Here is a 57671-nt window from a genome sequence, read left to right as displayed (position 1 = left end):
CATCTTTGGCTGCGGTAAAATTATCTTCTGTAGGTGTTTCTGTAAATGTGGTAATAGCGGTCTGCATTAATACAGCAGAATCATAGCTGTCTGAATATGATTCGTACACTAAGTTCGCGTAATTTTCAACGACAGAAGCAGCCGTAATAGCATCGTTGCTAGATGCATTGTTGTCATCGTCATTTGAGCATGCAAATACGAAGAAAGAGATGGGAAGTAATACTAAAAATTTTTTCATGGAATCTTTTCGTTAATTAAATCCCAAAAATATTACAAGGAATAATTATATCCTAAGTTTATTTAGATTAAATTTAAATAACATTGTTAAATTATTTAAACTACTTGTTATAATGGGGTGAGGTTAGTCTTTTATAAATTTATTTAAGGCATATGATGTATTGTTGTTTACATGTCGATCTGATTCGTGAATTTGTTTGCTAGGTGGTTTGTTAATTTTCTTATAAAAACAATGCCTATTGTAAAGATTATAATCCGTTTGCGCCTTTAATTAATATTAATCGTATATTTGCACGCAATTAATCTTTAATTGCCATGCAAGCACATCTTGATAAAATAGTTGGAGAAGGTCTTACTTACGATGACGTACTCTTAGTCCCAGCTTATTCTGAAGTACTTCCAAGAGAAGTAAATATTCAAACAAAATTTACCCGAAACATTACCATCAATGTTCCTATCGTTTCAGCGGCTATGGACACGGTTACGGAGTCTAAAATGGCAATTGCTATGGCTCAAGAAGGTGGTATTGGTGTTTTGCACAAGAACATGACTATCGAACAGCAAGCCATGAAGGTTCGTAAAGTGAAAAGAGCAGAAAGCGGTATGATTATCGATCCTGTTACTTTGCCTTTAAATTCTTTTGTACGTGATGCGAAAGCAAACATGAAAGAATACGGTATTGGCGGTATCCCGATTGTAGATGGGGAAGGTAAATTAATTGGTATAGTTACCAACCGTGATTTGCGTTTTGAAAAAAATAATGATCGTCCTATTTCTGAAGTTATGACAACTAAAAATTTGGTTACCGTAGCAGAAGGTACTTCATTAGAGCAGGCGGAGGATATCTTACAGGAAAACAAAATTGAAAAACTTCCAGTTGTAGATAAAGACTATAAATTAGTGGGTCTAATAACTTTTAGAGATATTACCAAGCTTACGCAGAAGCCTATTGCGAATAAAGATCAGTATGGTCGTTTACGAGTAGCTGCTGCTTTAGGAGTTACTGCAGATGCTGTAGATAGGGCAGAAGCATTGGTAAACGCAGGTGTAGATGCTGTAGTAATTGATACTGCTCATGGTCATACCAAAGGAGTAGTTGAAGTATTAAAGCAGGTAAAAGCAAGATTCCCAGATTTAGAGGTTATCGTTGGTAATATAGCTACGGGAGCTGCTGCTAAATATTTAGTAGATGCTGGTGCAGATGCTGTTAAAGTAGGTATTGGTCCAGGATCTATCTGTACAACACGTGTTGTTGCGGGGGTTGGTTTTCCTCAATTTTCTGCAGTATTAGAAGTGGCTGCGGCTATTAAAGGTAGTGGTGTTCCAGTAATTGCCGATGGTGGTATTCGGTATACAGGTGATATTCCAAAAGCAATTGCAGCAGGGGCAGATACGGTAATGTTAGGATCGCTATTGGCGGGAACTAAAGAGTCTCCTGGAGAAACTATTATTTACGAAGGAAGAAAATTCAAATCATACCGAGGAATGGGATCTGTTGAAGCAATGAAACAAGGCTCAAAGGACCGTTATTTCCAAGATGTAGAAGATGATATTAAAAAATTAGTGCCAGAAGGTATTGTAGGGCGCGTGCCTTATAAAGGTGATTTATTTGAAAGTATTCACCAATTTATCGGAGGTTTAAAAGCAGGAATGGGCTATTGTGGCGCAAAAGATATTGCGGCACTTCAAGATAACGGTCGTTTTGTAAAAATTACCGCTAGTGGTATCAATGAAAGTCACCCACATGATGTAACCATTACCAAAGAATCACCAAATTACAGTAGGTAATTTATAACCTACAGCTTATATATAAAAAGAGGTAACTTAGTTACCTCTTTTTTTTGTTCTTAATTGTAAGTATTTGATATGGATTCATTAGTAACAGTAGCTTGGTTGAAAGATCATTTAGATGATTCTAATTTGATAATTTTAGACGCGAGGGCTTCAGATCTAATATCAGGAGCAGTTTCAGAAAATAGTAGTAATAGCATTAAAGGTGCGCGAATTTTTAATTTAAAAACTAATTTTTCGGAAAAGGAAAGTCTTTATCCTAATATGGTGCCAAGTCCAGAGCAATTTCAGGAAGAGTGTCAAAAACTAGGAATTAATCAGAATAGTGTATTGGTAGTATACGATGCTTTAGGGATTTATTGGAGCCCTAGAGTTTGGTGGCTATTTAAGGCAATGGGACATCCTAATATTGCCGTTTTAGACGGAGGTTTACCAGAATGGATTCTTCATAATTTACCTTTAGAAGAAAATAGGAAAGAAACGTATGTTATAGGAAACTTTACAGCGTCTTTTAATAGTGAAGCGGTTGTTAGTTTTAGTGCTGTTTTTGAAAATACGACGTCAGAAATGGCCATACTTATTGATGCGCGATCGCAAGGTAGGTTTAACGGAACAGCAGCGGAACCTAGAAAAGGTTTAAGGAGTGGGAGCATACCTAAATCCATAAATATCCCCTACACTGAAGTGTTGCGAGGTAGTAAATTCAAATCTAAGGGAGCATTAGCTGTAGTTTTTAATAGGCTAAACAATGAAAGCAAACCGGTAATATTTAGTTGTGGTTCGGGAGTGACCGCATGCATATTATTGTTTGCGAGTGAACTAGTGGGAATTCAAAATAAAAAATCTGTCTATGATGGCTCATGGACAGAGTGGGCGCAAAAAGTATTGTAAATTTTATTTTCCTTCGGTATACGTTTTCCAGTCTTTTTCCTTGTGAATATTGTCTCCAAAATACTTCGCTATTTGTAAAAAAGCATCAGGCTTTTGATATCCAGGAACAGGAGAGAGCATATTCATCTTTTCATCTAAAAATATTGTGGTAGGATAGCTTAGTTTTCCTTGCATTAATGCAGCCGCAAATTCGTGGTATCCATTTCTTCCAGAGGGAACAAATTTAAAAGTTTTTCCTTTAAATTCAATAGGTTCTTTGCCTTCACCATCTAGTTTTACCATATAGAAATTCTTTTCCATATAGGCTGCTACGGTAGCATCCTGAAAAGTGTCCTTATCCATTTTTTTGCACCAGCCACACCAATCCGTATATACATCGATAAATATTTTCTTCGGATTTTTATCTGTTTCGGCTAGTTTGGCAGCTTCTTCCCAAGTTAGCCAGGTAACCTCTTGAGCATTTGTGGTAAACACATTAAGCATACTAATTATAAAAACGGAGTAAAAGAATGATTTCATTTTGTACTATTTTGATTGTTTAGTCTCTAAACCTATTCAAAAATAACGTTTTAATTACTATTTTATTTTCAGGATCTATAAAACATAAAAAAATCCTGCAGGGCAGGATTTTTTATAGTGTCTAGTACTGTAAGGTTTTATTTAACGGTAGCCTTTTCTTTTTTTGAAAAAAGGTTTTTTACATCTACTTGATTTTTTATAATGTCATCTAATGTTTCGCGCTCTCTAATTAATACAGCTTCTCCTTTGTGCCATAACACTTCGGCAGGTCTAAATCTGCTATTATAATTACTCGCCATGGTAAAGCAATAAGCACCGGCATTTTTGAAAGTAAGGATATCACCTTCAGATATTTCAGTAATTCTTCGGTTGCTAGCAAACGTATCTGTTTCGCAAATGTAGCCTACAACAGAATAGTAACGTTCTCTACCTTCTGGGTTTGAGATATTTTCTATTTGATGGTAGGATCCATAAAGCATTGGACGTATTAGGTGATTGAAACCCGAATCAATACTAGCAAAAACCGTAGATGTTGTTTGTTTAACAACATTTACTTTTGCAAGAAATTGGCCCGCTTCGCTTACTAGAAATTTACCTGGTTCAAAAGCTAAGGTTAATTCTTTTCCGTATTCTTTACAGAAAGCATTGAACTTTTCAGTTAATTTACTTCCTAATTCTTCTATGTTTGTTTCAATATCTCCTTCTTTATAAGGTACTTTAAAACCACTTCCGAAATCAATAAAGTCTAATTCCTTGAAGTTTTTAGCAGTTTCAAACAATATTTCAGAAGCATAAAGAAATACATCAATATCTAAAATGTCACTTCCTGTATGCATATGAATACCATTGATATGCATTTGAGTAAGTTCTACGATACGTAATAAATGAGGTATTTGATGAATGCTAATTCCAAATTTAGAATCAATATGACCTACAGAAATGTTAGAGTTTCCTCCAGCCATAACATGAGGATTAATACGGATACAAACTGGAACTTTAGGAAACTTACTTCCAAATTGTTCTAATATAGATAGGTTGTCAATATTAATACGTACACCTAATTTAGCAGCTTCTTCAATTTCTTCTAAAGAAACTCCATTAGGGGTAAATATGATGTTTTCAGGTTTAAAACCAGCAAGAAGACCTAATTGTACTTCTTGAATAGAAACAGTGTCTAAGCCACTGCCAAGACTGTTCATTAGTTTTAATATGGTAATATTGGATAGTGCTTTAGCAGCGTAATTTAATTTTAATTTTTTAACTCCACTAAAGGCGTTAGTAAGCCTGTTGAATTGGGTTATTATTTTTTCAGAATCATACACATAAACCGGATCTCCGTAGGTTTTTGCTATGTTCAATAAATCGTGATTCGTCATTGCAATATAATTTTGAAGCAAATCTATACTTCTTCTTGGTTTTGAACAAAATAAAACATCAAAAAACCAAAATACAACAAATTGTTTCATTTAAAACAAATAAAACCCGTTTGGGGGTCGTGCTGCTAGTATTTCTAGGTTTTAATGAGATTTTGAGCTTGCGAATAACTGTAATGTTAGAATCTTTTTGATGAATAGAACAAGAAATAGGCTATTTTTTGTGCCTATTTTAAAATTTAAGAGATAGCTTTCTAATTTCATTAGGGTAATTAGCAATGGTTTGCTATTTTTGTCATCATTAAATAAAGACACGATTTACTTATGAATCTTCACGAATATCAAGGAAAAGAAATTTTAGCAAGTTTTGGGGTACGTATCCAAAGAGGAATTGTAGCTCACAATGCAAAAGAAGCTGTAGATGCTGCAAAGCAATTAACAGCAGAAACAGGAACTGGATGGCACGTTATAAAAGCACAAGTTCACGCTGGTGGCCGCGGAAAAGGTGGTGGTGTTAAATTGGCTAAAAACTTAAAAGAAGTTGAAGAAATTGCAGGACAAATCATTGGAATGAATTTGATTACGCCTCAGACTTCTGCTGAAGGTAAAAAAGTTCATCAAGTATTGGTTGCTGAAGATGTTTATTACCCAGGAGCTAGTGAAACGAATGAGTTTTACATGTCTGTGTTATTAAACCGTGGTACTGGTAGAAATATGATTATGTATTCTACAGAAGGTGGTATGGATATCGAAGAGGTGGCCGAAAGTACGCCACATTTAATTTTTACAGAAGAAATTGATCCTGCAACAGGTCTATTACCTTTTCAAGCACGTAAGATTGCCTTTAACTTAGGTTTGTCTGGTACTGCTTTTAAAGAAATGACAAAGTTCGTAGCGTCTTTATATAAAGCATATGTTGAGAGTGATTCAAGTATGTTTGAAATCAACCCAGTTTTAAAAACTTCGGATGATAAAATTATGGCTGTAGATGCTAAAGTATCTATAGATGATAACGCATTATACAGAAGAAAGCAATATGCAGAAATGCGTGACCTTCGTGAAGAGAATGCTATTGAAGTTGAAGCGGGTGCTTTAGGTTTAAATTATGTAGATCTTGAAGGGAATGTTGGATGTATGGTTAACGGTGCTGGTTTAGCAATGGCAACTATGGATTTAATTAAGCAAGCAGGTGGTGAGCCAGCTAACTTCTTAGATGTTGGTGGTACTGCTGATGCGGCGCGTGTTGAGGCTGCTTTCAAGATTATCTTAAAAGATCCTGCAGTTAAAGCGATATTGATTAATATTTTTGGTGGTATCGTTCGTTGTGATCGTGTGGCTCAAGGTGTTATTGATGCTTACAAAAACATGGGAACTATAAACGTGCCAATCATTGTTCGTTTACAAGGAACAAATGCTGACTTGGCAAAAGAATTGATCGATAATTCTGGTTTAGATGTACAGTCTGCTGTACAATTCCAAGAAGCTGCAGATAAAGTTAAGGCGGTATTGAGTTAATTTAAAAGTACTCAAAAAATATATTTTCAAAATGGGCAATGTTATCTTAACATTGCCCATTTTTTTGTTTTCAATAAAAGCGGGTAATACTTGAAAATAGTGTAAGGATGTCAAGAGATGTTTTAAGAATACTGTAGGTTAAAATGCGTATTATTAATTTTTCAATAAGTAAGAATAACCTTTCTTTTTTTTCTGCAATTTTAACCTAGTGTTAAATGCTTTAACGATGCGTTAAGTCTGGCTTTAGGCTTATTTTTTGAAGCTTATAAGTTTTAATTTTGACGTGAGATTAGAAAACGCATCATGAAGTTAAGGATGTGTTAAAATGAAATTCGAGTGTAACATAATAGTTTGTGAGGCGTCTTTCTAATATCATCAATTAATCAGTTATCAATCTTAAAACAAATTATCATGAGAAAATTAAGTTTAGTATTCGTAAGTACATTGTTATTATTATCAGGATCAGTTCTAGCAAATGACAAAAAGAAATCTGATGAGCCTACAAAAAAATTATCAACTCAAATTGCTACATTATTAAGCAATAGTTCTTTAATCGTTGAAGACGACTTAACAGCTAATGTTCTTTTTACTTTAAATGAGGACAGAGAAATTGTGGTACTATCTGTAACAACAAATAGTGAAATAGTAGAGCAGTTTGTAAAATCAAAATTGAATTACCAAAAAGTAAGTCTAGAAGATTACCGTGAAGGAAGAACCTATACTGTTCCAGTAAGAATTACGGAGTAAGTATTTTTATTTATGTTGATCACAAAAAAATCCTGAGTTAACTCAGGATTTTTTTTTGTTTTTATAATTTCCGTGGATAACGTTTTTATCTACTTTCTTCTCTTGTTTTGCTTTAAAGTCAGGATCGTATCCTTTTTTTGCCTGTGGGCCTTTTTTAATCGCGGCTAATTCAGCTTTTGGATTTTTAGGATTCTCTTTGGTTCCTCTAAAGTGAATTACTAGGGCGTTTAAAAAGTTACGCAGTATTTGATCACCACATTCCATGTAGTTTGGATGGTCTTCCTTTCTGAAAAATGCACCAAGCTCTGCTTTAGAGATCTTAAAATCTACAAGTTTTAAAATGTCTACAATTTCATCATCCCTCAACATTAGTGCTACTCTTAGCTTCTTAAGAATATCATTATTAGTCATATAATCTAATTTTGCTGCAAGGTACTATTTTATACTAAAGTTCTTGATTTTTTCTATTTGTTTCCTATGATCAGCTCTGTATTAATGAAGCATGCTGCCATGTTTTTAGTCTAACAACCTTAAACAGCGTCATTTTGTCATTGTCAAACAGCTATTTGATGACAAAATGACGCTATTTATGCCTTGGTATGTATTTTGTCTATTGAATACCAAAGAACAAATATTTCTAATTAAAAAAATATAGTTATGAGTACAGTAAATAAAAATGTAGTATCTATTCCGGCATTAATGAATGAATTGTTTAAACCAGATTGGTTTGGTGGCGCCGAAGTATTAAATAGTAAAGTTCCTGCGGTGAATATAAAAGAGGATGATGCTTCTTTTGTATTAGAATTGGTTGCTCCAGGGAGAAAAAAAGAGGACTTCAAAATCGAAATCGATAATGATTTATTAAGTGTTTCATTTGAGTCTAAAAAAGAAGTTGCTGAGGACAAGGAAGTGGAAAAAGTAAAATATACTAGAAAAGAGTATTCTTTTTCATCATTTAAAAGAGCCTTCACCTTACCAGAATCGGTAAATAAGGAAGCTATTAATGCAAGTTATGAAAACGGAATTTTAAGTTTTAATCTTCCTAAAAAGGAAGAAGCATTACCAAAGCCAAAGAGATTAATAGAATTGGCGTAATGTAGTATGAAATTGTGTTAACCGAGAGGTTCTCATGATGGTTGGTTTAAGTTGGTTAGTTAAAAGCGCCTCGGGATACTACCGAGGCGCTTTTTTTATTCTTGCTTTTGAAGCATTTTTATCTCATCACGTAATTTGGCCGCTTGCATAAAGTCCAACTCCTTCGCAGCTTTTTCCATATCTTTTCGTTTTTCACGGATCATTTTTTCAATTTGTTCTTTTGTCAAGTAGTCCATATCCGGTTCTGCCGCTCTAGCTACTTCTTTCTCAAAATGATAGGTAGATACAGAATTCTTAGCTAACACACTATCCAGGCTTTTATTTAGCGCTTTTGGTACCATATTATGCTTGGTATTGTAAGCAATTTGTTTTTCTCTTCGGTAATTGGTGTCATCAATAGTTTGTTTCATGCTAGCCGTAATTTTATCAGCATACATGATAGCTTTTCCATTAAGGTTTCTAGCGGCTCTACCCACGGTTTGTGTTAAGGAGCGATTACTACGTAAGAATCCTTCTTTATCGGCATCTAGGATGGCGACAAGAGACACCTCAGGTAAATCTAGTCCTTCACGTAGTAGGTTTACCCCAATCAAGACATCAAAAATACCTTTTCTTAAATTTTGCATGATTTCTACACGCTCCAAAGTATCCACATCACTATGAATATACCGACAGCGAACATTAATACGATCTAGATATTTCGCTAATTCCTCTGCCATACGTTTGGTAAGGGTAGTTACCAGTGTACGTTCATCTTTTTCATTCCGTTGTTGAATTTCCTCTACCAGATCATCAATTTGATTTAAGCTAGGTCTCACCTCTATAATCGGATCTAAGAGCCCCGTAGGTCTAATGATTTGTTCTACAAAAACACCATCACTTAGTTGTAATTCATAATCAGCAGGAGTAGCACTCACATAAATTACTTGATTTTGCAAGGCTTCAAATTCCTCAAACTTAAGTGGCCTATTATCCATTGCAGCAGGCAGTCTAAATCCATATTCTACAAGATTTTCTTTTCGGGAACGGTCACCGCCATACATGGCATGTACTTGAGAAATGGTAACGTGACTTTCATCGACGACCATCAAATAATCGTCAGGAAAATAATCCAATAGACAGAAGGGCCTAGTTCCGGGTTCTCTACCATCTAAATAACGCGAGTAGTTTTCAATACCAGAACAGTATCCTAATTCTCGAATCATTTCTAAATCAAAATTGGTACGTTCTTCTAGTCTTTTAGCTTCTAAAGGCTTACCAACTTCTTTGAAAAAATCAATCTGTTTTACCAAATCATCCTGAATTTGATGAATTGCATTTTGTAAAATATCGGGAGAGGTTACAAACATGTTTGCAGGGTAGATATTCAGGTTTTCATAATTATCTAGCTTTGTGTTTTTCAAAGGATCAAATGCTTCAATCTCTTCAATTTCATCGCCAAAAAAGTGAATACGAAATGCATGATCTGCATAACTCGGGAAAACATCTACAACATCTCCTTTCACCCTGAAATTTCCATTCCTAAAATCTGCCGTAGTTCTAGAATATAAACTTTGTACTAATTGATGAAGGAATTTTGTTCTCGAAATTACCTGATCTTTATGAACAGAAATAACATTTTTTTGAAATTCTACAGGGTTTCCAATACCATATAAACAAGAAACTGATGCTACAACAATAACATCTCGCCTTCCTGATAATAGGGAAGACGTGGTACTCAATCGAAGTTTCTCTATGTCTTCATTGATAGATAAATCCTTTTCAATATAAAGGCCAGAAGTAGGGATGTAGGCTTCTGGTTGGTAGTAATCATAGTAGGATACAAAATATTCCACCGCATTATCTGGGAAAAACTGCTTAAATTCTGAATACAATTGAGCAGCTAATGTCTTATTGTGTGCTAAAACTAACGTAGGTTTTTGAACCTCTTCAATTACATTAGCTACCGTAAATGTTTTTCCAGAACCTGTTACACCTAGTAGGGTTTGGTATTTTTCTCCAGTATCTAAACCTTCAACCAATTCTTTGATGGCATTGGGTTGATCTCCTGTGGGTTTAAATTCTGATACGACCTTAAATTTCATCCTATAAAATTACGAAAGGAAGGGGTAATAAATAAACGCAGTTGCGCTTATTTTTAACGCTATTTATCTTTTTAGGGCAAAGTGTCCCGTGAAAACTCTACCGTCTTCAAGATTTACTTTAAACCAATAGTCAGACGCGGGAACATTTATACCGTTGGTAGTGCCATTCCAACCTTTGCTTTCTGGCATGATATGGGTTATTAAAGTTCCAAATCGATCAAAAATCGAGATCTCACTATCGGCCTGATAGATTTCATTAACCCCTAACAATTGCCAATAATCATTAGTGCCATCGCCATTAGGAGAGAAAAATTTTGGGTAACCAATAATAGATATTTCATCTTCCGTAATACCGCAACCTTTTTTATCTTGCACGTAAACAGTAGCAAAGCCAGGTTCCAAATTTGAAAAATTTGAACTGGATTGGTAGTCAATTCCGTCTAAAGAATATTCGTAGTCCCCGTCACCGCTAACTAGGATTTCTATAGTATTGTTATCTGAAATATCCTTTATAATAATATTTTCAATTTGTGCTCTGTTAGAGGGGTAGACTGTAAAATCAACACTATTTGTACAAATTAGAGTTTCTCGTAGCGTACTATAGTCATAACCGAGTGTTAACTTATAATTTCCAGGTTCAGAGATGGTTATTGTAGGAGACTCACCAATAACGACTTCAGAATTGTTCGTTGTATTTCTCCATTCGTAGGAATCATAACCGCTTGGAGCCACTAAGTCTAGGTATTCTCCGTCTGTACAGACATAATGTTCTTCGGGAAAGGTAAACGAGGGCGCTGCATTTACAATAAGTGCTATGCTTTCTACACCTTGGCATTCATTGTCTTTTTCAAGACGCACATATAAATTAATGGATGGCGTAGTATAGTCTCCAGAAATTTCATTTTGCTCTAAAGAAGCATCTACTAGGCTTGTGTAGAACGTAGCATTAATAGCGGGGTAACTATTCTGTCTAATTTGTTCCAGATCAAAAACGCCTACTATTTCTGCAGTGTCTAAATTGCTTTGGCATGTGTAAAACGGACTCTCGTTATTCGTGTTTATGGTTGTAGCTTGTACCGTAATCTCAAGGATACCTTCAGAAGAACATCCAAATTCATTGGTAGCCGTATAATATATTATTTGATGAAACGGAGTTGTATTTCGATACCCAATAGGGTTTAATATAACTTGGTTGTTGGTGATTGCGGTAGTACTTTCGAAAAACGAAAATGTGTAATCTTCAGGATAGTTTTTTAAAAGATAGGCTTGTTCTAAATTAAGCGATGTGATACCGTCTGTGGTACTATCTTCATCAATATCACATTGAATAATTTGTAGATTTTCTATTATTGGTACTGGGTTTATAACAATAGTAGATTCTCCGATAATAGGGCATTCTTTAGGGTCTGCTAATGTTATTTTTAATTTGTATTTCCCAGCATCTTCTAATGACGCACTTGATACTTCTAAATAATAGTTGTTTGGGTTTATTAAAGATATACCATCCTTTTCCCATTCATACCTCGCTCCTGAATATTCATCAACTTCAAGAATAAACGATTCTTTTTCGCAAATGGTTAAGGTGGTGCTGGTGCTCCCGTCCGAGTTTTTAATCAAATCAATCTTATTAAAAAAAGATTGAATGAATGGAGGTAGTCCCTGCATTGCTGTTTTTCCATTTAAAGAAACAGCATTGTGTACATAGTTGGCCGCCAATCCTTTAACGCTAGGGTTGTTAATAACACTTAAATAGGGGGTTCCTTCAAAATAATTTTTTGGAATTGTGCGGTATATTTTTCCATTTTCTGCCATTTGTAAGGCACCTCTATATGCCGCTCTTTCATCTATGACTACAGCTGAAGTTGAAATGTTTGAAGCAAAAAGATCGTACTGAATTAATGAAGCATTGCTTATTTCTTCATCATTAAACGTATGTACATACAAATAGTGTCCTTCCGTAGAGAATTCTACACCATAGGGAATGGTATTGGAAGAAGGGATGGTTAATTGTAGTTGATTGCTAAGAATCCCCGTTTTTGGGTCAAAGTCATAAACAAACAATCCGTCATAAGCATTTGCACTTACCATTTTGGTACCATCAGAGGATAGTTTTAAATAGCCTCTTGGGTCACTAATTAGTAGGTCAGGGAAAGTGTTTTTTACCGCATTGGTATTTATTCCTGCAGCACTTACTTCATAACAATGATAGGTGTTAAAAAAGCCAACGGCACCGGCTTCAGAAGCCAAAGTAATTACCCAAATAGATTGTTCAAAGCAGTCTTTAATGACACCTGCAATTTTTTCGGAACTATCATTAAGAAGTTTTTTATTTTTCTCTGTGATGGCCCCATTACCACCATTTTGTGAAATATCTAATACCGAATAATTGAGTCCAAAATCTGGATCACCTTCTACCACAGAAGTATCCACAGTAAAAATATAATAGATGTTTGGGTCTTCTGGTTTGGGTACAATAATGGCCGACTGTGTGCTGGAAGGGTCTCCCCATAAGCCGTTGCCATTTTGAACTATCTGATGATTCTTATTATACACTGTAATGCCATCCGTGTAGGCTAACAAATTTCCGCTAGCATCCGATATAGAAGTACAGCCTTCAAGAGTATTTAATTTACCATCTGTTAATGCTGTTACAGAGCCATTATCATTAAACTGTATACCAGCACCATAACCGAAGTACCAGTTCGAAGTTTCTCTTTGTGCAGCGACTTGCAAAAAGCTAAAGATGGATAAAAAAAGAATAAGGTATTGTTTTTTCATCTGCTATTATTTTTATCATTCAGATGAAATAGATAAAGTAACTAATACTGCCATTGGTAGTGTTAGTTACTTCATAATTCATTTTCAGTGCGTTTCTCAGACGCTACAAGATACTACAAATCTCTTTTCTTTAACAATGCGTAAGATAAATAGATGAAAATTGTGGTCCAGCCTAAGACAATTAAGATATTATACCAATGCACGGCATAATCTATGGATAAATTAGCCCCTAATTGTGTGCTTATTGATTTTACCGCTTTAAATTTTGTAATTGGCTCAACGATTAAGTTTGACATTGCTTCTAAAGGCATAAAATGCATAACTTTTTCTGATCCTTCTTTCCCAAAGATCCCCCATGCAGAAAATCGTATAATAAGGTTTTCAAAAATTCCCCACCATAGAATTAAAAATCCAAGGGCGAATGCTGATCTTTTTACCAATAAACCAAGAAATAAGCACAGACTAAAAAAGCCAACGAGCTTTACAAAGTAGCCTAAAAAATAGCTTAAGTCCGAGAAAATGATGCTAATTTCATTAAAATCAGAATATAGTAACCCTAATATAAGAGAGACAAGAAATACGAAAATTGTAGATAAGATAGAAAAGCTAATTACCATTAAGAATTTGCTCATAAGAAATTCTTTTTTAGACAAGCCATCAATTAAATTTTGCTTAATTGTTTTGTTACTGTATTCATTTGCCGTCATAGAAACAATTACAATAGCAAAAAATAATTTTAACCAAGATGCTATCCACGTATTTAAATGCCAGATGTAGGGGAAATTAAAAATACCTTGATCGGCAATATTAAAAACTATTGGAGGTCTATCTATGCGAATCATAGCAATTAGTGCCATACATAATATTAGCGTGAAATAGGCGAAAATTAAAAATTTACTAGCTCTATTATTCCAAAGTTTTATAAATTCTATTTGTAATAAACGTATCATTTTTTAAAAAGTTTTTGTTGATTTGGAATAATTAGTTTTTCGCATTTTTCGTCAGTGTTAAGAACTGCTCTTCGAGACTTTCTTTACGTTTGGATAAGTGAGAAAGGATAATGCCTTTTTCGTATAGCGTTTTGTTTAACTCTTCAGCAGATAGGTCTTCTTTGGGGTAAGCTGTAATTAAACCATCTTCATTTTTTATACTACTGAATCTTACATCCTTTTCTAAATACGTTATAAGATTTTGTTCTTGCGATGTTCTGAGTTCAAAAAAACCGAAACTAGCTAGCATTTGATCAACACTTCCAGCATATAATTTCACTCCTTTTTGGAGGATGACCACATGACTACACACTTTCTCGACCTCATCAAGAAGGTGCGATGCTAATAAGATAGTAGTTCCTTGTGAGGCTATTTTTTTTATAATTTCTCTAATCTGATGTATTCCTTGCGGATCTAAGCCGTTGGTAGGTTCATCTAAAATTAGTATTTCAGGATCATTAAGTAGGGCAGAAGCTATGGCTAAACGTTGCTTCATTCCTAAAGAATAAGTTTTAAACTTGCTGTCTTTACGGTCTAAGAGTCCGACTAATTCAAGTTTTTCTGCAATTTTAGCAGTCGGGACTTCTTTAATCTTGCAGACCAATTTTAAGTTTTGGAGTGCCGTCATGTACGGGTAAAAATTTGGTCGCTCTATAATTGCACCAACCTTTTTTAAAGCATCATGCGTTGTTGTTGCTCCATTAAACCAGCTAAATTCTCCTGCTGTTCTATTCACCACGTTTAGCACGATTCCTAGTGTGGTAGACTTACCGCTACCATTGGGACCTAAAATGCCATATACGTTTCCTTTTTCTATGGTAAACGATAAATTATTGACGGCGACAAGGGGCCCAAATTTTTTTGTAAGATTGGAGACAGTAAGGATGGTGTTCAAAATTGATTTATTTAAGGTTGTGTATGTTTGACGAATTAGAAGACTAATTGTTACAGCAATTTTTAAATAAACAAATTAAAAAGAGAGATAAGCTAATTTTTATTGACGCGATAGGTGATCCTTCGGTTCGTAATTACAGTTTTAACTTTTACAGACAGTAACGCATTTGTGCTTGTCGTTTCGTCACAAATATAATTGGCGTTCGTTAGTATAACGCGATACAAAAATCCATTCTTAGTGAGGTCTGTATTTAAGACGCTAAGGCTACTTGTTTGTGCACCAAAATAGTCCGTTCCGTTTGATATATTGGAGAATGTACTCCCCGAATCTGTGCTCACTTGCCACTGATAAGTACTGACATTTGTTGCGGTAGTGTTGAAGGTAGCATTAGCGCCAACAAAAACGGTTTGATTAATGGGCTGAGCATTAATATTAGGTGCTGCGCCAGCCTCCTGAAATTCATAGATTCCGTTTGTATTTGTATCGGCAGGAAGGGTGTAAGCCGCAGCAATTACAGTACCATTAGAATTTACAGCGGGAGTTCCAGAACCATATTGCCCCCCATCGCCCCCATCGGCATTTGCATTGTTATAGGCTTCATTGGCATCTGAACATCCATCACCATCACTATCTAAATCTACTCTATCAAAAATGCCGTCACCATCAGAATCGGCACAGGCATTACTAGGAATTAGGCTTATATTGTCTAAAAAGAATTCGTCATGCGGCTGCGCTGTAGAAACCCCTTCGAACCGTAATTGGGCAGAACTAGAAGTGGCTGTAAAGGGAATAGAAAGTATAGCGGTATTTGATAAATTACCTCCGCCAGTATGCGCAGTGTCACCACCATTTTCAATACTCATTTGATCGGATAATTTTGAGTACACTAATACACCTCCTAAATACACCCGTAACGTAGACGAATTTAGATAGGTTGATACCGTACCTACTTCAAAAGAAAGTATATATGCTGTACCCGATACTACGGTTAAATTTTGATATAGCGGTTTTGTTCCGGTGTTGTATTCTTCATAAAATGCAAATAGGCCAGGATTCGGTTCTTGCCAATTACTTCCGTCAGGAGTCCACCCGTTATAATACCAAGAAGAAAAATCTCCGTTAAAAACAACATTAGTTCCTCCTGCCGAAGCACATTCTACAGTATCTAAAATTCCATCATTATCATCATCAAGATCATCACTATCAATAATGCCATCCAAATCAGTGTCATTATGCACGGTAACTGTAGCTGTGGGGCTATCAGCGGTATAATTTCTGTCGGTTTGATTTTGGGTATGGGTTGCCGTATTGGTGATCGTTTCTGATTCTACGTTGCTTGGTAATTCGTTGGCCGTAGCAACAATAGTAATAGACTCTAGACTTCCAGCATTTAAGGTGCCTAAATTCCAATTAGGATTTGCCCAACTGCCCACTGTGGGGTTTGCAGAAACTAAGGTAAATCCAGAAGGCATAACATCGGTAACTACAATATTTGTTACAGGGTCTTTACCAAAGCTTTCTATAGTTATTTTAAAGGTGACAGATTCTCCTTCAAGTACTTCAGACTTGTCTGTAGTTTTTTTAATTACGATATCTGGATCGCAGTAATAGGCAGATAAAGGTTGTGAATCATAGGTACATGTTCCTTTTCTAACTTTTACATAATAGTCACCAGCTGTCGTAGGAGTATAGGAAGAAAATATGGCTCCAGGAATAAGCGTACCATCTCCATACCATTGGTATGAATCATAAGTTCCGGAGGTTATTTGAATGTCAGAACCGGGTAAACATCCTCCACCCGTAACGACTAACCCTACCTCTGGGACCGTATCAAAACCAGAGAAATATCCTGCAATTCCTCGATTGGCATTTACACCAAAAAAACCAACGGCTATGGGTCCAGAAGATTGCACTTTTACATTTCCTGTTAAATTGGCCAAGTAAAAGGTTTTCCAATCACTAGATCCTGCAACGGCTAGTGGAGTAGGCAGTGTTACTGTACCTGATCCGTCTGTTACGGTGATATTATTATTTGGGGTAGTGGTTGAAGCAATTATCGTAATCCCTCCTGTCAAGGTAGTTCCTGCCGCATTGGTAATGTCCGGAATGTTATCCATATTATCTGGCAACAAACAGTTTACGGGAGCAACAAAGTTTAATCCTATTGTTTGTACGCCAGAACTACCTGCTAAGTTTTGATACGCATAGGCATCTTTTGAAGTAGTTACCAACATATTGGCGCCAGGAGTACTGCTCGAATAATTAGTGCCGGGGACGATAAAATAATCCCCATTGTTGATAGTTGCTATGGGAGTAGTGGCTCCATTTACGAAGATTTCCGTATTATTTTGTGTTCCAATTAGTATAGGAAACTCGGTATCATCACGGCCATTTCCGCGAATAAAAACATATTCCTTACCTAATTTATTTTCAGGAACTGGCTGATCTATACCTGCGTCACGGCTACCGCTAGAAGATGCTACTACACCATAGTTTAGGCCTCCGTTACTAATGGCAATATTTTTAGTGGAGGCTATAGAGGCGCCCAACCAGCCATCAATATTTGCTGAGGTTTGATTGGTATAGGCTTCTAGGACAAAGGATTGATTTTTATTTAGTGTTATTTGTAGGGTATTGCTGGTAATACCACCACGATTATTTTGTAATCTAAATTCGCAATTAGGATCATATCCTGTAATATCTACGACCGTATTATCTTCTGTGGCCATAATCCCTAAAGACGTAGTTATTTCACTTGTAGTAGCGTAATTAGGAGCACCACCCCATTTAAATTTTGTGCCTAATGCCTGCCTACCTTTTGAAGTAAGGGATGTGGCTTGTGCTGATGAGGTACCTCTATAGTTTACATAGAATTTTTGACCTCCAAGCGATTCAAACCGGAGTCCGCTATTGCTAATTACAACTCCAGTATTGTCATTTTTCACCATGGTAATATCATTATCACCATCAGGTAAAGTGTACACACCAGGGTTAATATTTGAAATAGAAAAGCTTGCAGCGGGAGTAGTAGCAGTACCTATGTAAGCATTTATGGTAAAGGCAGTTGTTTCAGGGGTCGATAAATAAATGACTTGATCTTTGACAGCAGAATTGTTACTTCCTTGTTTCAAAGGAGGTAAGTAGTGCAAGTCACTTAATTGTGCATATCCAAATTTGGAGCACCCTATGCAGATAAAAATTAGTATGCAAAGATGTTTCATCAGTGTGTTAATTACTGCCGTAGGTATACCCTGCTATTATCTGCACAAATTAAAGGTAATTGATCAACCTATTTAATTCTTTGTTGTGAAAGAATCAATTCCTGTTGCATAGCCTCAAATATGAAACATTTTTTTTGAGCTAAATAAATTGAACCTTCAAAATGGTTGTGTGAGGACGGGCTTCATTAAAAATGAAGTATGCTCTTTTAAACTTAATTTCTATTGACTCGATAGGTGATTTTTCTATTGGTAATAACGGTTGTAGGGACAGTTTTGTTAACAGTTACTGTCGCAGAAGGATCATCTGTGGTTGTGTTCGAATCGGTTTGATCTTGACTATTGGAAACAGTATTCGTATAGTCTACTGTTGATACGTAAACATTCTCTAGTCCAGCTTTGGTTACAAGGGTTAAGGTTTCTAAATCTCCAGAATCCATACTGCCTACATTCCAATTAGGGTAGGTGAATGATCCTTTTGATACGGAGGAAGAAATTAATTCTAGGCCCGAAGGTAATACATCGGTCAACACTAAATTGGTAACAGAATCTATTCCTAAGGTTTCAACAGTAATGGTAAAAGTTACGGTATCACCGTCATACACTACATTTTGATCGGCATCTTTATTAAGAACGATATCAGGGTCACAGTAATAAGCGGTTAAAGGTTGAGAATCATAAGTACAACCACCTTTTGTTACACGTACATAATAATCTCCGGCACTGCTTGGAGTGTATGTTGCACTATTGGCTCCAGCAATTAAAGAGCCATTTTCATACCATTGATAATCATCAAAATTAGGATCTACAACTTCTACTTCAGCAGTAGGTAAACAGCCGCCGCCGGTTACTTGTAAATCTACTTCAGGAACCGTATCAAACCCAGAAAAATATCCAGCAATCCCTCTAGCACCATTAAATCCTATAAAACCAACCGCAATTGGACCGGTAGATTCTACACTTACATCCCCTGTTAATCCGGGTACATAATATGTTTTCCATAAGGTAGTTCCTGCCACACTCGAAGGAGCGGGAAGCGCTACGGTACCAGAACCGTCTGTTACTATAATATTGGCATCAGGAGTAGAGGTAGAGGCAATGATAGTTACCCCTCCAGAAAGCGTGGTGCCTGCCACATTGGTAATGTCAGGAATATTATCCATAACATCTGGCAAAAGGCAATTAACGGGGGCAACAAAATTTAATCCTTGCGTATATACAGCACTAGAACCTGCTAAACATTGATATGCATAAGCATCTTTGGAAGTAGAGACAAACATATTGGCTCCGATACTGTTAGATGAATAGTAAGTACTAGGTATTTCAAAATAGTCACCATTATTCAGTGTCGCAAGTGCCGTGGTACTTCCATTTACATAAATTTCTGTATTATTTTGGGTAGCAATTATAATAGGGAATTCTGTGGCACCATTGGTTCCACCATTACCTCTTACAAAAACATACTCTTTTCCTAATTTATTTTCAGGAACGGGTTGGTCTATTCCTGCATCCCGATTGCTAGAATTTTCTTGTCTTCCATAATTTAAGGATCCGTTGCTTATAACAATATTTTTATCGGCTACGATAGAAGCACCAATCCAGCCTTGGCTTTGTGCTATAGAAAACGTATTGCCCATATATGCCTCGAAAACAAATGATTGATTAGCATTCAATGTAATTTGATAAGAATCTGCGATTATCCCCGAAGCGTTATTTCCTAACCTAAAAACACAATCAGGATCATATCCTGACAAGGTAATTACGGTATTATTTTCGGTAGCCATGATACCCACGGTGTTCGATTTAGAAACGTGAGTACCTAGATTAGGAACTCCACCCCATTTAAAACGGGTTCCCATAGCAGCTCTACCCTTAGAGGTTAAGGAAGCAGCTTGTGAACCAGAGATTCCTCTGTAATTCACATAAAACTCTTCACCATTTGGAGCTTCAAACCTTAACCCACTGTTACTTAAAACAATTCCTGTATTGGCATTACTGACTAGAGAAATATTGTTATCGCTATTTCCAGGATTGTACACTGCCGGACTAGCCTTTGATAAAGAAAATGTAGTAATAGGAGTAGCACTAGTGCCTAAATATGCATTTACAGTGAAGGCCGTTGTTTCTGGCGTTGATAGATAAAATGCCTGTTGTTGTATTGCTTGATTGTTACTTCCTTGTTTTAGAGGTGGTAAATAATGTAAATCACTTAACTGTGCTTGTACAATAGAAGTACTAAGAACAAAAAAAGAAAAAATTAGATATAAATACTTCATCGTTTTATTATGTGTTTTTTAGTAAAAACCTAAAAATCCATTCGAATAACTGCAAATTAATAAATCTTAGTGCCTAAGTACAAGTCTTTGTTGTCAAAGGCAGTAGAGTTGTGGTACGATTTAAGGTGCTTTGTCTTTGGGGTGTCACTTTAAAAAAAGAAAATCCGATTAAATAGCTTTTGGCTACCTATTCGGATTTTTGATTTAATTATTTGGGTTATTATCGGTATAAGGTGAAGTGACCTACAAACTCTCTGTCATCATCAGCTCCGTTTAATTTAATGATATACCAGTAATCACCTGTAGGTAAATCAGTGTTTTTATATAAACCATCCCAACCAGTAGGGTTGTCAATTAATCTATACACTTCTCTACCATAACGGTCATATATAGTAATATAGATATCTGGGAATTGGGTTATATTATCTGGGATCCATAAATCATTAGTACCATCACCATCTGGTGTAAAGAAATTAGGTATTTCTATATCAATAAATTCAATATATATACTTGTTACAGACTCACATCCATTTTCATCGACCACACGAACTTCATAAGTATCTGTACGTCTAATATAGAAAGTGTTGTCATTACCATTATCAATACCATCAAAGTAGAATGTATATCCTTCTTTTCCTCCTGTGGCGGTTGCTGTAATTTCATTAATACCTCTTTGTTCCGCTACCAAAACTAGTGGCTCATAACCTTCAACTTCAAAATTGAAAGTTCTAATACATCCATTCGCATGCGCAATAGTGATATAATGAGCACCAGGCGTCATATTTGTAAAGTTAGAATCCATTACAAAATCATTAGGGTCTACTGAATCCAAGCCATATAAAACGTCGCCACTTACACTAGGATCTTCAAACACTATATCTAGGTTATTTTCAGGAACATCACCTGTACATACATAATTTACCGTTGCTGTAGCATTTAAATTTTCTCCAGCATCAACAATTACCGTCTGACTTGTAATACATCCATTAGCGTCTTTTACGTATACGGTATACGTATCTGCCGCCAAGTTTTGGTAAGCTACCAGTCCATCTACGAAATCAGCATCAGCATCAGAATTTATACTGCTGCTATAAGGCGCTGTTCCGCCATTGATAGTTAAATTAATAGTACCATCTTCATCTCCAAAACAAATCTCTGGGGTAGTGGTGGTTACAAATTCTAATAGCGTAGGCTCTGTGATGGTAACTTCTAGTTGTTCAAAACAACCATTTCTGTCTTGAGCAATTATAGTGTACATTCCAGGCGCTAAATCATTAAATTCATTTGTCTCATCAAACTTATTAAGGTTTGGTGAAATTGCATATTGGTAGGTACCTGAACCACCTGTCATATTCACAACAATGCTTCCATCATTTTCTCCAAAACAACTTATATTCGTTATTTCTGGAGTCACCACTAGCGGTGTTGGCTCCGTAATTTGGATTACGGTAGATATTGTTTCACAATCACCACTCTGAACATTCACATAATACGTACCCATTGGTAAATCTGCAAAAACTTCTGTTGTTTGGTAAGGTCTTATTTCAGTAACTAAACCTGCATCAGCAAATAGGCCATATTGATAGTTTCCTAATCCGCCATCTGCTCTAGCACTTATAACAGCAGTGCTTTCTCCATTACAATTGATTACTGCTGCTGAAGTATCTACTGCCACAGTTAGCGTTTCAATAGGGTCAATCACTACCGTATTTGATACTGTTGAAATACAATTAAAATTATCTCTAATATAGTACTTATACGTTCCTGCCGTACTATTTTGGAAGAGATGCGTATCACTACCATTAGTTTCGTTCATGGCATTAAATGTAGTACCATCAACACTCCAAGTGTATGGTGCTGTTCCGCCTGTTCCTGTTAATTGTAATTGTGCATCTACGGTACAACCTAATGGAGATACGGTTACTAAAGATCCGGCAGGTTCAAGTGGGTCTACAATTTCTACAATTGATGATTCAAAAGTACAATTCATGTCATCTAAAACACTAACGGTATAAAAACCAGCAGCAAGATTATTAAAAGTTGCAGCTACCTGACTAACAGAAGTACGTAATAAGGTAGTACCTGTTGCGTCATTATATGTATTCAATCTATATCTGTAGTTAGCGCTTACATTTCTTGGTGTTAAACTAAACGTAACAGAAGCATCTGTATCTCCTTGACACACTAAATTGGAATTACTAATAGTTCCAGTAATAGGATCTGGCACAACCAGTTCAAATGCATTTGCAAAAGGAATAGAACAACCAAGAGCATCTTCAACATTCACAGCATAATTACCGGCAGGTAAGTTCTGGAATAGATAAGCATTTACATTCGTTGCAATTTCAACCGTAGTACTTGTATCTTCATTGATTAAGGTAATAGTATATGGAGCTAATCCTCCTGTCGGATCTACATTAGCAGTTCCTAGATCATTTGTACATCCTACATCTTCCGTAACAATAGGAGCCAGGCTTATTGGAGCGCTTGGCGTAGCAATGCTAAATATTCTATTCTGCGGGCAATTTGGTAAACCGTCTTGTATAACTTCTACTCTGTAATTTCCTGCGGCAACAAAAATAGCTGCTGTTGGTCCCGCATTTGGTGAATTATCGGTAAAGATAGATGCACCGTCATCACTAGGGTCGTTGGGCGTACCATTCGTATTGTAAATAGAATAGGTATAACTTCCAGTATAAGTAGCATCACTCATGGTCAGACGGATACTACCGTCATCACCAAAGCAAATCACATCCGATAATTTTTCTACGGCAACACTAAAGGTGTTGGGTTCCGCTACCACATGTTGTGTCGTAATCACACATCCTGTAACGGTATTGGTAATTTGAATGGTGTGCGTTCCTGGTTGTAAATCTGAAAAAAGATTTGATCCTTGTGCGGTTCCAGAAGGTAACAACCTAAAGCTATAGTCACCAGGGTTTGTTGCGTAGGTAGAAAGACTACCCGTTACATTAACGCTGATATCTTCACCTAGATTAGCACAGCTAATAGCTTCTGTAACGGTCGTAGATGCTGAAATCAATTGGTCATAAGGAAGAACCGTCACAGTCATCTCTGCATTACAACCTTTAGTATCAAACACGCGAACAATAACATCGCCACCAGCAAAATCGGTATAGGTATACGTGGTTGCCGTACCATTTTGTAATATAGTACCTGTTGCAGCATTTTCAAACTCAAAACGAGCATAGGTATTGCTACCTCCTAAGATACTAGCAGCATCTAATACAATCGTAGCATTAGTAGTTGTATTGTCTGTTGTACAGCCAAATCTATTTACTGTTGGTGCGTCAAACGTAATGGTATTTGGTTCCCCAACAACAATAGTCGTTTTAGTGGTCGTACATCCGTTAGGACCAGTTCCTGTTATTTCATAAGTAGCCGCAGGAAGACCAATAAATGTATTTGTGGCCGTGTCATAACTTCCGTTGTTAGGCAGTATTGTGTAGCCTAAAGGATTATTACCATTGTTTACCTCTGCAATTGCAATAGTACCATCTGAAGCACCATTACAGGTAACATCTTTTGGCGTTGCTGTAAAGTCTGGTTGTATAGCTACTGGAACATTTACCGTAAATTCTCTAAAACATTCTGGACTAGCAGTATTGGTATCATATACTCTTACAGTATACATATCTGCAGTATTTATGATGGCTGTTGCTGGTGTCGTAAATGCTGTTCTGGCCGTAAATATTCCACTAGATGAATCTATAATTTCATATTCGTATGCACCAGAACCTGATGAAGCGCTTACTAAAATTTCAGCATCATTTGTACAACCTAAGCTTTCTTCTAATGTAGCTGAAGCTTGTATGGTAGGGTATACTTCTACCGTATCTGAATCTGTACAACCATTACCATCTTTTACAAATACAGTATAGGTATTTACGGTCACATTTGTAAAGACTCCTGAGTTATCTACGTAAGTAGCGCCTCCATCTATAGAATACAGTAAAGTTGAAGAATCTCCTAAAGTGGTGTTTATAGTAACTGTTGCTGAGGTGCTACAATTATCTACCGCTACACTGGTAATCGTTGGAGGTGCAGACAAGGCCATTGTAACAGTCCCTAAAGGATAAGAACAGCCATATTGGTCACTTACACTTACGGCATAATCTCCGGCAGCAGAACCTGCTGGTATCTCTAGAGGATTGTCTGTGGTACCCGTAGCAATTACTGTAGCAGAAGGATCTGTTACGGTAAAAGTGTAAGTACCTCCACCACCAGTGATGGCATCAACACGTATTAAGCCAGGATTGGCACAAGCAATATCTTCTAGTTTTACTAATGTAGCTGTTATTGGTGCTAACTCTTCTAATAATATATTTTCTGATGCGGATATACAGGTATCTGTACCACCATCAATTTCTGTTACAATAATAAAATATTCATCAGCAACTAAATCTGTAATAGATAAGTTATTGGTAAACGCTACAATAGTACCAGCCATACCTGGCGTATTTCCATTTCCACTAGATCTAACGATAGTGCCCGCTATATTATATAACTCCCATCTAAACTGCGTTCCGAATGGTGTTTGGTTGTCGGTAATTGTAAAGTCTATCGTAGCATTGGCTGCACTGTCACAAGAAGGAGTTGAGGTGTACTCAACTTGCAATGGAAGTGGATTGATGATATCATTTACATTTACATCACTCTGACGAACACATCCATTAAAATCACGTACATAAAAAACATATGTTCTACCAGGTGTTAAACCTGTCCATAAGTAATTACCATGACCTGCAGGAACAGTAACTGCGGTACCTGACGAATCATCAGTAGTACCACCAGCATACCAAGTACTTGTCGCAGGGTTAAAATTTGAAGGATCATCCGAAATTGCATATTCATACCCTGGAGTACCTTCTGAACCTTGAACTTTTACTTGTAACTCATTACAATTAACAACTACTGCGTCTATCGTAATATCTAAATTATCTAAAGGATAAGGAATTGTATATCTAGGGAAATCTGTCTGGCAAATGGTATTTCCGGAACCATCTACTGTTCTCATAGAAGGCTCAACATTATCACCTGATAAATATCCTGTTAATCTATCTGTAGTACCCGGTATCGTATTATCAGCTGTCCATGTAAGACCACCATCAGCACTAAATTCTATAGCGCCTAGAGTGCTAGGGTATGCGTCAAATCTAAAACCAAAATCACTCATTAATCCGGTACATGTGCTTGGCGTAATTCCTATGATATCAGCCGTTAACTCCTCAGGATTAGCAATGTTTACATCCGGTACGGTTGCTACTAAACAGCCACTCGCATCTGTAATATTAATGGTATAATTTCCAGTTGCTAAATTGTAAAATGTTTTTGTATTACTGATCACGTTGGTATCTGTAGCATTGGATGCTCCGGCATTGTCTAAGTCTATTATTTCATAGGTATAGGGAGCCAAACCAGAAGTTATTTCTACTGCTATTGTTCCTAAGCCATTATAACATTCAGGATCTGTTGGTGTTGCTGTAAAGGTTAACGGAGTTGCAGGGTCTACGGTAACAGTTTCCATATATTCGCAATGTGGATCTGCGGCACCATTATCCCAAACATAGACGTCATATGTGCCAGCATCTGCAGCTGCTACGGTAAATGTACTTGTAGCACTAAAATCTGCTGCGGTTACTGGGGTTGTTGTTGGAACAAAAGCGTAGGCTAAGTTACCATCACCACCTGTTGCGGTAACGCTAATGCTACCATCTCCACAAGAGCTAACATCTACGGTAGTTACTGTTGCATTTAAATTAGGTTGAATGTCAATAGTTTTTAAAACAGATACACATCCAAAAGCATCTGTAACTTCTATATCATAACTACCATTTGCTAGACCTGTAAATGTATGCGTGTTAGCAGTAGCTGGGGTAGGGGTGATCCATGCGCCACCGTCTACTCTAAATTTATAATCTCCATTTCCATCAGTAACCGTAACTAAAATCGTTGCATTGTTTAAGCCATCATAACATGAAGTCGCTGTAAGGTCAAAATCAATATCATCAAATTTTGCTATAGTTACCGGAACTGTGCTGATCACATCACATCCTTTAGCATCTTGTACGCGTACAAAATAATCACCTTCTATAACATTTGTAAATGTACTCGAGGTTTGGTATGCTCTAATAATGATATTTCCGGCTTGTTCTAATTGGTACTCATATCCAGGAGAACCTCCTGTTGCGCTAGCCTCTAAAGTTCCACCAGTATTAAAGCAGGTATAATCTGCCGTCTGACTTAAACTAGGAACTATGGCTGCAGGCTCTGTTAGAGTTGCATTTACAGTTGTTGTACACGTGTTATCACTTATTTTACGTATTTGTACCGTGTAAGCTCCGTCTGTTAAAGTTGCAGCGGTAGTCACCGGAGAAGTTAATGAAGTTGTCCAAGTAGTACCACCGTCTACAGAATATTCAAAACCTGTAGTGGTATCATAATTACGTACTTCAAAACGAATACTTCCATTTGCTCCTGCATTACAACTAGGATCTGTCGTTCCTACTAATGCAGCTGTAAATTCTTTATTATCTTCTACAATAACGGTAACATCTTCAGTTTTTTCACAAACTTCGGGAGCTTGAGAAGCTTGAATGTCATCAATTATTAAATCATTACCATCATTACTATTTACATTGCTACGAATAACAACATCTACAGACGTATTAGCACCAGGGTTAAAAGTAACCGTACGGTTATGCCAATCGTCAGCATTTGTATTTTTAGGGATGGCAGCCGTTGGAATACTGCTAATTACAGTACCAGAGGCATCTACCAATTCTATAAGCATTTCAGGGTTATTACCACTACCGCTTACTTGCATTAAGTTGTAAGCCCATACGGATAAGGTAATATCACGATTTGCCAATACTTCTATTCCTCGTTTAGCCCATAAAACACTATTGCTAACCGGTGTTGCATACACATCTGAAAAAGTACTAACATCTACCGCCAAGAAACGTCCCTCTGTAATACCACTATGGTCATTAGGGCTTCTTAAACTTGGGATTGGGTTGGTTACCCTATTGGTAACGGTATATTCACCATTTACCAAAATCCCTGCAGGACCACGATTACAAGCTGTAGCAGCTCCACTTTGTGGTTCGTAACAATATTCTGGTCCAATTTCTGCTATTTGCGTAGATACACCAGCTCCAAAGTTTTCAAAAAATAATGTGCTTTGATCAGGAGTTATAGTTCCAGAGAAGCCAATAGTTACGGTTTGAGAACCATTAGTAACTCCAGTAAAAATATTATTGTCAACCGGTACATTATCAGTACCATTTAATTGATAGGTATATTCAAAATCTGTTGTATTTGAAGGGGTAATAGTCACAGTACCTAAGCCATCACAATCATACGCTACACTACTTGTAAAATTAGGATCTGCAGGTGCTGTTGGCACTGTAAGGTTCATTTCAAACGTACAGTCTAAACCATCTCTTAATACTAAGTCATAATCTCCAGGAGCCAATAAGCTAGAAGCATTACTTGTAAAAGTAGTCCCGCCATCAAAACTGTATTCGTACGTACCATCACCACCAGAAGGGTTTAGTATTTTTACAAGGGCACCAGCAGGATTACAAGAGGCATCTTCTAAAATAGATGCAGAGGCATTTAATCTAAAAGGTTGGTCTATTTCATAATCTTCGCTAGTTTCACAACCTGAAGTTGCCGTTGCTCCACTAGAATCCATCACCGTAATGGTATAGATACCCGCGGCTAAATTGTTAAACGTATTCGTAGATTGGTAGGTAGTACCACCATCTAAGCTATATTGATAAGGAGCAGTTCCGCCGGTTACACCAACCGTTAATGTTGCAGTTGCAGAATCTGCGCAGGTTATTGTGCTATGTGTTGCCGTTATTTCTGGAGTACCTAAATCTTCTACTCGAACCGAATTAGAAATTCCGAAACATCCATTTCCATCTCTTAAGATAAAGGTATAATCACCTTCTTCTCCAGGGTAGTAGGTTAATGGAGAACCACGGTAACCAAAAAAGAAACTTGCAGTTGCTTGAAAAGCGGCATCAGGTACTGATGTTTCATTAGGATATAATGGCACGCCGTCTTTACTGTAAATTGCCATTTCATAGATAGGACTTGGAAGTCCGCCAGAGGCAGATAAATTTACAATACCCGCTGTACAGGTAATGTTTTCTGAGGTTACCGCTACTAATTGAAGCGCTTCAATGCTTGCTATAGTGATATTTTGAGTATCTGTACAGCCATCTTGAGTTGTTGTAATTACAATGTAATTACCTGCTGTAAGTCCTGTAAAATCATATGAATTATCAGTTATTGTAGGATGATTACTTATTAGAGAACCATTACCGCCATTAGTACCATCATCCAAACGAAGTTCATAGCCATAATTTGGCAATGCATTTAGCACTTGCACACGTATAGTACCTCCATCATTACAATCTTCAGGAGTAGTGGTTACGGTAACCGTAAAGTTTTCTTCTCTAATTCCGATATCTTCTGTTTCAAAAATACAAGCACCAGCTATTGGAGTATTATCTATAGGATTTAATTGGGTAACCTGTACTTTATAGCTGCCACTAGTAGCAATATCAAAATTTGGTCCGTTATTGGCAGAAAAAGGTACTACAATAGCATCACTAATTACATCTACTAATTGAAAACCATAACCAGAACCTACATTTGTTATTCTGATATTTCCATCGGTAGCACATAAAATATTCTTAGAAGTGAATTCTAAATCCAATTCGTTTTTATATACCGTGAAATAGAAACGACTAGAACATCCATTGGTATAATTTAAAACAACTCTATATTCACCACTATCAGTCGCTGTAAAATTGTTTAACGTTGAGATTTCAGACCAAGTACAAGTTCCGTTTTTATTTCCACAATCCTCACCACTGTCTGCACAACTAGCTTCATCGAGCAATTGCCAAGAAATACTTTGAGCATCGGTAATTCCTAATTGAAGTGTTACTTCATCTGCAGCACCGCACAAGTATATTTTAGGTAGTAAATCACCATCAATAGAACACGTTGCAATTTCTCCCTGAATGTCATTATCAGGATTGGTATCATTATTTACTTGATTAAAATAATCTACAATAGGGTTTGTTTGTGTGGTTCCAAAACGCTCTACTTTAATACGTTCTATTAAATTTGGACAGCTACCATCTGTAGTTTTTTCTACAATAAAATCTCCAATTACGGTAGTACGGTAGGTTCTAGGATCGCCATCAGGGTCACCGTCATTTAATACAGTATCTGAAGCATCTATAACACCATTATTATTAGTGTCTAATACCCAATTGTATGTAAGGAAACCTTCACCTGCAGTTAAGATTGTAAAATCGCCACAGAGTTGAACCGTTCTTGCGAGATCACATCCAGATAAATCATTTAAGATAGAGTTGCTTGCTACTTCTGTAATTCTCTCACAGGCGCCAATAGAATTAGATCCGCCTTCATCAGTGAAAGTATTGGTGTTTAATACTCCTTGAAAGGTAGAGTACGCTAAATTTTCTAAGGTAGACGAACAAGCAGCTACGAAATCTGAGCAGTTTCCAGTTATGGAAACTGTAATACGGATACTATATTCTGGATCACCAATTTCTACTAAGTTATTTGGGATAGTAAAATTTAGGGTGTTATTAGCAACATCTTCGGTATAGGATGCTCCAGGAGCATCAGAAAAATCTACCCCATCCAAAGTTACATTATTGGGGAGTATATTTCGAATCGTATAATTTACTGCATTATCATCTCCTGTATTTTGAAAACGAAGTACGTATTCTAAGGTCTGCCCTAAAGTAACTGCTTGGCCGTTAATATCAATACCGCTTAAATTTTCAGCAGTATTTCCTAAAAATATTTCAGGAGCAAATACCGGTACATATGAAGCGGCAATTACAGTACCATCAGTGGCATCTACAACCGGTACTCCAGTACCATATTCGCCACCATCTCCGCCGTCAGCGGTATCATTTTTATAAAATTCATTCGCATCACTACATCCATCTCCGTCAGAATCTAAATCTAAATGGCTAGGAATACCATCACCATCTTCATCACAACCTGCAGTTCTTAAAATACCTTCCATATTTGTAGGACCTACGACATCTTGCCTAATGGTTATTGTATTAGTACCAGATGGATTCCATGTAAAAGCATTGGCGGGTGTTGTTAGAGTCATAGGTTGTAATACGCCGTTAGTACTTTTAGCCCCAAAAAGCTTGAACTCTCCTGCTTGATCTATGATAACTCTAATTATAGGCGTAGAGGTATTTCCGGTTATAGTATATACTTGTGTATTGCCATTTTGTCCGTAACCGTACCCATCAAAAAAAGTTGCATAATTTCCAGAAGCTCCACTATGGTTTTGAAATTCAATTTCTCCAGCGATATCTGTTCCGTTTATGACTAGATTGAAAGAGTTGTCTAAACTAAAAAAGTCTAGTACTAAATAATTGTCTACAGTGTTAAATGTATTTGTATATTCATTACCATTAGCAACGTTTAAAGTTAAATTATTACATTCATCTTCATCGTAAATACCATCATTATCATCATCTAAATCGGTAATATCTTTTACACCATCGTTATCGTAATCATTGTAAACAGTAATATACGCTGTAGGGTTATCAGCTGTAATATTGGTATCTGTTTGGTCTTGTGTATTGGTAACTGTATTTACTAAGCTTAATAAAGGAAGTATGTCTATTTCATCACCACGAACCTCTAATTCTAATTCGGCCGATTCGCCACCATTAAGCGTTCCTATATTCCATACATTACCGCTAAAAGTACCCGAAATAGTAAAGTTAGACACTAGCGTTAAGCCAGCTGGAATATTATCGGTAATTCTAAGGTTCGTTAATGGGCCAATACCATTATTCTTTACCTTGATGGTAAAAGTAGCTGTTTCGCCCTCCGTGATTTCGGACTTATCAACTGTTTTATTTAATTGTATATCTGGATCACAATACAAGGCGTTAATCGGTTGAGAATCATATGTACAAGGACCTTTGGTACCTCTTACGAAGAATTCACCAGCTCCAGAAGGAGCATAGTTTGGACTATTTGCTCCAGGAATAAGCACGCCGTCTTCATACCATTGGTAGGCGTCAAAATTTCCTGTGGCTTCAAATATTTCAGAACCAACAAAACATCCGCTTCCTCCTCTAATCTCTAAAGTAACTTCAGGTACGGTATCAAATCCAGAAAAATATCCTGCAACACCTTGGGCACCATTATAACCAAAAAAACCAACGGCAATAGGCCCCGTTGATTGTACACTTACATCACCATTTAAATTTGGTATAAAAAAAGTTTTCCAATCACTAGTTCCTGCAACAGGAACAGAGGCAGGTAAGGCTACTGCGCCACTACCATCAGAAACTGTAATGTTGGCATCGGGTGTATTTACCGCTGCAATTATAGTGACACCACCAGACATGATTGTCCCGGCAACATTTCTAATGTCTGGGATATTATCCATAACATCTGGTAACAGACAGTTTACAGGAGCAACAAAGTTTAATCCTTGCGTGTATACAGCACTTGCTCCTGCCATACATTGATATGCGTAGGTATCTTTTGAGGTTTGTACAAACATGTTTGCGCCCACCGTATTAGAGGAATAGTAACTACTAGGAACTTCAAAATAATCCCCATTATTTAAGGTTGCAATGGGGGTAGTACCACCATTTACATATATCTGCGTATTGTCTGCGGTTGCTATCATTAAAGGAAACTCTGTTGTACCATTGGTACTACCGTTACCTCTTACAAAAACATAATCTTTTCCTAGTCTATTTTCTGGTACCGGTTGGTCAATCCCTGCATCACGGTTGGAGGAGCCTGTTTGGCGACCAAAATTCATAGCTCCGTTACTAATAACAATATCTTTAGTAGCGGTTATAGAAGCTCCGATCCATCCATCTCTCTGTGCTTGTGTTGGTGAGGTACCTACATATGCCTCAAAAACAAAAGATTCATTTGCGTTCAAGGTAATTTGATACGTATTTGCTGTTATACCAGCTACATTATTCCCTAATCTGAATTCACAATTTGGGTCATAACCAGAAACGTTTATTATGGTATTATCTTCCGTAGCCATTATCCCTAAAGTATTAGACTTAGAAGAGTGTTCACCTAAATTAGGAATACCTCCCCATTTAAATTTAGTACCCATGGCTACTCTACCCTTAGAAGTTAAGGATGCTGCTTGAGCTGCCGAATAACCTCTATAGTTTACGTAAAATTTATTTCCACTTGGTGATTCAAAACGGAGTCCGCTATTGGTCAATACAACTCCTGTATTGCTATTGTCTACCAATGTAATATTGTTGTCTCCATTACCTAAGGTATACACTGCCGGAGTCACATTTGATATAGAAAATGTTGCTATAGGTGTGGTACTTGTACCTCTATAAGCATTTACTGTAAATGTGGTTGGTTCTGGTGTAGAAAGGTATACTGCTTGGTTTTGTATCCCTTGGTTATTTTGCCCCTGCTTTAAGGGTGGCAAGTAGTGAAGGTCGCTTAATTGGGCGTAACTAGCAAAACTAAATGCAAGTAAGGAAAGTAGGAAGAGTAGTTGCTTTTTCATGCTCGAAATGGAATTCAAAATAAATTTTACCATAAATAAAACGATATGTTATCTCAATAAAAATTCTTTGTTGTGAATGGGGGTACCTTTGTAGTGAATAGGGTGCGTGATGATGTTTAATTTTTTATGTAGGAAAAACTATTCTGTTGTAGGATTAAAGATTTAAGAAGCTATTTATTCGTTTTTTTAGATATAAATAATAACTTTAGAACAAATCAATATAATTAGCCAGCTTTTATGTCTGAAGAAAAATTAATGTCGAAAAAGAAGCCTGCTTATCCTGTGAGCAAGAAACTAAATGCTTATTTGGAGTTGTACAATCGAAACATTGAAATTCCAATTTTTTATGAGGATTTACTTCGTTTTTCGGGTTCCATTGTGGTGTATGATTCTAATGATGAAGACAGTCTTTGGGTACGTGTATATTATTCAGAATTTGAACGACAAGAGATAGATATCAGTTTAAAAAAAGTATATTCTATTCTCTTATCTGATGGTGGAGATAATATTTTTCAATACTTAAATATTGATGCAGTTGATTTCTGTACGTTTGGAAATTCTAAGCCTTTTAGAATAAAAGTTAGAAATATTTTGAATGATAATTTCACCTATTTCTACGTTAAGAAAACCGATGCTTCGCGTATCTACGGTTTAGAATTAGAGCATATGTTATCGCCTTATAATCTTAACTTTTTGGTCTACAAAAACACCTTGATAGAAGAACATATTGCGGGCATTCCTGGAGATGTTTTTATAAAAGATATGTTACCAAAATGTACGGAATCAGAAAAAACCCAATTAGCTAAAGAATTTGTGAAGTTCAATGAGCGTTGTATGATACGTCTTTTAGGAGACATGCGCTCTTATAATTATGTGATTGTACCGGTGCATGATTTTGATCATGTGGTGTACCGAATCAGGGCTATAGATTTTGATCAGCAGTGTTTTGAAGGAAAATTAAAAGTATACAGGCCTCAATTTTTTAAAGAGAATTACCAGATGGTAGAGCTTGTACGTCTTAAGTTACAGACCAAGTCTGTAGATCAATATAAACTGGAAGAGCGTTCTATAGTTGCAAAAAGAATTAAGAGTTCTGGGAATAGAATAAAAAGATTATTGAAGGCTTGTTTGGTAGACAATATATCCACGAAAGATAATATAGAGTTACTGAAATCAGAAATTTACGAACTTACCTTAGATATGGATTTTAAAAATTGTAAAAAAATGGGCGAAGTATTGAACCTCGCCCTAGATTTTGTAAAACGTAACTATGAAGATGTAAGTATGAAACAAATCATAGAACATCGAATAAACCTTTAATTAGCTTTTTTGCTCCTTATTGAAGTATACTAGATAATAATACATTTGCTTTTCTTCATCCCATCCTTTTTCAACAAATTTCTCTGCTGATTCTGGATTGATGAAGTCTAGCTTTATTTGAATGTTAGTATCTAAATTAATGACGTTCTTTATTTTCTTACGAGCATCAGATACCGCTTTATTGGCGATGTCAAAAGTAGAAACATCTTCAACGCTATATTTAGGTCCTTTTTCTGTTTTGTAGTTTTTAAATTCTGGAATTAAATCTGGATTTTCCATCACTTCATTTAAGAATGTGTTCTCTTCAAAAGAATCATTCTTTGCAAAATGGTTTACCGCTCTGTTCATGAAAAGCACTTCTTGTTGCTTATCTTCTGCTGGTAGTACCACGTCTTTGGCAAAGTTCTGACAAAACTTTAGATAGTTTTTAGTTTTAAAGTTATCATCAGAAAGCGGTTCTACGCCTAAAAATTCTTCTAACCAATATTTAGAATCATATCTATTGCTATCAACAGAAAGTACTTTGTACCCTTCTTCTTTTCCGGTATTAAAGATTAAACATCCTTTGTCTAATTTATTAATATTGATTCCTTGTTGTACTATGATATCTAGGTTGCTACCTTTTTCTTCAAACTGAATAAAATCATGTTTTAATTCACTTTTAAAAATCCCTATAGCATCAACTTTTACGTTATCTAAAAGAACACCACTTAAATGTGCCACATACACTTCACCACTTTTAATATGTGGGTGGTTAGACTGCTCATAGAGATAAGATGCTATTTTTTTAGAATTAGCATGTATACTATCTGGATCTGCAAAGATCTCCGAAGTAATTTTATACATCTCATTAAATTCTACATCTACATCATTCGCAAAATTGAAGTAGTTTTCTTCTTTTTCTCTAAAAGGTTTGAAAAAATATTCTTTTAGGAGACCTGTAGTCTCATCATTTAAACTATGCGGTGTTTCTGATAAGAAAATAGCTTCGTTTTTATTTTTGTTCCCCACACGATGAAGCGAGATACTTTCTATTTGAGTCGCGTATAAATTAATCATAGTTTATATAAAGGTAAATTAGTGTTTGTTGCTTTTAGTGTTTATACCATGTTTACTATTGAAAAAGAAGGACTTTAGTTCCAATTTTCATCAAAATCTAAATCATCATAACTATCAAAAGTATCATCAAAATCAAAAGTAGGATCGGCCTCAAATGTTTTTTCTGGTGGAGAATCTGGCAGCTCTCCAAAACTAAATAATATATTAGGATAGGTTCTTCCGTCTTCTTTAGGTACAATATCTGCTAGCTCAACAAAGAATGTCCACATACTAAGGAAGTCATATACATAGATAAGTTTTGGCGTATCTTCTGTGATAATATCTTCTAGAAACGTTTCGTTCATTAAACGAATATCAGAACCATTTTCACTGATGTCATGTAGCGCTATCTCCTCATCTTGAATCCATTCCTCATTACAAGTATAGAAAGAAGCCATTTCATTACCTAAAAACCCAAAAGCTTGTGTTATGGCATTATGAAAATCTTCTAGCGTTGTACTTGCCTCAATTTCAATGTCTCTAAAGATATCTTCCTCTGTATCTAATATTATGCGAATCTTATAAATCATTATTTTGATTTTTTTAGGGGTACAAAGTTACAAAGAATTAAGGCTTGATTTAGTTTTTGATGCTTCTAAAACCAAATAGAATTGTACTCCAAAAAGAATTGCAGCTACAACCATGTGAAAGGTCTGACTACCAAAAGGGAAATCTACATAATACATGGTAATACCAGAAATTATTTCTAGTAATAATAAAAGTAATACCCATCTTATTTTTTCGAACCCTAATTCAAACTTATAAATAAAATAAGCTATATATAGGTTTAAAACTCCAACAAAAATGGAAAAAGACCTGTGTATATAAAACTGAAGGGTAGGATTCATTAGCCATTGACTCTTGGCATCTTCTCCAAAAACATCTATTTGCAGGTCTATAAATTGCCGTACTTGAGTCCCAATAATTACTTGGATAAGGGTAACTATTAAGGATGCCCACAGCAATTTAAGTAAATTTCGACTGGCTTTATAGGTTTTATCTGTTTCAGAAGTTTTATAAATAATATAAATTAACATAGCAACAATCACTAAAGCCATGACCATGTGAACTGTAATTTTCACGGGTTCTAATAAGGAATAAACGACTGTAGCCCCTAGCCATGCTTGAAACCCCATTCCAAAAACTACCAACCAGGAGAGCATGGTAATGCGTTTGTTTTTTTTCCAATACCCAAAAGATAAAGCAGCAAGAATTAATGTAGCAAATCCTGCTAGTGCTCCAAAAAGCCTATTTATATATTCAATCCATGTATGCCATACATTAAAAATAGCATAGTCATGCTTTGTATATTCTTCCCAATTCGAAGCATTATATTTTGCTGAGGTTGTAAAGTCTGTTTTAGCAACTTTTAAAGCTTCACTGTGAATAATAACTTGGCCTTTTTCAAAGGTTTTGTTTTTATCCCAATTTAAAACAGATTCATCAGTAGGAGGTATGTAGTATCCAAAACATTTAGGCCAATCAGGACACCCCATTCCACTTCCTGTCATCCGCACAACAGCTCCTGCTACGATGACCAAATACACCAATACGAGGGTAATTTGGGCTATTTTTCTAAAGTACTTTTGCATTCACTTTTTTATTTTACAAAATTACTACTCTTTGTTCAATTTAAGAAGAAAGTTTGCTGCTGTTTCACAGGGTTTTAAAATATAAAAAGCGGAAAAACTCTAGATGAGAAATTCCGCTTTTTTAAAGTAGGGTAAGAGTCTATTATTCTACGACAATAAACTCTGATCTTCTATTTTGTTGGTGTTTTTCAGCACTGCAATTAACGTTGTTTTCACACTCGTTGTTTAATTGTGTTTCGCCAAACCCTTTGAATGTTAATCGGGAAGTATCAATACCTTTCTTCACTAAATAATCATAGGTAGCTTTGGCTCTTCGTTCAGAAAGCCCACTGTTATAGGCATCATTAGCTCTAGCATCTGTATGAGAACCAATTCTTATTTTAGTACCTGGGTATTGGTTTAAATAAGCTATGACCTTTTCCATTATTATTTGTGCATCTTTTCTAATATAAGATTGATCAAAATCAAAATAGATTTTCTCTAAATTTAATTTTTTAGCAAGATCTGCTCCTAAATCTGCAGGAGCAAAATTAGAAATAAGAAGAATTTCAATATCATTGATTTCTAAGTTTGTTCCTATTTCAACCGCAGTAGTTGCCTCTGCATAATTTTCTTTTAAGGTGATGATGGTATATGCTCCTTTTTCACAAGAACTATCTAGATCAAAGTTTCCTTCAGAATCAGAAATACCTTTGCCTATAACCTCACCATTTGCATTGGTGATATTTAATACAGCATCGGCTATTATTTCTTTTGTTTTTTCATCTTTTACGATACCCTTTAAATTTGAATAACAGTTAAAGTCTAATGCTTTCGATTCTGAAAAACCGTAAATATCGTCACTACCTATACCATTTTCACGGTTAGAAGCAAAATAGCCTTTCTTAGTTGTGTCATTGATTATATATGAAAAATCATCTTGCTCACTATTTAAAGGTTGCCCTAAGTTTTTTGCTTTCGTACGTTCTAATTCGGCTAAATCAATTCCGAAAACATCTAAACCTCCTAATCCAGGATGTCCGTCTGATGCGAAATATAAAATATCGGTATCAGAAATATTTGGAAACGTTTCTCTAGACTCTGTATTTACACTAGGACCCAAGTTTACGGGAGTACCATAAGAACCATCATTGTTAATAGTTACATAAAATATATCAGAAGCGCCCAAAGTTCCAGGCCTGTCCGAAGCAAAATACAATTTAGTTTCATCCGTATTTAATGCAGGGTGTGCCGTAGAATAGTCTTCTCCGTTAAAAGGTAATGCAGTAATATCTGTCCAAGCTCCGTCTTTCAATGTTGCTTTGTACAATTTTAAACGACTAACTCCCTCTTCATCTCTAGAAAAACTTCCATTTTTAAAATTGTTTCGGGTGAAGTACATGGTTTGTCCGTCTTTTGTGAAAACAGGAGAAGACTCATGTGCTTTTTTATTAACTGTTTTAGAAAGTTTTGTGGGTGTTGTAAAATTATCATCCTCTGTAACCGCTGTTTTGTATAAGTTTAAGAATGATTTTCTGTTCCAAAGATGAATAGTTTTGGTTACGGTTCCTGAATCTCTTGCAGAAGAAAAGATTAATTCATTTTCATAAAAAGCAGGAGAGAAATCAGATTCTTTAGAATTGATCGGTAAATTTTTAATGGAGTAGCGACCAGAATTTTCTTTGATAGCTGTTAGATAGTCTTTTTCGTTATTAAATTTTTCAGCACGGCCATCAGTTGCTTTTGCTTGCTCAAATTTTTCCATCCATGCATCTGATGCATCATACTCCTTTAGAGATTTTAAGGTTTGTGCATACCGGTATAGATACTCAGGATCAATAGTCGTATTTTCAAGTTCAAACAATTTCTGATACCAAGTTGATGCCTCTTTGTATTGGGCATTCATATAATTAGCATCGCCAAGATTTTTGTAAACATCCTCAGAAGAGTATCCTTCTTTAATTAAATCCTCATAAGAACTAATAGCATCTGCATAATCAAAACTATTAAATTTAGATTGTGCTTTTACCGCTTGTTTTTCCTGTGCTTGCAAACCAAAGCTTACAAACGCCGTACAAAGAACAATGTGTGTTAATTTAAATTTCATGTTTATTGTGTTTTAAAAGAATCTTGGTGTTATTACTTTTTTGTATCGTGTTAAGAATTCATAGCGAAGAAAGACTTCAAAAGACCCATCATTAAAACGGGTAGCTCCTAGGTCTGTTGTTTCTTTATCGTACGCTAATCCTAGCATTAATTGTTCTGAGATTTGGAACCCTGCCAATAAACTCACTGCGGCATCCCATCGGTACGCTGCTCCTACAGAAAATTTATCATTAATAAGGAAGTTAGCCGAAACATCTATTTGTAAAGGCGCTCCTTTTACTGCTTTTACAAGCCCTGCAGGTTTGAATTTTAGGTTGGGATTTAAATCAAAAACATAGCCTGTTATGAAGTAAATATTTAACCGTTCTTCTGCTAAGAAAGAGGAACTATTGGTTCCTGCACTATCAAAATGTTCTGTCTGTAAAAAATTAGGAACAGATAGTCCGGAGTAAAACTTATCGGTATGGTAGTAAACGCCTGCTCCAAAATTGGGAGAGAATTTATTATCCACGTTAGGCAAGTTACTTTCGGCGCCATAATTTCTAAGTTTAGAGAAATCGATGTTTAAGAAATGTCCGCCTGCTTTTAATCCAAACGAAAGTTTACCTTCTTCAGAAGTAGGGATGGTATAGGAAAATGCGGCATCAAAATACGTATCTTGATTGGTACCATTTCCTATTTCATCATTTACAATAGAAAGTCCTAAACCCACTCTTCTGGATACTGGGGTATGCAGGTTTAGGGTTTGTGTGGTTGGCGCTCCATCTAGTCCTACCCATTGTGAGCGGTGTAAGGCAGCAATACTCAGCACCCCTCGGGAACCTGCATAGGCAGGATTCACCGAGATGGTATTGTACATGTACTGCGTGTATTGCGCATCTTGCTGCGCAGAGAGAGTTGTGGTCCCTGCAAAGACAAAGAGTGCTATGATCAAATATTTTTTCATGTTTTATTCTTAATGGTTAATGCTTATCGGTTGATGTATAAATATCCGGCTTTGTTTAGGTGATTCCCTTCATTTACGTATTTGATTATATAGAAGTAAACACCTACAGGTAATTCAGAATCTGTGCTAATGGTTACTCTACCATTAGAAGCGCCTCTAAATACGTTAGATTGATTATCATACCCAGCCATTTCATAGACTACCACTCCCCAACGGTTATAAATCTGTACCGTGTTGTTCGGGAAAGACTCAATGTTTTCAATCCTAAAGAAATCATTTACACCATCATTATCAGGAGTTAAAATTTCATTAGCAACGGCTATTCCTGAGCTTACCACTTCTTCATCACAACCAGCAGCTAGGGTAGGGACACCGCCAATAGCATCACAAGGATCTAAAGGATCAGTACCGTCTGTTATTTCTTGACCATCTGGGATGGTATCCCCATCGGTATCTGCATTATTAGGGTCAGAACCAATAGCATCTTCTTGTGCAGTCGTCAATCCGTCTGCATCACAATCAGATTCAGGTAATGCTTTACCACCGTTATGATCACAATCGTCTAAAGGATTGGTATTGTCTACAACCTCTTGGCCGTCTATGATGCCATCCCCATCGGAATCAGCATTATTAGGATCTGTTCCTAAAGCAATTTCTTCACCGTCTGATAACCCATCGTTGTCAGAATCAGGATTGTCAGGATCTGTTCCTGCCGCGACCTCTTGATCTGTTGTTAATCCGTCGTTATCACAATCGCTATCCCCTAAAGGACTTCCGTTTACAGAACTACAATCATCTAATGGGTTTGTAGCATCTGTATTCACTTCTTGACCATCAGAAATACCATCTCCATCGGTATCAGGATTGCTAGGGTCTGTACCTAAAGAGGTTTCTTCGTTATCATTAATTCCATCACCATCTGTATCTACAGAAATAGTTACACTACCTATACCTGTATTTCCTGAAGGATCGGTAACTGTAATAGAGATGACATCTTCATCTAGTAAGGTAGGGAAGCTACCAGAATCTGGTACGGCTGTTTCCGTGTCTAAACTCCAGTTACCACTAGCGTCTGTAATTACCGTAAAGGTAACATCAGGAATATTATCACCATCTGTATCCAATTCTATAAGCAAGGTTTCATTAGCATTTCCTTGACCTGTTAGGATAGGGGTAATGTCTATGGTATTAAAGCTATCTACTGTTGGATCTGAAAGGTCAAGTGTAGCTGTATCCGTAATGCTATTAGGACCAACGTTTCCTGCAACATCTGTTATGTTAGCAGTAACATCAATGGTACCTGCATCGCCTGGATTAGAAATAATTACATCAATAAATCCAGTAGCAATATCTGTAGCAGAAAGTACTACATCTTGTGTGTTTCCATTTCCATCAGAGATGGTAACGGTATCTCCTGTAACGGCATCTGCCGGAAGTGTGATACGTGCATCAATATCACCCACTAATTCGTCTTCAGAAATCAATCCGTCGTTATTGGTATCTTCCGTAATAACTACAGTTGGTGCCGTAGGGTCTGTTGTATCAAATGTTGCAATATCTGAAATACTATCTGGACCTACATTACCGGCAACATCTGTAATAGTTGCCGTAACTGTAATTGTTCCATTATCACCAGGATTAGGGATCACGACAGCAATAGTACCATTGGTAATATCTGTTGCGGTAAGCACCACATCTTGCGAGTTTCCATTTCCATCGGTAATGGTTACCGTGTCTCCCGCGACCGCATCAGCAGGTAGTGTTATTACGGCATTAATATCGCCTACAAGCTCATCTTCAGAAATTAATCCGTCGTTATTGATATCTTCTGTTATAACGACGCTTGGAGCTGTCGGATCTGTAATATCCAATATTGCAGTGTCGGTTACACTATTAGGACCCACATTCCCGGCAACATCGGTAAGGTTTGCGGTTACCACTAGGGTACCGGTGTCTCCAGGATTACTGATAATTATATCAATAAATCCACTCGTGATGTCTGTTGCGGTAAGCATTACATCTTGTGAGTTTCCATTTCCATCAGTGATGGTTACAGTATCTCCTTCAAGAGCATCGGCAGGCAACGTCACACGTGCATCAATATCACCGACAAGTTCATCTTGGTTTATTAATTCATCGTTATTGGTGTCTTCTGTGATGACTACTGTTGGTGCTGTAGGATCAGTGGTATCAAGTGTTGCAGTATCTGTAACACTATTGCCCCCCACATTACCAGCAACATCTGTTATGTTGGCCGTCACTATAATTGTTCCATTGTCTCCAGGGTTAGGAATTACAACAGCAATAGCACCATTGGCAATATCCGTGGTCGTAAGTACTACATCTTGTGAGTCTCCATTTCCATCGGTAATGGTAACGGTGTCACCTGCAACCGCATCTGCTGGCAGTGTTACTACAGCATCAATATCGCCTACAAGTTCATCTTCATTTATTAATCCATCGTTATTGATATCTTCTGTGATAACTACTGTTGGTGCAGTAGGATCTGTAGTATCAAGTGTTGCGGTATCTGTAGCACTATTAGGGCCTACATTTCCGGCAACATCGGTAAGGTTTGCAGTTACTACGATGCTACCTGTGTCACCAGGATTAATGATAACTACATCAATAAATCCATTGGTAATATCCGTTGCCGTAAGTACCACATCTTGTGAGTTTCCATTTCCATCAGTGATAGTTACGGTATCCCCTTCAAGAGCATCGGCAGGCAAAGTCACACGTGCATCTATGTCGCCTACAAGTTCATCTTCATTGATTAATTCATCATCGTTGCTGTCTTCCGAAATAACTATCGTTGGAGCAGTTGGATCTGTAAGATCAATGGTAGCAGAATCTGGCGTACTATCAGGACCTACATTCCCAGCCGCATCCGTAAGGTTTGCCGTTACGATTATAGTTCCTCCATCGCCAGGATTAATAATGTTGACTATAATAAAACCATTAGAGGCTTCTGTTGCTGTCAAAATTATATTTTGGCTATTTCCATTTCCATCAGTAATGGTAACGGTATCACCGCCAACGGCATTACTAGGTAGTGATATTACAGCATTAATATCTGCTGATAATTCATCTTCATTTATAAATCCGTCATCATTAACGTCTTCTGAAATAATAACTGTTGGAGCACCAGGATCTGTAGTATCAAGAACTGCCGTATCCGTTACACTAGTAGGACCTACATTCCCTGCAACATCCGTAAGGTTTGCGGTAACTACAATAGTGCCTTTATCTCCAGGATTAGCGATAATGACATCGATAAATCCATTGGTAATATCAGTAGCAGTTAAAATAACATCTTGAGAATTTCCATTCCCATCGGTTACAGTTACGGTATCTCCTGCAACGGCATCCGCTGGAAGTGTTACACGAGCGTCTATGTCTCCTATGAGTTCATCTTCATTGATTAATTCATCATCGTTTGTATCTTCTGTAATTTCTATTGTCGGTGCACTTGGGTCCGTAAGGTCAAGTACTGCTGTATCTGTAGCGCTGTCTACACTTTCATTGCCGGCGATATCCGTAATTTTAGCGGTAACAACAATAGTTCCGTTATCTCCAGGGTTAGCAATTACAATAGCAATCGTGCCATTGGTAATATCTGTTGCTGTAAGTACTACCTCTTGAGAATTTCCATTTCCATCGGTAATAGTTACTTTATCACCAGCAACGGCATCCGCAGGAAGAGTTACCACAGCGTCAATCGCACCAGTTAACTCATCTTCACTAATTAAACCATCATTATTGGTGTCTTCTACAATTTCTATTGTAGGCGCTGTTGGGTCCGTAATATCGAGCACAGCAGTATCTGTAGCGCTATCTGGACCCACATTTCCTGCAACATCGGTAAGAGTGGCCGTAACTACAATGGTACCTGTATCTCCAGGGTTCGCAATAATCACATCTATAAATCCTGTTGTAATATCTGTTGCCGTAAGTACTACCTCTTGAGAATTTCCATTCCCATCGGTAACAATTACTTTATCACCAGCAAGGGCATCAGCAGGCAATGTTACCCGAGCGTCAATATCGCCTACAAGTTCATCTTCACTAATTAATTCATCATCGTTGCTGTCTTCCGTAATGCTTATTGTAGGAGCGGTTGGATCTGTAAGGTCAAGTACAGCGGTATCTGTTGCACTGTTAGGACCTACATTCCCTGCAACATCCGTTATATTGGCGGTTAGCACAATAGTACCGCCATCTCCAGGATTGGCAATCACAATAGCAATGGTGCCATTCGTAATATCTGTCGCGGTAAGTACCACATTTTGTGAGTTTCCATTCCCATCCGTAATGATTACGGTATCACCTATCGCAGCATCAGCAGGAAGTGTAACTATGGCATTAATATCACCGATTAACTCATCTTCACTAATTAGACCATCGTTGTTGGTGTCTTCTACAATTTCTACGGTAGGAGCTGTTGGAGCTGTAGTATCAATGGTTAATTCTAAGTTCGTAATATCAGTAGCACTGTTACCCGCTTCATCTGTACTTGTAACAGTCACTTCATTTGTACCATTTACATTCGGCGCAAAAGTTCCTGAGGTAGGAGCTTCTGTTTCCGTATCAATAGTCCAATCTCCTGAAGCATCCGCTGTGGTAGTGAATGTTGCTCCACCAACAGTTACCGTAACTGTAGAATTAGCTTCTGCCGTACCTTCAAGTACAGGAGTAGTGTCATTTGTAGTTTGACTTTCTACTGTTGGAATCTCTGGATCTGTGGTATCTATCGTCAACTCTAAAGTAGTAGCATCTACAGAACTATTTCCTGCAGCATCCGTACTTGTTACCACTACTTCATTAGCTCCATTTACATTTGGCGTAAATGTTCCACTATCTGGTGTAGCTGTTTCTGTATCGATACTCCAGTTGCCCGAGCTATCGGTAATTATGGTATATGTTGCTCCTGCAACTACTATTTCTAAAGTAGAATCTGCTTCTGCAGTTCCAGTAATTATTGGTGTTGTATCATTTGTAATTTGATCTTGTACTGTAGGATCAACAGGTGGCGTTACATCTACCGTGAGCACCGCAGCAGCAGAAGTCAACGGAGAACATACAAAAGAAGTTTCTGTAATTATTACTCTATACTCATACCCGTTTTCTGTAATTGTTATACCTGTTAGGGTTAATGTTGCAGTGGTACTTCCTGTATAAATATCAGTTGCATTGGCATCATCTATATCTATAAATCCACTACCAGATTGGTCATCAACTTGCCATTGGTATATTAATTCTGTTCCATTCGCAGTAACAGAGAATACCTCTGGAGAACTGCCATTTGTTAACACATCTTGCGGTTGCTCTGCGGCAGTTGCAATTGTTGGAATAACACCAGGTTGTTGAAAATCAAAGGCTGTATTGCTAGCACTATCTGCATTATTAGGAGTCGTGTATCCGGCGGTCACAGTTGTTCCTGTAACTATTCCGTTTGCATCTACTAGGGTAGGGGCATCACCTAAATATCCATCAGCATTGTCATCTGTGTATCCTGCTTCGATAACATCATTACAGCCATCACCATCAGCATCTAATTCAAGGAAATCGGCAATACCATCAGGGGTAGTTTCAGAATCAAATACGATATAATTTACAGTACCACTATTCTGTTGTCCACTGGCCTGTACCGTATTTACGATACCATCTGTACCCACGGTACCGTCTAGAACGCCGGTTGTAAAAGCTTTTCCGCTTCCAGATTCCACCACATCATAAATTCCATCATTATCAGCATCTAAATCAAAGTGATTAGGAACGCCATCGCCGTCCGTGTCAAAACTATCTACAATAGAATCGCCATTAGTATCAGGACCTAAATCTAGATCTTGGTAATTTAAAATTCCATCAGCATCATCATCCGCACTTGGGTCAGTACCCGATGTTTCCAAGGTATCTAAAATTCCATCATTATCATCATCAAGATCAATTGAATCGGCTATGCCGTCTAAGTCATTATCATCAATCCCAACTTCACGATAATCTACTTCCGGAGTGGTCGTTTTAGCAATATTTGGTAAATCTATAGCGCCATTATCTTGATCATCATTCGTATCAAAAAGGGTTCCTGGAGTATCAACATCATCATAACCATTTAGTAAACCATCACCATCAGAATCAAGATTATTTGTCGCTGCAACAAAACCAGCTTCTCTTCTATCTGTTAGTGTATCATTATCAGAATCTAAATCTAAATAATCAGGAATACCATCTAGATCTGTATCAATAACCATTAGACCTTCATTGCCAGTTCCTTCATAAGCATCTCCCAATCCGTCTCCATCCGTATCATCTGTTCCTCTAGGCGTATACGATGTGGTAAGTTGTGCTTCTACATTATCTGGAATACCATCATTATCAGAATCAATATCTAAATGATCTTCAATACCATCATTATCACTATCAATACCTTGGTATATTTTGTATACCGGTGCCGTTCCAGGTCCTGAGGCAACTCCTGTTGGAGTACCACCAGAATTAGTAGCAGAAGTAGTATTGGTAGGTGTAAACAATCCATTAATATCACATGTTTGGAATAAAATAGATCCTAAATAATCATTAGTACCAAAACCTGTTTGCAACTCACCCGTAAAAGTAAGATCAAGATTTGTTGTTTCATAGTAATTAAAGTATGCCGCTATTTTAGGACCAAAATCTACACCGGCCCAAGTTTGCGCAGGACCTTCAAAAGTGGCAGTACCTGTTGCTAAATTTTCAGATACAGTAAGTAATGAATTACTATCCACGGCATATAAACCTGGACGGGTTAATGTTACACTTTCTCTAGTGTTAGCACCGTCTATATCATAAATTACGCCCCCAAATCTAATAAGGTTGACTTGAAAATCTGTTCCAGAAGCTACCAAACGTACGTTAAAGGAAATACTTCCTGTTTCTCCCGCTACACCTCCTACATCAAAAGTAGGCTGCCAAGCATCATTACTACTACCAGCAGGGAAAGCATCTATTGATGTTAAAGTGGCATTATCAATAGCTGTTATTTGAACTATCGCATCTAATACCCCTAAAGATGAAGTAACTACTGTAGAAAATCTATACTCAGCATTTAGAGTACCTGCACCAGAACCGGTAGCAGGTATATAAGTACCGCCTATAAATGATCCAGCAGGTATACCACAATCATCACCTTTGACATCGGTAGGTTGAAATCCTAAAGATTCTACATAATCTAAGATTCCATCATTATCGTTATCAATATCAATACTGTTGTCAACGCCATCACCATCGGTATCAATAGGATCTAAGTGAACAATATTATCCCTAAAATCTACTTCACTCGTAAAAGGATCTTGGGTGTTCAAGAACGTAGTAACATCTTGGTTATTATTTGTTGCGCCGTTTGGATCTTCTAGTCCGTTAGGAGCTACAATACTTAAATCAAAGGCATCATCTAAACCATCGTTATCAGCATCTATTCCCGAAGGTGTAACATCTGCTGTTAAATCATCATTATAATCATACACCTCTGTGGTGTCATCTAATCCGTCATTGTCAGAATCCGTATCCCTAAAATCAGGACTATCTGTACCATCCGTATTTGTTGGAGCATTTATAGATTCTCCTGAACCTGCAGGAGCAACCTCATAATTATCGGCTAGACCGTTCCCATCTGAATCTGCAGATGGAAAGAGATGTCCTGATGTGGATTGCCATTCTATATTATCTATAATCCCATCATTATCACTATCTAAATCTAAATAATCTGGTAAAGCATCTGCATCTGTATTTTCTGGGATGCTACTAAAACTACCTCCATTATCTACATCAAAAGCATCATCGACCCCATCATTATCAGAATCATCGCCCGATAGTTGTACTAAACTAGCGTCTGATTGCGCTTCTACTAAATCTTGTATTCCATCATTATCAGAATCTAAATCTAAATAATCAGGACCAGTGGTGCCATCAGAATTTATAGGAGTTGTTGATACTCCCGCACCATCAGTGCCACCATCTTCAGCCGTATCTGGAATTCCATTGGTGCCAACGCCGCTTTCAGAACTGTCTATATAACCGTTGCCATTTGTGTCTAATGCACCATTTCCTGTTTCTACAAGATCTGGAATACCGTCATTATCACTATCAAGGTCTAAACTGTTTGGTACGCCATCGCCGTCAAAATCGGTATTACCTTCTACGATATCTGGTATACCATCATTATCATCATCTTCATCACAGGCATCTGGAAGGGCATCACCATCTGCATTTATGGCATCATCAAATCCTTCACAGGCGTCCAAAGAATTTTGCACACCATCGCCATCACAATCACTTGTTGGCAAAGGAGTTCCTCCAATAGATTCACAATCATTTAAAGGATTTGTATTATCTGACGCTTCCTGACCGTCATCAATACCATCACCATCCGTATCTGAATTGTAGGGATCTGTGCCATTAGTAACTTCAGTACTATTTATTATACCATCACCATCACAATCTGCCGCTGCCCAAATAGGGTTCGCAGCATCATAACCTGTGTATCCTGGAGTTTGCCCTGGATCACATGGGTTTAATGCGTCTGTATCTGTATTGTCTGGCACACCATCACCATCGGTATCATTGCTATAAGGATCTGTATTATTGGTAACCTCTGTTCCATTGGTAACTCCGTCACTATCACAATCTGCTGCTGCCCAAATAGCATTGGTCGCATCATAGCCTGTATAGCCTGTAGTTTGTATTGGATCACAAGGATCTAAGGCATCTGTATCTGTATTGTCTGGCACACCATCACCATCGGTATCGGTGTTATATGGATCCGTACCGTTGGTATTTTCGGTACCATTAGTAATACCATCACCATCACAATCTGCTGCTGCCCAAATAGCGTTGGTAGCATCATAACCTGTATACCCTGGAGTTTGTATTGGATCACATGGGTTTAATGCGTCTGTATCTGTATTGTCTGGCACACCATCGCCATCGGTATCGTTGCTATAAGGATCTGTGTTATTGGTAACTTCGGTACCATTAGTAATACCATCACCATCACAATCTGCTGCTGCCCAAATAGCATTGGTAGCATCATACCCTGTGTAGCCTGGAGCCTGCACTGGATCACAAGGATCTAAGGCATCTGTATCTATATCATCTTGAACACCGTCACCATCCGTATCCGCATTGTAGGGGTCCGTACCGTTGGTATTTTCTATCCCATTGGTAACATTATCACCATCACAATCTGCTGCTGCCCAAATAGCATTGGTTGCGTCATAACCAACGTAACCCGCTACTTGTATTGGATCACAAGGATTTAATGCGTCTGTATCTGTATTATCTGGTACACCATCGCCATCCGTATCTGTATTATAAGGGTCCGTACCATTGGTTACTTCTGTACCATTGGTAATTCCGTCACCATCACAATCTGCCGCTGCCCAAATAGGGTTTGTAGCATCATATCCTATATATCCTGGAGCTTGCACTGGGTCACAAGGGTCTAAGGCATCTGTATCTGTATTGTCTGGCACCCCATCGCCATCGGTATCGTTGCTATAAGGATCTGTATTATTGGTCACTTCTGTTCCATTGGTAACATTATCACCATCACAATCTGCCGCTGCCCAAATAGCATTAGTGGCATCATAGCCTGTATAACCTGGGGCTTGTACTGGATCACAAGGGTCTAATGCGTTTGTATCTGTATTGTCTGGTACACCATCACCATCTGTATCGGTGCTATATGGGTCCGTTCCATTGGTCACTTCTGTTCCATTGGTCACTCCGTCGCCATCACAATCTGCTGCTGCCCAAATAGTATTGGTAGCATCATACCCAATATATCCTGGAGCTTGCACTGGATCACAAGGATTTAAGGCATCCGTATCTATATCGTCTTGAACTCCATCTCCATCGGTATCTGTATTAAATGGGTCAGTACCATTGGTAGCTTCTGTACCATTATCAAGGTTATCACCATCACAATCTTCAGCTGCCCAAACTGCATAATTTTCATCTGTTGAAGTGCGTACCGTAGGCACAGTAACTTCACAAGGATCGGAAGGGTTTGTATTATTGGTTACTTCAAAACCATTTGTTTCGCCATCACCATCACAATCCAAGGCATTCCAACTTGCTTCTGCATTTGCGGCAACTTGACTTGTACTATATACGCAAGGGTCTAAAGGATCTGTATCTGTTGTGTCTGGGTCACCATCACCGTCAGCATCAAGATCACAGATACCCACTAAACCATCGCCATCCAAATCTAAATCTTCGGTGGTGACCGCGCTTACAGCTCCAGTAGTGTACGTAGCAGATGCTACCAATCCGTTCGCTAATATGGTTCCAGAGCCATCCGTTACTATCGCTGAATCTGCATCGTTATATTCTGCTCCATCACCATTATCTGCAGTACTATCCGTATAGGCTTCATTAGCGTCTGAACAACCATCGGCATCACTATCTAGATTTAAATAATCAGGAGTTCCTGTTGTTGTTTCTGTTGGTACGGTTCCTGCTCCTGCACTGCTAGGAATACCTGTAGTACTAATGCTACCATCTGCAATACCATTAGTATCTGCATCTGTACCTCCTGATTCTACTACATCATAAATTCCGTCATTATCACTATCAAGGTCAAGTATATTAGGAACACCATCATTATCAACATCACAGGCTAAAACTGATCTAAAGGCAAAACCTTCGTTTACATGGTTAGCGCTGCTATTTATACTTCCGTCCGCATAATAACCGATATCCATAGGAAAGGTTATTCCAGTACTTGTATCTATTAATAAAGACCATCGTGAATCTGTTACAGTTCTTGAAAGTCCGGCAGCATCAGGAGCAACTTGAAAAGGAGTTCCTGAAGTTATCACCGCTCCATTCCCTAAGTCGGTTTCCCCCAAGGGATCAGAAAGTACAGCTGTACCGCCCCCTGGCCAAGTAATTGTTATTGTTTTATCTGCATTTTGTATGGCACCAACGTCGCTGTTCATCTCATACGAAGAAACGCGAATTGCTTGTTGTATTGCATTTATAGGTTGTTCCACGCTAAGAATCATTTCAACCGTAGGGTCTGTACCTTGATTCCATCGTACTTGCAAACCGTTATCCGCTGGGCCTGTTTTGTCTAAAATATTATATTCTGTAGACGTAATTGTAAACTGTTGATTAACGCCATCGCCATTGTCATACTCTCCTGTTAGTAACAATGAATCATCTCCGGTTAAGATTACACCGTTTGCAGCGGTACATTCTAAAGCATCTGCTATCCCATCATTATCGTCATCATCGTCACAGGCATCTCCTATTGTATCACCATCTATATCTTGAAATAAAGGGTGATTGGAATCACATTCGGAGCATTCATCTGCTTGCTGTAAATTATCTGTAGCAGTTCCTGCACCTTGAGAAGTTCCTCCAGGAACACCAGCAGCATCTATTGCAGCTGTTAGTCTAAGACTACCATTTAAATCACTATAATTATAACTTGCATCACCCTCTAAAGCATCAGGACAACCGTCATTATCACTATCTGAATCTAAATGGTCATAAATCCCATCATTATCCGTATCTGTATACAACGAACATAAAGTATTCACCCTCCAACCAATATTATCGGCATTAGCTGTTGCAGCTTGTGTTATAACAATTCTATTAATTCCTTTATCTATATTAAATCTGAAGTTTGCTTCTTGAGCCGTACCTCCAATTATAGCTGCTACTGCTTCTCCAGAAACTGGATCATAAGAAGCTCCAGTGCCAATGGTACCGCTAGTGGCATAAATGTCTGCTGGGAATTCTATTTGAACACTATTATTATAAAATTTGATATTTTGACTTTCATCATAACTACCAGAAGCATTTCTTGCTAAACTTCGGACATTAAACTCTGTAGATAATATAAGTTCAGAAAATACAATTTCTGTTGTAGTACCGGTCACTGCAGAATTTGAGTTACGTGTTTGCATATCTACTTGCACGCTACCATCTGTGTAATTTGGATTTCCAGCAGGAAAAGTTCCTGAACCAATGGTAGTAGTAGCAACCGCTGTGATATCGTTATCAAAATCTTTTATATAGGCTACCAAATCACCATCGTTACTATCTAAAGTAATTAGATTATAGGATGAATCTGTAAAATGAATATCATTTGTGGGAACTAAACCACAATCTTTATTAAATTCATCTACATCCAAAATTCCATCATTATCATCATCACTATCACAACCATTAGGAATGCCATCTAAATCAGTATCAAGAGCATCATCAAATCCTTCGCAAATATCAGAAGTATCGGGTACGCCATCATTGTCATCATCTAAGTTCTCTATGGTAATTACTTCTATTACGTCATCTGGAGATGAATTAGAATCTGTTTGATCTTGTGTGTTAGAAATGGTATTTGTTATGCTTGTAGTGGCTACCGCTTCATTAATATCATCTGCCGTAGCTACGATAATCAATGATTGCTTTTCTCCTTTTACCATATCTCCTACATTCCAGTTTGGAGCAGACCAAGTACCCTTGCTAGGCGTAGCACTAGTAAGTGTTAATCCTGCCGGTAAGTTATCTGTAATGACTAAGTTAGTGGTGTTATCTAACCCCAAACTTTCTACAGTTATCGTAAAGGTTACTGTTTCTCCTTCTGAAATTGTTGTTTTATCTGAAGTCTTGTTTATATAAATATCTGGGTTGCAATAAAAAAACTGAATAACATTAGAGTTGTAATCACAACCACTTTTAGAAACATTTACGTAATGCTCGCCAATTTCAGTAGGGGTGTAGCTACCGCTTGTGGCTCCAGGTATCGCAACACCATCATTGAACCATTGGTAAGTGTCAAAGGTTTCTGTAAGTGTAATAGTGCTTCCTAAACAGCCTGAACCTGATATAGAATAATCTACTACAGGTACGGTATCAAAACCAGAAAAATATCCTCCAGTTCCTAGTGCGCCGCTAAAGCCAACAACTCCAACAGCTATGGCTCCTGAAGATTGGACATAGATATTACCTGTTAAATTAGGAATATAAAAACTTTTCCAAGGTAAGCCTGTGGCAGGTATAGGAGCGGGGAGGGCCACAGGAACACCATTAGAGGTCACTACTATATTGGCATCAGGAGTACTGTTGGAAGCTAGAATAGTTAATGCCCCTGATATTGTTTTTCCTGCTAAATCTTCAATTGTGCTTATGTTATTTACATTGTCGGGAAGTAGACAATTAACAGGAGCAATAAAATTCATTCCTATGGTCGCTCCTGAATTACTACCGGCCAAACATTGATAGGCATACACATTTTTTGATGCAGTAACTGTCATATTATTACCAGCGGTACTGCCTGAATAATTTGATCCAGGAACTAAAAAATATTCTCCGTCATTTATTGTAGCAATAGGAGTGGTTGACCCGTTAATAAAAATATCTGTACCACTAGCGGTTCCAATTATAATTGGAAATTCTAAGGCATCTGTGCCACCACCTCTAATGAAAACATATTCACGACCAATAATATCTATAGGTACGGGTTGATCTGTTCCTCCATCTTGTATATTAACGTTAGGAAGAACACCAAGTAAAATATGACCATTACTTATTGCTATATCTTTATCGGAAAGAATATCTGCGCCTAACCATCCGTACCTGTTGGCGTCGCCATTATTTCCTTCAACCTCCAATACATAAGATTCTCCTTTATTTAAGGTAATCGTAATTGTGTCATCGGTTAAGCCTGTGCCATTATTTCCTAATCTAAAAACACAGTCAGGATCATAGTCTGAAATGGTTACTGTTGTATTATCTTCCGTAGCCATAATCCCTAAGGCTGCATTAAAAATGCTTCGATCATGCAAAAAAGGAATACCACCCCATTTAAAATGCGTACCTAAAGCTGCCCGCCCTTTAGAGGTTAAAGAAACGCCTTGAGAATTGCTGTTTCCTCTATAATTTGCATAAAATTTTTGTCCACCTGGGGCCTCTAAGCGTAAACCTGCTGTACTACTAACAAGACCAACTTCAGCATTAGGTAATAATGTTATTCCATTCTCTCTAGAAGGTAGAATATACGTGTAAGGAATAGTGTTCGATACAGAAACTGTTGCTACTGGGGTTACAGAAGTTCCAATATAAATATTTATATCAAAAGGTATGGTTTCTGGAGTAGAAAGGTATACATATTGATCTACAATGTAATTAGCATTTGTCTCAGCTAGCGGTGGCATGTAATGCAAGTCGCTTAGTTGTGCATAGGAACTAGCTATTGTGAGAATTAGAAAGGTGAGACTTAAATAATAAGATCTAAAAGCGGCGAGACTATTTTTCATAGTAGGAATTGTGGTTTGTGGTCATTCTCTTAAAAGACAGTAGTTGATTTTAAGATTTTATTAACAAGAAAATGAATTCAGTTTGAATGCAACTTTCTGTTTAAGGTAAAATCAATAGAATCGTTCAACGGCTGTATTTTAATGTTAAAATACAATTTTATAGGATAAAACTTACTTATTTAAGTATTAAATCTTATATGCTATAAAATTTTTATGTGTTAATTATTTGTAAAGTAAGACTAATTATGAAGGAATTTTTAAAATTTGTTGTGTTATGTACAATTTTGTGTGGTCAAATGACCGATAAGTGTCGACAAGTGGTAAATTGCCCTTCGGGATAAGGAGATTTTTTATGTAGGAAATATTCATAGAGAATGAATTTTACATAAAAGAAAGGATAAAGCTGAAGTTCGTGAACGACTTCAGCTTTATCCTTTTTATTTTCTGATGTTGAGCATCAGATACTTCTTTAGTATAAAGAAACTATTTTAAAAGAATCGTGGTGTTATTACTTTTTTGTATCGTGTTAAGAATTCATAGCGAAGAAAGACTTCAAAAGACCCATCATTAAAACGGGTAGCTCCTAGGTCTGTTGTTTCTTTATCGTACGCTAATCCTAGCATTAATTGTTCTGAGATTTGGAACCCTGCCAATAAACTCACTGCGGCATCCCATCGGTACGCTGCTCCTACAGAAAATTTATCATTAATAAGGAAGTTAGCCGAAACATCTATTTGTAAAGGCGCTCCTTTTACTGCTTTTACAAGCCCTGCAGGTTTGAATTTTAGGTTGGGATTTAAATCAAAAACATAGCCTGTTATGAAGTAAATATTTAATCGTTCTTCTGCTAAGAAAGAGGAACTATTGGTTCCTGCACTATCAAAATGTTCTGTCTGTAAAAAGTTAGGAACAGATAGTCCGGAGTAAAACTTATCGGTATGGTAGTAAACGCCTGCTCCAAAATTGGGAGAGAATTTATTATCCACGTTAGGCAAGTTACTTTCGGCGCCATAATTTCTAAGTTTAGAGAAATCGATGTTCAAGAAATGTCCGCCTGCTTTTAATCCAAACGAAAGTTTACCTTCTTCAGAAGTAGGGATGGTATAGGAAAATGCGGCATCAAAATACGTATCTTGATTGGTACCATTTCCTATTTCATCATTTACAATAGAAAGTCCTAAACCCACTCTTCTAGACACCGGGGTATGCAGATTTAGGGTTTGTGTGGTTGGCGCCCCATCTAATCCTACCCATTGTGAGCGGTGTAAGGCAGCAATACTCAGCACCCCTCGGGAACCTGCATAGGCAGGATTCACCGAAATGGTATTGTACATGTACTGCGTGTATTGCGCATCTTGTTGTGCAGAGAGAGTTGTGGTCCCTGCAAAAACAAAGAGTGCTATGATCAAATATTTTTTCATGTTTTATTCTTAATGGTTAATGCTTATCGGTTGATGTATAAATATCCGGCTTTGTTTAGGTGATTCCCCTCATTTACGTATTTGATTATATAGAAGTAAACACCTACAGGTAGCTCAGAATCTGTGCTAAAGGTTACTCTACCATTAGAAGCGCCTCTAAATACGTTAGATTGATTATCATACCCAGCCATTTCATAGACTACCACTCCCCAACGGTTATAAATCTGTACCGTGTTGTTCGGGAAAGACTCAATGTTTTCAATCCTAAAGAAATCATTTACACCATCATTATCAGGAGTTAAAATTTCATTAGCAACGGCTATTCCTGAGCTTACCACTTCTTCATCACAACCAGCAGCTAGGGTAGGGACACCACCAATAGCATCACAAGGATCTAAAGGATCAGTACCGTCTGTTATTTCTTGACCATCTGGAATCGTATCCCCATCGGTATCTGCATTATTAGGGTCAGAACCAATAGCATCTTCTTGTGCTGTCGTCAATCCGTCTGCATCACAATCAGATTCAGGTAATGCTCTACCACCGTTATGATCACAATCATCTAAAGGATTGGTATTGTCTACAACCTCTTGACCGTCTATGATGCCATCCCCATCGGAATCAGCATTATTAGGATCTGTTCCTAAAGCAATTTCTTCACCGTCTGATAACCCATCGTTGTCAGAATCAGGATTGTCAGGATCTGTTCCTGCCGCGACCTCTTGATCTGTTGTTAATCCGTCGTTATCACAATCGCTATCCCCTAAAGGACTTCCGTTTACAGAACTACAATCATCTAATGGGTTTGTAGCATCTGTATTCACTTCTTGACCATCAGAAATACCATCTCCATCGGTATCAGGATTGCTAGGGTCTGTACCTAAAGAGGTTTCTTCGTTATCATTAATTCCATCACCATCTGTATCTACAGAAATAGTTACGCTACCTATACCTGTATTTCCTGAAGGATCGGTAACTGTAATAGAGATGACATCTTCATCTAGTAAGGTAGGGAAGCTACCAGAATCTGGTACGGCTGTTTCCGTGTCTAAACTCCAGTTACCACTAGCGTCTGTGGTTACAGTATAGGTAACATCAGGAATATTATCACCATCTGTATCCAATTCTATAAGCAAAGTTTCATTAGCATTTCCTTGACCTGTTAGGATAGGGGTAATGTCTATGGTATTAAAGCTATCTACTGTTGGATCTGAAAGGTCAAGTGTAGCTGTATCCGTCATGCTATCTGGACCAACGTTTCCTGCAACATCTGTTATGTTAGCAGTAAGGTCAATGGTACCTGCATCACCTGGATTAGGGATAATTACATCAATAAATCCAGTAGCAATATCTGTAGCAGAAAGCACTACATCTTGTGTGTTTCCATTTCCATCAGTGATGGTAACGATATCTCCAGTCACGGCATCCGCAGGAAGTGTGATACGTGCATCAATATCACCCACTAATTCGTCTTCAGAAATCAATCCGTCGTTATTGGTATCTTCCGTAATAACTACAGTTGGTGCCGTAGGAGTAAGGTTATCGAAAATTACAATTTCATTATCGGTAGAAGGATTAAGAGCGACATCGGTTACATCTGCAGTTACGGTAATGTTTCCATTATCTAGGCCAGAGATGTCTGCATCTGTTGCTGTCCACGCATTTCCAGTTACGGTAGCGGTAGTGGTAACTACAGGATTAGTACCGTCATCAAAAGTTACGGTTACTATTTGTCCGTCTTCTACATCTGTTGTTGTTCCAGAGATAGTCACATCCCCATCTTCCGAAGCATTTACAATACCATCACCTTCAATTGGCGTGGTAATATCAATAGTAGGTGTTGTATTATCTAAGATTACAATTTCATTAT

25 protein-coding genes (2 of these 25 cut by a window edge) are annotated in these 57671 nt (G+C 37.3%); 6 read left to right on the top strand and 19 right to left on the bottom strand.

Features of this window, described 5'->3' with window-relative positions:
* Positions 1–238, bottom strand: partial view of an imelysin family protein gene (locus tag M666_RS19060; RefSeq protein WP_029445588.1) — the start only. Its footprint begins 968 nt before the window's first position; only the first 238 of its 1206 coding nucleotides appear in the window; the start codon lies at positions 236–238; its stop codon lies off the left edge, out of view.
* 314 nt (positions 239–552) lie between these two features.
* Between M666_RS19060 and guaB the strand changes: the two genes are divergently transcribed.
* Together guaB and M666_RS19050 are read left to right on the top strand one after the other, a co-directional pair.
* Positions 553–2025: an IMP dehydrogenase gene (guaB, locus tag M666_RS19055; protein WP_024479654.1), complete on the top strand. Its 1473-nt coding sequence runs from the start codon at positions 553–555 to the stop codon at positions 2023–2025.
* A gap of 78 nt (positions 2026–2103) precedes the next feature.
* The gene (locus tag M666_RS19050) at positions 2104–2919 is read left to right on the top strand and encodes a sulfurtransferase (protein WP_029445589.1); all 816 of its coding nucleotides are present in this window, start codon (positions 2104–2106) and stop codon (positions 2917–2919) included.
* Between the two features lie 3 nt (positions 2920–2922).
* Here M666_RS19050 and M666_RS19045 read toward each other — a convergent pair whose 3' ends face one another.
* Entirely contained in the window at positions 2923–3438 is a 516-nt protein-coding gene (locus M666_RS19045; RefSeq protein WP_024479656.1) for a thioredoxin family protein, read from the bottom strand.
* A gap of 137 nt (positions 3439–3575) precedes the next feature.
* Positions 3576–4814: a diaminopimelate decarboxylase gene (gene lysA, locus M666_RS19040; protein ID WP_025614280.1), complete on the bottom strand. Its 1239-nt coding sequence runs from the start codon at positions 4812–4814 to the stop codon at positions 3576–3578.
* Between the two features lie 321 nt (positions 4815–5135).
* Here lysA and sucC point away from each other — a divergent pair, with 321 nt between their 5' ends.
* Entirely contained in the window at positions 5136–6326 is a 1191-nt protein-coding gene (sucC, locus tag M666_RS19035) for an ADP-forming succinate--CoA ligase subunit beta (RefSeq protein WP_029445590.1), read from the top strand.
* A gap of 411 nt (positions 6327–6737) precedes the next feature.
* On the top strand, positions 6738–7073 hold the full coding sequence (locus M666_RS19030) for a serine hydrolase family protein (RefSeq protein WP_024479659.1): 336 nt from the start codon (positions 6738–6740) through the stop codon (positions 7071–7073).
* Between the two features lie 42 nt (positions 7074–7115).
* Here the strand turns inward: M666_RS19030 and M666_RS19025 are convergent, their stop codons facing one another.
* Positions 7116–7484 carry a DUF1456 family protein gene (locus M666_RS19025; protein ID WP_024479660.1) on the bottom strand — a complete coding sequence of 123 codons (369 nt, stop codon included), beginning with the start codon at positions 7482–7484 and terminating at the stop codon, positions 7116–7118.
* 246 nt (positions 7485–7730) lie between these two features.
* On the opposite strand from M666_RS19025, the gene M666_RS19020 reads away from it, so the two are divergent.
* Positions 7731–8168, top strand: a complete 438-nt coding sequence (locus tag M666_RS19020; RefSeq protein ID WP_025614283.1) for an Hsp20/alpha crystallin family protein — start codon at positions 7731–7733, stop codon at positions 8166–8168.
* Positions 8169–8263: 95 nt separating this feature from the next.
* On the opposite strand, the gene uvrB is transcribed toward M666_RS19020, so the two are convergent.
* The 7 genes from uvrB to M666_RS18985 all read right to left on the bottom strand — a co-directional run bounded on the left by uvrB (position 8264) and on the right by M666_RS18985 (position 33030).
* Positions 8264–10252 carry an excinuclease ABC subunit UvrB gene (gene uvrB, locus M666_RS19015; RefSeq protein ID WP_024479662.1) on the bottom strand — a complete coding sequence of 663 codons (1989 nt, stop codon included), beginning with the start codon at positions 10250–10252 and terminating at the stop codon, positions 8264–8266.
* Positions 10253–10315: 63 nt separating this feature from the next.
* Positions 10316–13030 (bottom strand): T9SS type B sorting domain-containing protein, encoded by a 2715-nt coding sequence (locus M666_RS19010; RefSeq protein WP_029445591.1) that lies wholly within the window; start codon positions 13028–13030, stop codon positions 10316–10318.
* 113 nt (positions 13031–13143) lie between these two features.
* Entirely contained in the window at positions 13144–13980 is an 837-nt protein-coding gene (locus tag M666_RS19005; protein WP_029445592.1) for an ABC transporter permease, read from the bottom strand.
* A gap of 31 nt (positions 13981–14011) precedes the next feature.
* Entirely contained in the window at positions 14012–14914 is a 903-nt protein-coding gene (locus M666_RS19000; protein WP_024479665.1) for an ABC transporter ATP-binding protein, read from the bottom strand.
* 92 nt (positions 14915–15006) lie between these two features.
* Positions 15007–18135, bottom strand: coding sequence for a DUF11 domain-containing protein (locus tag M666_RS20315; RefSeq protein WP_029445593.1), 3129 nt, complete (start codon positions 18133–18135; stop codon positions 15007–15009).
* A 212-nt stretch (positions 18136–18347) separates the two neighbouring features.
* Positions 18348–20408: a DUF11 domain-containing protein gene (locus M666_RS18990; RefSeq protein WP_029445594.1), complete on the bottom strand. Its 2061-nt coding sequence runs from the start codon at positions 20406–20408 to the stop codon at positions 18348–18350.
* 220 nt (positions 20409–20628) lie between these two features.
* The gene (locus M666_RS18985; protein WP_029445595.1) at positions 20629–33030 is read right to left on the bottom strand and encodes a T9SS type B sorting domain-containing protein; all 12402 of its coding nucleotides are present in this window, start codon (positions 33028–33030) and stop codon (positions 20629–20631) included.
* 237 nt (positions 33031–33267) lie between these two features.
* Between M666_RS18985 and M666_RS18975 the strand changes: the two genes are divergently transcribed.
* Positions 33268–34350 carry a hypothetical protein gene (locus tag M666_RS18975; protein ID WP_029445596.1) on the top strand — a complete coding sequence of 361 codons (1083 nt, stop codon included), beginning with the start codon at positions 33268–33270 and terminating at the stop codon, positions 34348–34350.
* On the opposite strand, the gene M666_RS18970 is transcribed toward M666_RS18975, so the two are convergent.
* The 8 genes from M666_RS18970 to M666_RS18935 form a co-directional block, all read right to left on the bottom strand.
* Positions 34351–35409, bottom strand: a complete 1059-nt coding sequence (locus tag M666_RS18970) for a nucleoid-associated protein (protein WP_029445597.1) — start codon at positions 35407–35409, stop codon at positions 34351–34353.
* Between the two features lie 74 nt (positions 35410–35483).
* The gene (locus M666_RS18965) at positions 35484–35978 is read right to left on the bottom strand and encodes an IS1096 element passenger TnpR family protein (protein ID WP_024479671.1); all 495 of its coding nucleotides are present in this window, start codon (positions 35976–35978) and stop codon (positions 35484–35486) included.
* A 27-nt stretch (positions 35979–36005) separates the two neighbouring features.
* Complete coding sequence (locus M666_RS18960) at positions 36006–37040, bottom strand: COX15/CtaA family protein (protein WP_029445598.1); 1035 nt, start codon at positions 37038–37040, stop codon at positions 36006–36008.
* A gap of 142 nt (positions 37041–37182) precedes the next feature.
* Positions 37183–39126, bottom strand: coding sequence for an OmpA family protein (locus M666_RS18955; RefSeq protein WP_029445599.1), 1944 nt, complete (start codon positions 39124–39126; stop codon positions 37183–37185).
* 12 nt (positions 39127–39138) lie between these two features.
* Positions 39139–40071 (bottom strand): PorP/SprF family type IX secretion system membrane protein, encoded by a 933-nt coding sequence (locus tag M666_RS18950; RefSeq protein WP_029448278.1) that lies wholly within the window; start codon positions 40069–40071, stop codon positions 39139–39141.
* A 23-nt stretch (positions 40072–40094) separates the two neighbouring features.
* Positions 40095–54380: an Ig-like domain-containing protein gene (locus M666_RS18945; RefSeq protein WP_039326074.1), complete on the bottom strand. Its 14286-nt coding sequence runs from the start codon at positions 54378–54380 to the stop codon at positions 40095–40097.
* Positions 54381–54868: 488 nt separating this feature from the next.
* Positions 54869–55801 carry a PorP/SprF family type IX secretion system membrane protein gene (locus tag M666_RS18940; RefSeq protein ID WP_029448278.1) on the bottom strand — a complete coding sequence of 311 codons (933 nt, stop codon included), beginning with the start codon at positions 55799–55801 and terminating at the stop codon, positions 54869–54871.
* Positions 55802–55824: 23 nt separating this feature from the next.
* Positions 55825–57671, bottom strand: the 3' portion of a protein-coding gene (locus M666_RS18935; RefSeq protein ID WP_082007934.1) for a T9SS type B sorting domain-containing protein. 7006 nt of this gene lie beyond the right edge of the window; the window shows 1847 of its 8853 coding nt (coding positions 7007–8853); the start codon falls outside the window, past its right edge; its stop codon occupies positions 55825–55827.

Origin of the sequence: Cellulophaga baltica 18 (assembly GCF_000468615.2) — a bacterium.
GTDB lineage: Bacteria > Bacteroidota > Bacteroidia > Flavobacteriales > Flavobacteriaceae > Cellulophaga > Cellulophaga baltica.
This window is presented reverse-complemented; position numbering and strand designations above follow the sequence as displayed.

Excerpts from the sequence above, each read along its gene's own strand:
- M666_RS19020 (WP_025614283.1), top strand. The coding sequence starts at position 7,731 with ATGAGTACAGTAAATAAAAATGTAGTATCTATTCCGGCATTAATGAAT.
- M666_RS18970 (WP_029445597.1), bottom strand. The coding sequence starts at position 35,409 with ATGATTAATTTATACGCGACTCAAATAGAAAGTATCTCGCTTCATCGT.
- M666_RS18945 (WP_039326074.1), bottom strand. The coding sequence starts at position 54,380 with ATGAAAAATAGTCTCGCCGCTTTTAGATCTTATTATTTAAGTCTCACC.
- M666_RS18990 (WP_029445594.1), bottom strand. The coding sequence starts at position 20,408 with ATGAAGTATTTATATCTAATTTTTTCTTTTTTTGTTCTTAGTACTTCT.
- guaB (WP_024479654.1), top strand. The coding sequence starts at position 553 with ATGCAAGCACATCTTGATAAAATAGTTGGAGAAGGTCTTACTTACGAT.
- M666_RS18985 (WP_029445595.1), bottom strand. The coding sequence starts at position 33,030 with ATGAAAAAGCAACTACTCTTCCTACTTTCCTTACTTGCATTTAGTTTT.
- M666_RS19025 (WP_024479660.1), bottom strand. The coding sequence starts at position 7,484 with ATGACTAATAATGATATTCTTAAGAAGCTAAGAGTAGCACTAATGTTG.
- sucC (WP_029445590.1), top strand. The coding sequence starts at position 5,136 with ATGAATCTTCACGAATATCAAGGAAAAGAAATTTTAGCAAGTTTTGGG.
- M666_RS18940 (WP_029448278.1), bottom strand. The coding sequence starts at position 55,801 with ATGAAAAAATATTTGATCATAGCACTCTTTGTTTTTGCAGGGACCACA.
- lysA (WP_025614280.1), bottom strand. The coding sequence starts at position 4,814 with ATGACGAATCACGATTTATTGAACATAGCAAAAACCTACGGAGATCCG.
- M666_RS19050 (WP_029445589.1), top strand. The coding sequence starts at position 2,104 with ATGGATTCATTAGTAACAGTAGCTTGGTTGAAAGATCATTTAGATGAT.
- M666_RS18960 (WP_029445598.1), bottom strand. The coding sequence starts at position 37,040 with ATGCAAAAGTACTTTAGAAAAATAGCCCAAATTACCCTCGTATTGGTG.
- uvrB (WP_024479662.1), bottom strand. The coding sequence starts at position 10,252 with ATGAAATTTAAGGTCGTATCAGAATTTAAACCCACAGGAGATCAACCC.
- M666_RS18975 (WP_029445596.1), top strand. The coding sequence starts at position 33,268 with ATGTCTGAAGAAAAATTAATGTCGAAAAAGAAGCCTGCTTATCCTGTG.
- M666_RS19045 (WP_024479656.1), bottom strand. The coding sequence starts at position 3,438 with ATGAAATCATTCTTTTACTCCGTTTTTATAATTAGTATGCTTAATGTG.
- M666_RS19010 (WP_029445591.1), bottom strand. The coding sequence starts at position 13,030 with ATGAAAAAACAATACCTTATTCTTTTTTTATCCATCTTTAGCTTTTTG.
- M666_RS20315 (WP_029445593.1), bottom strand. The coding sequence starts at position 18,135 with ATGAAACATCTTTGCATACTAATTTTTATCTGCATAGGGTGCTCCAAA.
- M666_RS18955 (WP_029445599.1), bottom strand. The coding sequence starts at position 39,126 with ATGAAATTTAAATTAACACACATTGTTCTTTGTACGGCGTTTGTAAGC.
- M666_RS19005 (WP_029445592.1), bottom strand. The coding sequence starts at position 13,980 with ATGATACGTTTATTACAAATAGAATTTATAAAACTTTGGAATAATAGA.
- M666_RS19030 (WP_024479659.1), top strand. The coding sequence starts at position 6,738 with ATGAGAAAATTAAGTTTAGTATTCGTAAGTACATTGTTATTATTATCA.
- M666_RS18965 (WP_024479671.1), bottom strand. The coding sequence starts at position 35,978 with ATGATTTATAAGATTCGCATAATATTAGATACAGAGGAAGATATCTTT.
- M666_RS18950 (WP_029448278.1), bottom strand. The coding sequence starts at position 40,071 with ATGAAAAAATATTTGATCATAGCACTCTTTGTCTTTGCAGGGACCACA.